The following is a 57534-nucleotide window of genomic DNA, read 5'->3' as shown; positions in this document are numbered from 1 at the left end:
CATGTTGAGTGATTCGCGCAGGCCGCGCAGCAGGTTCATTGGCGGCGTGTAGGGGAAGAAACCCATGTCGTTGGCCTTGATTTGATCGGCGATGTCGAAGAAGCAGCGCGGCAACTTGGCGGTCTTCGCGGCCTCCATCGCCTTCGGGCTCAGGCAGATGATACCGAGACCGGTCGGCAACATGAGACCCTTTTGCGAGCCTGAGACGCACACGTCCACGCCCCATTCGTCCATGCGGAAATCCATCGAGGCCACCGAGGACACGCCATCCACGTACAGCATCGCCGGGTGTTTGGCGTCATCCAGTGCCTGGCGCACTGCCTTGATGTTCGAGGCGACGCCGGTGGCGGTTTCGTTCTGCGTGGCGAACACGCCTTTGATTTCGTGCTTCTTGTCGGCCTTGAGGATTTCGGCGTACTTCCCGGCCGGCACACCCTCGCCCCATTCCACTTCCAGCGCCTGCACGTTCAGGCCCCAGCGCTGGCACATGTCGATCCAAAGATTGGAGAAATGGCCAAAGCCGGACATCAGCACCTTGTCGCCGGGCGAAAGTGTATTGCTGATGCCCGCTTCCCAACCGCCGGTTCCCGAAGCGGGATAAATAAAGACCCGGCCGGTCTTGGACTTGAAAACCTTTTTCATATCCTCATACAGCGGTTTGGTGAAATTCGGCAGGTCCGGCGCGCGCATATCCTCCTGGGCGAGGTGCATGGCGCGGTTGATGCGATCTGGGATGTTGGTCGGACCGGGTATGAACAGAAAGTTACGTCCTGGCATGACTGAATCTCCTCAATATCAGTTCATTACTGTCGACGCGAAAGATTCCGCATGACGCGGAATCCCCCATCGCCGACTCAAGTTTTATGCGATTGAACAAGGGTTGGAATGATTGACCGTGGCGGGCTTCGCTGGCCCGCTAGAACCTGTCACGGCTCCCAAAATCAGGAGGGAATTATCAGCAACTTACCGTTTCCGTGCAAGCAAAATGGCCGGTTTAGGGGTGAAAAAGCCATTTTGCTGCACCTGCAACCACTAGAAACACCGGAAAATGCTCGAAACAGACGCCCGGAGTGTTAAAACTCTCCGGGGTGGCCCATTAGATTATCTTTCCTCTATGGAAATTTTCTTGAGCAGCAACAACTCGCAGGCGCCCGCGCCGGTGTCTTCGCGTGAGAGCGAACTCTTCCAGTGCCAGCCGTCATTGGCCCTGACCTCGATCAGGGAGCCGTCGACATCGATCAATTCATCCGGCTTCACCTTTTCCAACGCCTTGGCAATGGCGGGAGTCGCGGGCACGATATGAATGTTGCTGCTGTGTGTCTCCACCTCCCGGCGCGGAATGGGGAAATGGTCTGTTTGCCAGTAATACCAGCGCCCGCTCTGGCTGATTTGGAACTGTTTGTAGATGGAGGGATCCGCCATCGGCCCCCAGCCGGCGGCGATGTCAATAGGCGATAGATCCGACTCACGGCCGAGACTGTAGGACTCCGTGGACAGCACGCGCAGCGTTTCCGTGTAAGGCTCCAGCTCGGTGATCGTGTAACCCTTATGCGCCGCCAGTTCGGCGCTCACCGGCGCGCGCAAAAACTCCCGCCAGCCGAAATAACCGGCGAGCACAATCAGCGCCCACACCCGGAGAGACATTTCGACAAGCTTACCGCCGCCGCAGCGTTATCTCCAACCCTGGCCAGGCACGACGGGGCATGGTCATTATTTTAATGGGGTCAGAGCCCTTTTTGGCCGGCCGCATTACAAAGGGCTCCGACCCCTTTAATCATTTCAACGCAGGCCGGCGAAGGTGGCGAAAACCCCCACGACCAGCATGACCGTGGCCACCAGGATGATGGCGGCGGGAATGGCGGCGATGGCCCATTTCACCATGAAAAACACCATCGACCAGAATGACATCTCGAAATCCGTGACGATGACTTTGATCGGGCTTTGATCCGACATGAAAATGACCTCCTGATTTTGATCCAGAGTGGCCTACCGCCATCGTCCAGCTTACTATGGCGGGCCTTGTTCTTAAATGAGGGATACTGCGTGAGCATTGATCCATTGCTTCAGGGCTATCGGCGGTTCCGCGCCGGCCGTTTCCCGGCGGCGCAAAAACTTTACCGCGAGCTGGAGGCGCGCGGCCAATCGCCCAAAATCATGTTCATCGCCTGTTGCGACAGCCGCGTCGATCCGGCAACCATTTTCGACACCAGTCCGGGCGAGGTATTCGTGCTGCGCAACATCGCCAACCTGGTGCCTCCGGATTCACCCGTGGCCAAGGTACAGGCCACAAGCGCGGCGCTGGAATTCGCCGTCCTGTATCTGAACGTCGAACACATCGTGGTGATGGGCCACGCCCGTTGCGGCGGCGCCCAAGCCCTGCTGGGGGACATTCAGGAGCACATGCTGAGCAGCGGTTACCTCGGCAGTTGGATGAGCATTGCGGCGCCCGCGCGCGAGCGGTTCATGCGGATGTCCTGTCCGCCCGAGGCGCGGCAGCAGCAGATCGAATACCAGATCGTGCGTCTGGGATTGGAAAATCTGCTGACCTACAGGTGGATCCGCGAGCGCGTGGCGGCCGGCAAATTGGAGATCCACGGCTGCCATTTCGGGATCGCCAATGGCGTGCTGGCGCTCCTGGATCAGTCCACCGGCGAATTCTCGCCCGTGCCGAGGGAAGAACCTGATGAAGCCGGCCGGAAATGATATGGCGCGTCAGGACTCGAGCGCGTGTATTTCCATGTCCGCGTAACGGAGCCTTGCCGCCAGCATCTTGGCCAGCCCCTCCAGCAGGTTGAGGGAAACCCGCTTGTGCTCGCCGGAAAGCCGGTCGAACATTTTTCGAGGGAGCACGTAGAGATCGGTGTCGGAATAGGCAATCGCAGTGGCCGAGCGGGGCTTGCCGTCCAGAAACGACATCTCGCCGAAAAAGGCGCCGCGTCCGAAGGTGCTGATGTGGTGGCTGTGGGTCTCGTCCACCGGCAGCATGATGCGCACCTCCCCGCGCCGGATGAGGAATAACTCATCGCCGGTGTCGCCGCGGGCGAAAATCGCTTCGCCCGCCTTGCAGGCGCGCTTTTCCATGCAGGCCTCAAGCGCGGTAAGGGTTTCCGCCTTGCGCTCCTTGAACAATTCGATTTCGTTGAGTTCGAGCGGTTTTTCCTTGGCGCGGGCAAGCGCCGCCTCGGCAAGGATGCGGTCTTCCACCCATTCGATGGCTTCGTCCACTTCGCCAAAAACCTTCACCGGGCTGTCCGGCCTGACCAGTCCGACCTGATCGAAGTACTGTTTCATGTCCCTGCCGCTGGGAAGATTCCACGGGATCTGGCAGAAAATGAGAAAACCGTTGCGCTCGGCAAGCATGTCCTTGATTTGGCCGAGCGTGTGGGTCGCGGTCACGTCCACCGACTGCACCCGCCGCATGTCCAGGATGACGTAGGTTCTCTTCTTAAACTCCGGCTCCAGCGCGGTGTACAACTGGTCGGCCGTTCCGAAAAAGAGGCTGCCCTGCAATTCAAAAATCACCGTCTTCCCGCCCTGCTGTATGAGAATCTCCATTTCCGCCTGGGGCCTGATCTGTTTGGAGAAGGTGGCATCGCCATAGGCCTTGCGGCGGACGACCCGGCCGCCGATCTGCTCGCGGACGAACAGCAGGATGGCCAGCACGATGCCCGTGCCGGAAGCCGCAATGAGACTGACCGTCAGGGCAACGATGACGACAGCGACGATGACCACGAAATCCAGCACCGTGGAACGCGACTTCAGGTAATTGAGCGTATGCAGATCGATCATGCGCACACCGATCACGATCAGGATGCCGGCCAGTGAGGCGACGGGCACCCAGGCGATCAGCGTGCCCAACACCAGAAACGCAATGAGCGCCAGGATGCCTTCCACAATCCCGGAGAGGCGGCTTCGCGCGCCGCTGGACAGGTTTACCAGGGTCGCGCCCATCTGGCCGGCGCCGGGAATGCCGCCGATGATTGAGGATGTGACGTTGCCGATGCCCTGGCCGATCAGCTCACGGTTGGAATCATGCCGGGAGCGGGTGAGCGCATCCAGGACGACACAGGTCTTGAGTGTGTCGATGGAAAGCAGGACCGCCAGCGTCAGGGCCGGCATGGCCACGATCTCGAGGTCGGCAAGCGTAAGTTTGCCCACGGCCGACCAGCGGCCGGCCATGACCTCGATGAAATTGCCGCCCGTACTGCCCAGCGGCCCGACAATCAGGGGATTGTCCGATAGAACGATAAGAGAACCGTCCAGCAACCCCAATCCGAAATAGGCCAGCACGCCTGACACGAGGGCAAGAATGGCCGCCGGCACCACCTTCGTGATTTTGGGGGCCACCAGCATGACGGCGATGGTCACCACTCCGACGACCACGCCCTGCCACCGCCACGTGGGCGTGGCAATGAGCGATTCCCAGAAATGTGATTCCTTGGGAACGCCGAGGAATTTGGGCACCTGGCTGGCGATGATGTAAAGACCGACGCCGCTCAGGTAGCCGCTGACCACGGGATACGGCATATATTTGATGAGGCGGCCCAGTCCCACTACGCCAAAGGTGATCTGGATGACGCCCGCAAGCAGGCCCAGCAGCGCCACCATGAGAAGCAGGGACTCGAGGCGGGCTTCGCCATGACCCAGAAATTCAATGACAAAGGCGGAAAGAACGGCGGCCGCGGGCGCGCACGGTGCGGTAATCAGGCGATTGGTGCCGCCAAACACGGACGCCAGCAGTCCAAGTGCCGTGACGCCGAGGATGCCGGCCAGCGCGCCTTGAGCAGCATAAGAACTGCCCATGGGTGAATATATGGTGACGCCAAAGGCGATGGCGGAGGGAAGCGCGACCAGCATGGCCGCCAATCCGCCCCAGAAATCACCCGCCAATTTGTCAAATTTCATGAACCTTCCTCATGCAGCCACAGACAGCGGCCGCCGGAAACTTTGTCGATGACGGCGAGACGCCGTTGGTGCTCCGCCAGCTCCGCGTCCGTTGGCGAAATCACCTTGAGGGGCGGGCGATCATTGCGCGCGGCTGGAGCGGCGGCGCGAGCGCCGGACTGGACTTGATCCTCCAACAACAGGGCGGCCTGGCCGCCGGTCATCGCCAGATACACATCGGCCAGAATCTCGGCGTCCAACAGCGCGCCATGATACCGCCGCGCGGAGTTGTCGACGTTGTAGCGCTTGCACAGGGCGTCCAGGCTGTTGCGCTGGCCGGGGTGCCGTTCGCGCGCCATGACCAGCGTATCCAGCACCGTGCAGTAATTCTCGAACCTGCTCCACTCCCCCCCGGCAAGTTTCAGCTCGTGATTGAGGAAGCCCACGTCGAAGGGCGCATTGTGAATGATGACCTCGGCATCGCGGATGAAATCGATCAAGGCCGCCGCGACATCCTTGAAACGCGGGCTGTCGCGCAGGCGTTCGAGGGTGATGCCATGCACCGCCAGCGCGCCTTCGTCGATCTCGCGATCGGGCTGCAGATAATGGTGCAGGCTGCGCCCGCTCAAACGGCGGTTGACGATCTCGAGCGCGCCGATTTCGATGATGCGATGCCCCTCGGCCGGCTCCAGGCCCGTGGTTTCCGTGTCGAGCACCACCTGCCTCATGTGCCGTCCCCTGCCAGCATTTGATCTATCGCGGCGTTCGCCAGCTGATCCACGCGCTCGTTCTCCGGATGCCCGGCGTGGCCGCGCACCCATTCGAAGTCCACGTCATGCCTGGCGGCCGCTTCGTCCAGCTCGCGCCACAGGTCTTCGTTCTTGACCGGTTTCCTGCCGGACGTGCGCCAGTTGCGCCGCTTCCAGTCCGGCAGCCATTCGGTAACGCCCTTCTGCACGTATTGTGAATCCGTGGTAAGTCTGACAACACTCCGGCGCTTGAGCGCCGTCAAACCCGCGATGACCGCCTGCAATTCCATGCGATTGTTGGTGGTCTGCCGCTCGGCGCCGCTCAATTCCTTTTCATGCGCGCCGTAACGCATCAATACCGCCCAGCCACCGGGACCCGGGTTGCCGCGGCAGGCGCCATCGGTATAAATCTCCACGGGTTTCCTATCCGTCGCCATTCCTCACCCGCCGCAGCGAGGGTTCGACCACCCCGGCCGCAATCACGCGGCGGCGCAGCCGCCATTGGGTGCGCAGCGGAATCATGCACTCCACCCTTTTTTTGGCGACCACGAGATAGACCCCGCCCGCGCGCCGCCAGAACAATGCACCCAGCCGCTCCAGAAAGCCCAAACGTCGCGACAACGCAGGCGACCGCACCGGCAGGCGATAGAAAAAATACTCCCGGCCGATCACCTCGAAACCGAGCAGCATCAGCCAGTCCTTGAGCCGGGTCAGGCCATAGAACCGGCCGGCCCAGGGCATGGCGCCCCGCCAGCCGGACAAAAGCCGCCACAGCCCGAACCAGCTCCAGGGATTGAAACCAAGGATCAGCAGATGGCCCTCGCCGATCAGCGTCCGTTCGGCCTCGCGCAGCACCTGATGGGGATCGGCACTGAACTCCAGCACGTGCGGCAACAGGATGACGTCCACGCTGTCGGCGGCAAACGGCAGGGAGGCCGGGTCGCAGATCAGATCGCTGCCCGGCGACGCGGTGCAACATGGCCCGTGCTGGGCGTGGCAGTGGTGTGAAATACGGCTGGTGCCAAGCAGATCCTCGCCGCCATAACCTCCCAGTTGTATGGCGTGATAGCCGAATAGATTGGGCAGCACCGCGCCCACCTGCGCCGCGGCTTGCCGGCGTATCAGCGTCCCGGTGGCGGAGCCGAGCCATGATTGAAAGCCCGACACGGGTGGTTCCGATGATGGCTCCGTGACCTGAGCAGGAGTGTTCATAAATTACATTATATGCCGTATGCGTGGATTGTACGGATCACTATTGACGCCTTCCCGCAGTCCCTCTAGCATCGGCCGCTCTATGCGCTGGGGAAAACGAGGGGGGATTACTCTCGCGCTGCTGCTACTGCCGGCTCTGCTCGCCGCATGCAGCACGGTGGGCTCTTGGTTTTCCAAACACGATGATAAAGATGTTCCTGTTGCAGCCACCACTCCCCCGTCTTCTGATTCATCTGCCGTTGCAACCACATACGACCACCGCATTATCAATTCCTCCAAGGCCGTCCCGAACAGCCCGCCAAACGCCGATGAATTGAACAACGTCTGGGACCGCGTCCGACTCGGCCTCCAGCTCAACGCGCAGGCAGGGCGTCCGGAGGTTCAGCGATTCCTGAATTGGTATCTCAACAATCGAGACTTCCTCGATCAGGCTACGGCCCGCGCCCAGCCTTATTTGTATTACATCGTGAGCGAAGTCGACCGGCGGCGGATGCCGATGGAGGTGGCCCTCCTGCCCATCGTCGAAAGCGCGTTTCGCGCCGACGCGACCTCGCGTCACAAGGCCTCCGGCCTCTGGCAGTTCATACCCGGCACCGGTTCACGCTTCGGCCTGAACCGCAGCCGTTGGTACGACGGCCGCCGCGACGTCATGGCCTCGACCCAGGCGGCGCTTGATTATCTGCAGCAACTGCACGATGTGTTCAAAGGCGACTGGCTGGCCGCCATCGCCGCCTACAATTGCGGCGAGCGGAATGTCCAGCGCGCCATGGAGGCGAATCGCAGAGAAGGCAAACCGGCCGATTTCTGGTCACTTAATCTGCCGAGGGAAACACGGCGCTACGTGCCCCGGCTGCTGGCGGTCAGCCAAATCATCGCCAGCCCGCAGCGCTACCGGGTCTCGCTGCCTCCGGTGGATAACAAGCCTTATCTGACCACAGTGGCCGTGGGCCGCCAGATGGACCTCAACAAGGCCGCGGACATGGCGGGCATGAGCGTCGAGGCGCTGCGCGTGCTCAATCCCGGCTTCCTGAAACATGTGAGCGATCCCGACGGCCCGCATGAATTGATCCTGCCGGTACGGCAGGCGGAGACCTTCCAGCGGGCCCTCGCCATTCAGGGCGCCGACAGTCTTGCCGTGCACAGTACCATTCACGTCGTGCGGCAGGGCGAGAATCTGGGCGCCATCGCGCAGCGTTATGCGGTCACGGTCAACGAAATCAAAGCCGCCAATCGTCTGAAGAGCGAACGCCTGAGCATCGATCAGGAACTGCTCATTCCGAACGGCGGCGAAGCCGCTGTTGCATCGGCCAACCCGCCCAAATTGACCGGGGTCATGCCGGTGGCCTACACGCCCCCCGCCGGGGGCGACGAAATCACCCATATCGTGAGGCCGGGCGACAGCCTGTGGAGCATTGCGCGCCTTTATCACGTCAGCGTGGACAGCCTGCTGGCATGGAATCATCTGAAACGCGATGTTTCCCTGCGACTTAACCAGGAAATCATCGTATGGAAAAACCTGGCCACCGCCGAGGTGGAGGCACCGGTTCCCACGACTGCGTCGACATCCCGTCTGGCGGCGCCCGTGGACGAGGCGCAGCACATACGTTACGAAATCCGGACCGGCGATTCGCTATGGACGATCGCCCGGCGCTTCAAGGTCAGCGTCGAGCAATTGTGCCAGTGGAACAACCTGAGGCCGCGCCAGCGCCTCCAGCCTGGCGACGAATTGGATATTTATACCGGCGTCACCTTGGTCAGCGACGCCGCATCGCAGACATGAAAGGCCTCTGAACAAGTCCATTCCCTAAGTTCCCCGCTCGTCTCCCTATCAATGGGGCTTCACTTCACCACCGCCGGCGGCTAAATTGCCGCGCATGAAGCGCCTGGCCCAGCTGTTGCGCCCGTGGCTCCGCGAGCTGGTGCGGCGGCTGTTCCGCGTCGAGGTGCGGGGGCTGGAGCACTATCATGCCGCCGGCCAGCGGGTGCTGATCATCGCCAATCATGTATCGCTGATGGACGGCGCCTTGTTGTTCCTGTTCCTGCCTGAACCGCCCATCTTCGCCGTCAACACCGACATTGCCGGACGCCGCCTGTTCCGTCCGTTTCTGGCCTGCGTGGACACCTTCCTGCTGGACACCACCCACGCGCTGGCGGTCAAGGGCATGGTCAAATTTCTGCGCGAGGACAGGAAGGCGGCGATCTTTCCGGAGGGGCGCATTTCCATCACCAGCGGTCTGATGAAGATCTACGAAGGCCCGGGATTGATCGCCGACCGCGCCGAAGCGGCGATCCTGGCCGTCGGCATCGAGGGCGCACAGTATTCAGTATTCTCATACCTGCGTGGCATGGTGACGCGCCGCTGGCTGCCGCCCATCCGGCTGACATTTCTGCCGCCCTTCCGGTTGCAATTGCCGGAGGACCTGCACGGCCCACAGCGGCGCAAGGCTGCCGCGCGGCAATTGCATGACGCCCTGCTCCGGCTTTCCTACCTCAACAGTTACCGGCACGAGACGGTTTTCGCCGCCCTGTGCCGCGCCGTCCGCACGCATGGCGCGGGCACTGTCATTGCCGAGGACCCGCGCCGTGAACCGCTGACCTACCGCGCGCTGCTGGCCCGCGCCTTCGTACTCGGTGATTTGATCGCAGGCCGCACCAGTCCGGGCGAGCACCTAGGCATCATGCTGCCGAATTCGACGGCGGCGCTAACCGCGTTTCTGGCCCTGCATGCCCAAGGCCGCGTGCCGGTAATGTTGAATTTTACCGCCGGCGTCAAAAACGTTTCGGCCGCCTGCGCCGTCGCGCGCCTGCGCGCCATCATCACCTCGCGCGAGTTCATCGAGAAGGCAGGGCTGCAAGCATTGGCACAGGCGCTGGCCGCAGGGCATCAGTTGGTCTACCTCGAAGATTTGAAAGCGCAAGTAACCTTGAAGCGAAAACTTAATGGCCTGCTCGCAACTCGTATCCCGATGCAGGCATATCACCAGCGCACGGGCGCGGGTGATCCCGACTCAACAGCGGTCATTTTGTTTACTTCCGGCTCAGAGGGCGCGCCCAAAGGCGTGGCACTATCGCATGCCAACCTGCTGGCCAATTACGCGCAGACGCGGACCCTGATTGCGCTGACCCAGCGCGATCTCGTGTTCAACACCCTGCCGATGTTCCATGCCTTCGGGCTTTCCGCCGGCACGCTGCTGGCCGTCATGGAGGGCGCGCGAGTGTTCCTCTATCCAACGCCGCTGCACTATCGCCTCATCCCGGAGTTGTGTTACGAGTTGAACGCCACCGTGCTGTTCAGCACCAACACCTTTCTTTTCGGTTATGCGCGCTACGCGCATCCGCTGGATTTCAGCACGCTGCGCTTCGTGATCGCCGGCGCCGAAAAGCTGCGCGTGGAAACGCAACGCCTCTGGCTTGAACGCTTCGGCCAGCGCGTGATGGAGGGTTACGGCGTCACCGAGGCAAGCCCGGTGATCGCGGTCAATACTCCGGCACTGTACAAGCTCGGCACGGTCGGGCGCCTGCTCACGGGCATCGACTACCGGCTGGAACCGGTGGAAGGCATTCCCCGCGGCGGGCGGCTGTTGGTGCGCGGCCCCAACATCATGCGCGGCTACATTAATGCGGAGGGCGGCATCACCCCTCCTACTGCGGATGCCGGCCCCGGCTGGTACGACACGGGCGACATCGCCGAGCTCGACGCCGAGGGTTTTCTCGCCATCACCGGCCGCCTGAAGCGCTTCGCCAAGATCGGCGGCGAAACGGTGCCGCTCATGCTGACCGAGGAACTGGCCATGACGCTGTGGCCGAAGGCCATGCACGCCGCGCTGGTGATCGCGGAAGGACGCAAGGGCGAACAGATCGTGCTGTTGACAACGGAACGCACGGCGGAGCGCCATGCGCTGGTGGAGGAAGCGCAGCGGCAGGGCGTCACCGCGATGGCCATTCCGAAACAGGTGCGAATCGTGCACAAACTGCCGCAGCTCGCCAGCGGCAAAATCGACTATCCGGCGGCCATGGAAATCATGACCCGCCTGACCGAGCCTCCGCCGGCCTAAACACCGCGCTGTGAGGCGAGGTGATCGGCGTGGCGGATGGGTTCCGGCAGGCGGAAACGCGGCGTGCAGGCCAGCACCAATTCGATGGCTGTGTCGAGCGACACGCGATGACCGTTGGAGACATACACCGGTTTCACGCCCGTTCGTGTCCGTAGAGCCGCGCCGATGGTCTCCTCGTCATCGCGCAACGGCGTCCACTCGCCGCGCTGCCGACCGACGGCGGCATGCGTGCCGATAAGCAATGACTTGCCGACGCCGATGGTGGGACAGTTGAGCCACCAGCCCAGATGACAGGCGATCCCGAAACGCCGTGGGTGGGCGATGCCCTGCCCGTCACACAAGATCAGATCCGGCTTCACCGGCAGCTTCGCCAAGGCATCCAGGATGGCGGGCAGTTCGCGGAAGGAAAGCAGTCCCGGCACGTAAGGGTACGTTGTCTTCCGCTGCGCCGTCCGTGCCGCAATGAACTTGAGGCTCGGATATTCGAAGAGTGCCGCGGCAGCGCGTGTCTTCTGCCCTCCCCCTGGAAAGCCCGCGTCCACGCCGGCCACGGTGCGGATGCGCTTGAACTGGTCCACGTGACTGACTTCATGGCGCAGCCGCTCCTGTAACGCAATTGCCGCGCTCGGCGTAAGCTTGAAGTCGGCGCGGCGACGTAGTGACATTAGACCCTATCTCAAAATACCGCCAATGTTCACCCTTCGACTACCCCGCCCGTTCGCTCTGAGCTTGTCGAAGGGTATATATGAACGGGGGGGCGGGGTGCTCAGGGCGAACGGCATTTTAAGATAGATACCAGAAGCTGTCTCAAAACGTAGTGAGCGGGCGTCAGCCGGTTACGGCCGGAGCGGAGAAACCGGAGCATACACAGTAGCATGTGAGGATTTCGAGCACCGCCCGGAACCGGATCACGACTGCGCAGCAGTTTTGAGACAGCTTCTAGGCAAGCGTGGCCATGACCGCCAGCACATCGTCCAGCATCGCCGCCAGCAGTCGCTCGCCTTTAGCGCGCGTGGCGAGCGTGGCGTCACCGTTGACGCCGCTCGGACTGTAGTTCGGGCCTTTGGGATCCAGCCGGTTGAACATGCCGCGCTCGATGTGCTTGTCCGCCGCCACCGCGCGACTCATATCGACGCGCTCCGGCGCGATGGCCAGCATGATCGAGGTTTCGATCTCATCGGCATGCCCGCCGAAGGGCTGTTCCTCCACCGCTTGCACGGCGGCCGTGAATGCCGGACCGGCATAGACATTGATCAGCGTGGCCCGTCCCGATTCAACACCGGCCAGCGCGGCTTGCAGGGGCTTGATGGTGCTGATGCCGGTATTGAGCAACGCCACATGGCGCGCGCCGGTGTGCAAAATACCGGTAACGATCTCGCGCGCCAGCATTTCAAAAGTGGATGGGGACAGCGAGATGCTGCCGGGATATTGCACGAATACGGGATAGTAGCCGTAACTGAGCGTGGGCCACACCGCGACCGGCAGTCTTTCGACCAGCGCCCGGGCCAGCCATTCGGCCTGGGTGAAATCGGTGTCCAGCGGCAGGTGATGGCCGTGCTCCTTGGCGCCCGCGCCGACGGGCAGCACGGCGATCGCGCCCGCTTGCAACCGCGCCTCGACCTCCGGCCAGGCGCATTGGGCCACCCAAATCCCCGCGGGTTTTGACATCTAACGAAAGCTTAGACTGCTGGACTTCCCCTCGACCAGTCCGGCGATGATGAGGCCGGCAAGTGACCAGCCGATGATTGCATCGGCGACATCGACAATGGTGTAGGCCGGCGGGAAATGCCACCAGATGACGTTCGGCGCATATCCCGCCAGGGCGATGACGACGCCGGCCGTCGCCACGAACATCACGCGCCGCAGGTAATCCAGGTTTTGCGTCTGACCCAGCATCGTGGCGATCAACCATGCCACCAGCACGTTCAAGCCGATGGCCAGCCCGAATTGCGGCCCCATGCTCGTGTCGACGCCCTCGCGAGTCACCGAGGCATAAACGAACGGCCCCTGTTGCCTGCGGGCCAGCGCGTCCTGCATGGCGCGATCAGTGATATCCGGGTGCGTGTTGTTTTTGGACATGGGCACATAAGGCAGCACGTACACGCCGCTTGCTGGCGCATTGGCCATCACCGCCTGCGCCACCGGGGCTTCATCAGCGAACCCGTGCAAGGCACGCTCATGCCACGGTAATGCCATCCACGACACGCTACCCCATGCGAAAACCGCCAGCCCCCCCAAAACCGCTGCCAGCAATGATTTCTTCATGTTGCCTCCCCATAAAGATGAGCTACCGACCCCCGCGATAGCACTTTCTTCTAGGCGTTCATGCCCTTTTGCAGCCGACGCCACAGCTCGGACCATAGGCCACGACCTGCGCCATGCCGCCCATGATGGCGAGATTCTTCAGGAACATGATCTGCTGGCCCGGATCGGACCAGAAGGGGTGGAACACATAGGTCACGGGAATGATGAAGAGAAAGATGGCCAGCGCCGCCTGGCGTGCGTACCAGCCGGTTGCCAGCAGCAGGCCGCCGCCCAGTTCGATGATGATGGTGAGCACCAGCAGCACGTTCGCCATCGGCAGGCCCTTGCCGACCATCATCTCCGCCGTGGCGGAAAAATGCGTCAGCTTGCCGTAGCCGGCAATGATGAAGATCGCCGCCAGCAGCAGGCGTCCAACGAACGCCACCCAGCACCGTACCGCGCCATTCGCAATCATAGCCCCTCCCATTGACAAGGATTGATTCACTGTCCGCCTACCTTAGCACGCGTCTTGTCACTTGGAACAGACACCCTGTGCTAACATGTTTTGAACACCGTTTCTTTGACACCATGGATGCGCTCAAGGCCAAAATCCGGGACATCCCCGACTTTCCCAAGCCGGGCATCGTATTCAAGGACCTGACCCCCCTCATCCGCGATCCCGCCAGCCTCCGGCAGGCGACGGAGGAACTGGTGAAACCCTTCCGCAACGTGGGCATTACCGTCGTGGCCGGCATGGAGGCGCGCGGTTTCATCTTCGGCAGCCTGGCGGCGCGCGAATTGGGCGTCGGCTTCGTGCCCCTGCGCAAACCCGGCAAGCTGCCATACCAGGTCGAAGCCCTGTCCTATGACCTGGAATACGGCTCGGCGACCCTGGAAATCCACGTCGATGGCGTCGGCAAGCATGATCGCGTGCTGTTGGTGGACGATCTCATCGCCACGGGCGGCACCGCGGAGGCCAGTTGCCGGCTGGTCGAGAAACTGGGCGCGACGCTCGTGGCCTGCGCCTTTGTGGTCGAACTGGATTTTCTACACGGACGCAAAAAACTGAACAACTACCGCGTGCACAGCCTCGTGCACTTTTGACGGGTCGTTTATAACTACTACCGCGACGGTCGCTTCAAGTTACTATGCGGTAACAAGGCTTGTATTCCCGCCCCGGCAGCCGCATGCGCTTTTGCGCGACGAATGCCTGCAGCAACGCATCGAGACTGGCCATGATTGCGCGTTCGCCGTGGATCTCGAAGGGCCCGTGTTCCTCCACCCGCTTCATGCCGTCCTCCTTGACGTTGCCGGCGACGATGCCCGAGAAGACGCGGCGCAACTGCGCCGCCAGCCGGTGCACCGGCTGGTCGCGATGTATTTGAAGCGCGGCCATGCTTTCATGCGTGGCGGCAAATGGTTTTTGCAATTCCAGATTGAGCCGCAGGCGCCAGTTGAAGTAATAGGCCTCATCATTGCGCTCGCAAAATTCAAAAACCTCGTCCAACGCCGTCTTGATCTGCCGCGCCACCTTGATGGGCTCGCCGATGATGACGCGCAACTGCGCCGCGACCTTCTCGCCGAGGGCCTCGGCAATAAACTCCGTCAACAGGCGGAAATAATCCCGGCTGGAATGCGGGCCGCTCAAGATCATGGGAAAGGGCGAATTGGCGTTGTCGGGGTGCAAGAGGATGCTCAGGAGGTAAAGGATTTCCTCCACCGTGCCCGCGCCGCCGGGGAAGATGATGAAACCGTGTCCCAGCCGCACGAAGGCCTCCAGCCGCTTTTCCATGTCCGGCATGATGACCAGCTCGTTGACGATCGGATTGGGTGATTCCGCCGCGATGATGCCCGGTTCGGAGATGCCGATGTACCGGCCGCGGCTGCTGCGCTGCTTGGCGTGGCCGATGGCGGCGCCCTTCATCGGCCCCTTCATGGCCCCGGGACCGCAGCCGGTGGAAACATGCAATCCGCGCAGCCCCAGTTCATAGCCCACGAGCTTGCTGTAGTCGTATTCCTCGCGGCTGACCGAATGCCCGCCCCAGCACACGACGATCTGGTGGCTGGCACCGTGCAGCAGCACATTCGCGTTGCGCAGGACGCTGAACACAGCTTCAGTTATACCGGCGGAAGTGTTGAGGTCGAAGCGCGCGCCCTGCTGGATCTCGTTGTGCATGAACAGGATATCACGCAGCACGGCGAACAGGTGTTCGCGGACGCCGCGGATCATGCGGCCGTCGACGAAGGCGCTGGCGGGGGCGTTCTCGACCCTGAGCTTGATGCCGCGCTCCTTCTGCACCAGCCGCACTTGGAAATCCGGATATGCCTTCAGCAGCGCGCGGGTATCGTCGATTTCATTGCCGGAGGTGAGCACGGCCAGACAGCAGCGCCGGAATTGCTCATACAAGCCGCCGTTGCCGGTATCGAGGAGTTCCATCACCTCCCGCTGCGACAGCACTTCGAGGCTGCCTTCGGGACTGACGACGGTATGAACTGTATTCGTGGTGTTCATGTGCGGGATGTTGGCATTGTACCTGTTGGCGGCACGGGGTAGGAATTCGGATGGAAGAAAGTTCAGGAGTACAATAAATTATTGTTGCAAAACGCCTTGGTAGCTTCAGTGGGCGAGACGGATTGAGGCGGACATCCAGTGAATGTCCGCCCCGGCGAGCGCCGAGCCACGGAGGGCGAGGCCGGGTCTTAGCACCAAGGATGGTTGAATTCACTGACGATGACGATTGTTTGCAAAACGCCCTGGTAGCTCAGTGGATAGAGCGTCCGCCTCCTAAGCGGAAGGTCGCCGGTTCGACTCCGGCCTAGGGCGCCACCATTAATTCGCCTCAGGAGAGAGAAACATTGGAGCTCACACATGCTGTCGCTGCTTTACAGCGATTCTCGGGGCAAGATCTAGGTCTTAGCCTCTGGAAAATGGAGTCTGCCCTAGAGGGCATGACTGCGGGTGAGCTTGCTCCGATTCTGCAACAACATGATGCTGATCATGAGACCCTCGAAGGTGCAGCGCTCATCAAGAATATTGCTGGACAGATCAACGTCGTTATCCATGCGCTTGGGATTCTACTCTGTCTGCCACAACTCTTGGCAGTTGATGAGCGCGTGCAGAGCCTATCACTGGGTGCAGGCAACACTGGTAAACAATTTGACTTGGAAACAGACCGTCGGGTTGCTGAGTTCAAATTTATCTCGTGGCAAGGCGGACCAGAAGCTATCCGGCAGAACTCGGTTTTCAAAGACTTCTTCTATCTCGCTGAGCTCGAAAGCCCGAAATCGAGGCATTTGTATGTGCTGGGAACGGAACACCCACTGAAATTCATGACTGGACGCCGTGCAATGAGTAGTGTCCTGAGCAAGAATATGAAACTACACGATGATTTCATCGCGAAGTATCCGGACTGTAAAGTCGTGCGGGACTACTACATTCCCCGGCGTGAGATCGTCAGAATTGAGGACATATCGCCGTTTTTGCGCGGGCTCATCGACTCGCCGCAGGTTTAACAAATCTTCGACCTAACAAACATCAATGCGCTTCGCCAGCAAACTTCAGATCGATTTCAATGCCTGATTTAGATCGCGTTTCAGATCCTCTGCGTTCTCCAATCCCACTGAAATACGGATCAGGCCGTCGGTGATCCCGGCGCGGGTGCTTCCTCGCAAGTGACGTACCATTTGTGGTACACTAGGTCATGGTCAGGAGATCGCCGATCTTGGAGATCCGTTTCTACGTGACCGCCCAAGGCCGTGAACCCGTCCGTGAGTGGCCGAAGAACCTTCCTCCAGAGGAACGGAGGATAATAGGCGAGGATCTCAAGACCGTTCAGTTTGGTTGGCCCTTGGGCATGCCACTAGTCCGGAAGCTCAAGCCGGACTTATGGGAAGTGCGAAGTACCCTACCCTCTGGCATTGCTCGGGTTTTGTTCACAAAAGTTGGCGCAATAATGGTCTTGGTTTATGGCTTCATCAAAAAATCGAGGAAACTTCCTCCACAGGACCTTGATCTCGCGTTGCGCAGGATGAAGGAGGTGCAATATGGCTAAAGCCAATAGACATATCGGCAACAATCTTGACGACCTGTTGTCTGAGGATGGTTCGCTTCAGAAGGTGTCTGCGCGCGCCCTTAAACGCGTGCTTGCCTGGCAAATGCAGGAGGGCATGAAGAAAAAGGGCCTCACCAAAGTGGCAATGGCCAAACGCATGCGCACCAGTCGCTCGGCCCTTGATCGCCTTCTGGATGAATCGGACACCGGTTTGACAATCGACACTCTGACGCGCGCAGCCAAGGCACTCGGCTATACGGTCAAGATCGAGCTGAAGGCAGCGTGAGAGAGGTACGAATAACGTTTGGGGCTTGCCGGTGCGCTTCAGATTGATTTTAAGGCCTGCTGAAGATCGCGTTTCAAATCCTCTGCGTTCTCCAATCCCACAGAAATGCGGATCAGTCCGTCAGTAATGCCGGCACGGGCACGCTCCTCCGGCGTGATGCGCCAGTGCGTGGTGGTGGCCGGATGGGTGATGGTGCTCTTGGCGTCGCCGAGATTGGCCGTGATGGAGAAGATGCGCACGCCGTCGATGAGCTTCCATGCCGCGGGCTGACCACCCTCCACCTCGAAGCTGATGATGCCGCCGTAGCCTTTCTGTTGGCGCTTGGCCAGTTCATGCTGTGGATGCGACGGCAGGCCCGGATAGTAAACCCGCTTCACCTTCGGCTGCTGTTGCAGCCAATCGGCCACCGCCAGGGCGCGCGCGCTGTGCGCCTCCATGCGCAGGCCGAGCGTCTCCAGACCTTTTAAAAACACCCAGGCGTTGAACGGACTCAACGACGGTCCGGCGGTGCGCACGAATCCGAACATCGGCTCCAGCAATTTATCGCCGCCGATGATGGCGCCGCCCACGCAACGGCCCTGGCCGTCGAGATACTTGGTCGCGGAATGAATGACGATGTCCGCGCCGAACTTGAACGGCAGTTGCAGCGCCGGCGTTAGAAAACAGTTGTCGACCACTGAGAGACAATCGTGCCTGTGCGCGATTTCGCTCAGGCGCGCGATGTCGGCGATCTCGGTCAGCGGATTGGAAGGCGTCTCCACGAACAGGAGTTTGGTCTCCGGGCGGATCGCCTGCTCCCACGCCGCGTAGTCGGTCAGCGGCACGAAGGTGTGCTGCACGCCGAATTTGGACAGCCACTGCTGGAACAGCGTCACCGTGGTGCCGAACACGCTCTGCGAGCAGACCACGTGATCACCGCTCTTCAGCAGCGCCATGCAGGTGGTCAGGATCGCCGCCATGCCGGAACCGGTGGCGACACAGCGCTCGCCGCCCTCCAGCAGCGCCAGCCGCTGCTCGAAGGTGCGCACCGTCGGGTTGGTGAAGCGCGAGTAGATGTTGCCCGGCTCGTCACCCTTGAAACGCGCCGCCGCCTGCGCGGCGTTCTTGAAGGTGAAGCTCGAGGTCAGAAACAGCGGCTCGCTCTGCTCGCCCTCGTGCGTGCGCACCTGTCCCGCGCGCACGGACAGCGTTTCGATTGCATACTCTTGATCGGGTTTATCGCCCATGATTCGTACTCCCTCGCTGTCATGCGCCGCCGGCGGGCCATCATGCGGGCACAAAAAAACCCGCGAAACTAAAGCGGGCTTGTGATCTTGCCATCGCTTTAGCTGATTTTCCGGTCGTGCGATTTCACACTCCGGAGCGCCCGCAAGCTGATTCAAATCGGCGCCAAGGGCGGCAATGTAGAGAAATCGCTACGCGCTGTCAAACTCCAGCCAGCTAATGCCGTTCGTCCTGAGGTATCGAAGGGCGAATATCACCCAAACATTTAAGTCGTACGTGCTTCGATACCTCAGCACGAACGGTGTTTCTATTTACAGGCGGCAAGGATGGCGTGGACCAGTTCCCCGGGCATGCGGGTCTTTGCCGGCGTGCGCTGCTCCGCCGCGGACAACCGGGCCAGCGTCACGGTGCGGCGGTAGGCCTTGAGATAGGCGCGGCAGGGGCGGCACATGCGGATATGCCGCTCGAATTTGCGGCGCTGCGACGCCGGCAGCCGGCCGTCCACGTATTCCGAAATAAAGGCGTCCGCCTCGGCGCATGTGAGCATGCCCGGCACGTGCTTGAACATCAGATATTCGAGTTTCAGCAATATCCGTTTCATGGTTACGCGACCTCACCCTTGTAGAGCGGCTCCAGCAGGGTCTTCAAGGCGGCGCGCGCCCGGTGCAGCCGGACCTTCACGCTGCCCTCGCTGTCGCCCAGCAGTTCGGCCGTCTCGCGGGTGTCATACCCTTCGATGTCCCGCAGCAGCAAAACGGTACGGTAGGCCTCCGGCAGCCGCTCGATCTGTCCCCGGACATGCTGCTGGACATGCTCGCGGGTCACGATGTCCTCGGCGGACTCGGTGAAATTCCACTCCGGCTCGTGGCGGAATTCGCCGATATGCGGCAGCAGATCGTCGATGGAAACCTCGTTTTTGCGCTGCCGCGTACGGCGCCGCATCAAGGCGGCGTTGAGGACGATGCGGTACAGCCAGGTCTTCAGCGACGCGCGTCCCTCGAAGCGTTTGATTTCCTTGAAGGCGCTGATAAAAGCGTCCTGCACGGCGTCGCGGGCATCGGCCTCGTTGCCCAGCACCCGCACGGCCAGCCGGTAGAGCGCATCACCGTGCTGCCGCACCAGGGTCTCGAAGGCCGCGGCATCGCCACGTTGCAACGCCGCGACCAGTTGCGTCTCATCCGGCGCGCTGGCGGGATTCGTCACGGTTGGAAACAGGCTGGTGGAGACAAACGGGAAAACCGAATGCGGGCGGTTCCAGGATGACCGCGACGCGCTATGCGGTGGCGGTCAGATCGTTCAGTGCGTTGCCGCCACCCTTGTCACGCCTGGTCTTGGCGCCGTCCGAACGCTGGGCGCCGATGCGTTTCAAGTACACATCGCTGACGTCGCCGGTCACATACACGCCGTCGAAACACGAGGTGTCGAAACGCTGCATGTCGGGATTGCCCCGGCGGGCGCAATCGATGAGGTCATCCAGGTCCTGATAAATCAGGCGGTCGGCGCCGATGATCCGACATACCTCCTCATCGGTGCGGTTATAGGCGATTAATTCCTCGCCGGTGGGCATGTCGATGCCGTACACGTTCGGGAAGCGCACCGGCGGCGCGGCGGAGGCGAAGTAGACCTTGCGCGCGCCCGCATCACGGGCCATCTGAATGATCTGGCCGGAGGTGGTGCCGCGCACGATGGAGTCGTCCACCAATAGAACGTTTTTGCCCTTGAATTCCAGCTCGATGGCGTTCAATTTCTGCCGCACCGATTTCTGGCGCATACCCTGCCCCGGCATGATGAAGGTGCGGGGGATGTAGCGGTTCTTGATGAAGCCCTCGCGGTATTTCAAGCCCAGGATGTTCGCCAGCTCCAGCGCCGCCGTGCGGCTGGTGTCAGGAATGGGGACGACGACATCGATGTCATGGTCCGGCCACACGCGCTGGATCTTGGCCGCCAGCTTCTCGCCCATGCGCATGCGCGCCTTGTGTACGGAGATGCCGTCGATGATGGAGTCCGGGCGCGCCAGATAGACGTACTCGAAAATGCACGGCGCATGCAGCACATTATCCGCGCACTGCCGGCGGTGCAGCTCGCCCTTCTTGTCAATGAACACCGCCTCGCCGGGCTGGATGTCGCCCACCAGCCTGAAACCAAGGACATCCAGCGCCACCGACTCGGAGGCGATCATATGTTCCGGCCCCTCCTTCGTGTCACGGCGGCCATAGACCACGGGGCGGATGCCGTGCGGATCGCGGAAGCCCAGGATGCCGACGCCGGTGATCATGGCGACACAGGCATAAGCGCCGCGCACCCGCTTGTGCAGGCCGCGCACGGCGGCGAAGACGTCCTCGGCGTCGATGCGCAGCTTGCCGCTGCGCGCCAATTCGTGCGCCAGCACGTTGAGCAGCACCTCGGAATCCGAATCGGTGTTGATGTGGCGCAGGTCCTCGGCGAAGAGCTGCGCCTTCAATTCCTGGGCATTGGTGAGATTGCCGTTATGCGCGAGCGCAATGCCGTAGGGCGAATTGACGTAGAACGGCTGGGCCTCGGCGGAGGAGGAACAGCCGGCGGTGGGATAACGGACGTGGCCGATGCCCATGTTGCCGGCAAGATTGACCATGTGGCGGGTGTGGAAGACATCGCGCACCATGCCGTTGGACTTGCGCAGAAAAAAACGGCCCTCGGCGTAGGTGGCGATGCCGGCGGCGTCCTGGCCGCGGTGCTGCAAGACCGTCAGGCCGTCATACAGGGCCTGATTGACGCTGCTTCTGCCGACAATGCCGACGATGCCGCACATGAGGGGCGCTATTGTAACCCTGCCGTCATCCAAAGTTGAAATAGGCCGCATACTGGGGCGGCAACAGCCCCCGCAGTATCATGGCAAGCTGCTGAAAATGCGGGATGAATTGGGATTCGTGCCACCACGGGTCCTTGGGTAAAGGCGTCAGGCCCGCCAGCAGCACCAGCACGGTGACGATGGCGATGCCGCGCGCCAGTCCGAAGAAGATGCCGAGCATTCGATCAGTGCCTGAGAGACCCGTGGCTTTGATCAGCTTGCCGATCAGAAAATTGATCAACCCGCCGGCAAACAGGGTGGCGAGAAACAAGGCGCCAAAGGCGAGAAAGGTGCGCGCCGAGGGGACGCTGATTTTGGAGGTAAGAAGATCGGCAAGTTGAGGCGAGAAGGTGATCGCCACCCAGAAGGCCGCCACCCAGGCCACCAGCGACAGCACCTCGCGCACGAAACCACGGAACAGGCTGATGAGCGTGGAGATGCCGATGACGGCGAGTATGCCGATGTCCACCCAGATCAGTTGATGCATATTCAACGCCCTCTACCTGCATGAAGTCCGGAATGGACTTATCCAGAGATGACAATTATGGATAACGCACGACGATACCCTTGAGGTTCATATCCTTCTCGACTTTGTCGCGCATCTCCTGGGCCTTGGCGCGCACCAGTTCCGGCCCGATGCGAACACGGAACTTCTGGCCATCGCTGGCGTAAAGTTTTTCCACGAATGCGGCATAGCCTTCCTTCTTCAGGCGCGTCTCCAGTTCGTTCGCGTTTTGCTCACTGCCAAAACTGCCCAGCTGCACCACCCATGCCGTCACGCCGACGCGTTGTTCGCTCTTTTCCGCGACGCCGGGCTTGTTGGTTCGTGCCGGTGCGGCCGGCGGCGGGGATTTATCGGTCTGGTTTTGTTCAAGCGGTTTTTTTCCGCCGACGGATTTTTCCGCGACCTTCTCCGCCGGTTTGCCGGCCGTGGCCGGCTTGCCTGCGGCGGGAGTAGCGGGGGTTGCCGCGGCATCCGGGGTTTTACTTCCCGTGGACACGGGTGGGGCGGATGGCGGTGTGGCTGCGGGCGCTGGCGCGGGTGTGGCCGGTGGCGGTGATGCGGACGGAGATTCCGTCTCCGTCGGAGTCGCGGGTGGCGGCAGCGTCACCGTCGCGTCGCTTTCCAGAGGGATGATGCGCGAGTTAAAGTCGGCCTCCGGTTTCGGCGGGATGTTGGTGGTCTCGATCCTGGGTTCTTCCGGGGTCGGCACGCCTTCAAACAGCACCGGCAGGAAAAGTATCCCCACACTGACCAGTACGACGGCGCCCACCAAACGTTGTTTCAGAATCTGGTCCATCTCACCTCGCGCTTTTTCCCATCACTCGCCTACTCTATCAGTTTAGCGGCGCCGGCCACAGTCAAAAACGATCCAAAGACCAGCACCCGGTCGCCCGCCGCCACCAGTTGCCGGACCCAGGCATAGGCCGCTTCCACGTCGTCGTACAAGCTGACGGCGGCGTTCCCACCCGCCGCCTGCCATTGCCCGTAGAGAAACTCGGCCGTAGTGCCCCGCCGTCCCGGCAACGTGACCAGATGCCAGTGGGACGCCAGACCAGACATGATCTGGAACACGCCGCGGATGTCCTTGTCGCGCAACATGCCGACGAGAAAGTGCGTATGGCCGGCGCAAGGATGCGAGCGCAGCGTTTCGGCCAGCACGCGCGCCGATTGTGGATTGTGCGCCACATCCAGGATCCAGGTCACCGCGCCGGGGAAAATCTGGAAGCGTCCCTTGAGACTTACGTGCCGCAAGCCCTGTTCGATGGCGGTGCGGGTGACCGGGCAGCGGTCCCGCAACTCTTCCAGCACCTTCATCACGCCGGCGGCGTTCTGCAACTGAAATTCGCCATGCAGGTGTGGTGGCGGCAGATCGGGCAGCCGCTGATCGCGGCCCCACCAGGTCCATCCCGCCGCAGACTTTTCCCAACCGTAGTCCCGGCCGTACAGCGACAGGCGGGCGCCAATTTGGCCGGCGTATTGCACCAGGCTCGCGGGCGGCCGGGGATCCGAGCAGATTGCCGGATGGCCCGCGCGGAAGATGCCCGCCTTCTCCCGGCCGATGCTTTCGCGGTCCGGCCCCAGCCATTCGACATGATCAATATCGACGGCGGCCACCAGCGCCGCGTCCGCGTCCAGAATGTTGACCGCGTCCAGCCGCCCGCCCAGTCCCACCTCCAGCACGGCGACATCGATGGCGGCGCGGCTGAAGATGTCAAACGCCGCCAGCGTGCCGAATTCAAAATAGGTCAGTGAGATGCCGCCGCGATGATGATCGACGTAATCAAACGCGGTGCAGATCGTTTCGTCGCTCGCTGGGGTGCCGGAGATCTGGATGCGCTCGTTGTAGCGCAGCAGGTGCGGCGAGGTGTAGCAACCCACCCGGTAACCGGCGGCGCTCAGTATCGCATCCAGCAGCGCCACGCTGGAGCCCTTGCCATTCGTGCCCGCCACGCTGATGACGACATAAGGCGGTTTGCCGAGGCCCATGTGTTCATACACGGCCCGGCAGCGATCCAGCCCCAGCTCAATCTCGGCGCCGTGCAGCGACTCCTGCCACGCCAGCCAGTCGGCAAGCCGGCTGAACCGGGGGCGGTGCGGGACGGAAACGGCGGGTGCAGTGGACAAGTTCAAGATACGGCGGATTTGAAAATTTCTCGCGGGGGCACGGGCACTCAAGGCAGGGGGTGATGCATCAGCAGCGACAGCAACCCGGCGATGCGGTCGCGCATCTGGCGGCGGTCGACGATCAGATCGATGGCGCCGTGCGCGAGCAGAAACTCGCTGCGCTGGAACCCCTCCGGCAGGGTCTGGTGCACCGTCTGTTCGATGACGCGCGGCCCGGCGAAACCAATCAGGGCATTCGGCTCCGCGATCTGGATGTCGCCCAGCATGGCGAGGCTGGCCGACACACCGCCCATGGTCGGATCGGTCAGCACCGAGATGAACGGGATATCGCGCTTGCGCAGCGCCGCCAGCGCCGCTGCCGTCTTGCTCATCTGCATCAGCGACACCAGCGCTTCCTGCATGCGGGCGCCGCCGCTTGCGGCAAAACACACCAGGGGAATCTTTTTATCGATGCAGGCGGCCACTGCGCGCACAAAGCGCTCACCAACCACCGACCCCATGGAGCCGCCCATGAACTCGAACTCAAAGGCGCAAGCGACCAGCGGCAGCCCCTTGACCTTGCCGGCGATCACCACCAGGGCGTCGCTCTCGCCGGTGGCGTGCTGCGCATCCTGCAGGCGATCCTTGTAGCGCTTGCCGTCCTTGAAACGCAGAAAGTCCACCGGCGCGATGTCGGCGCCGATCTCGCTACGCGGCTGCGGATCGAGGAATTTGTCGATCCGCTTGCGGGCGCGGATGCGCAGATGATGATGGCACTTCGGGCAGACGCCCAGATTGCGTTCCAGTTCGGCGTTGTACAGCATCGTCTTGCACGCCGGACAGCTGGTCCACAGACCCTCCGGCACGCCGCGCTTGGCCACGCCGTTGGTGCGTATGCGTGAAGGCAGCAATTTCTTGAACCAGTTCATGCGGGGCGGTTACCTTTTCAAAATTCGGGATCGTGAGCGCGTCAGGCGGCATCCATGGCCGTGCGCAGACCGGCGACAAAACCGTGCACGACCTGCCGCAATTTCGCCGGATCGGCGTGCACCGTCTCCATCGCGGACAGCAATGCGCTGGCCACCACCACGGCGTCGGCGACTTCGGCGAGTTTGGCCGCGGTGGCCGGATCTTTGACGCCAAAACCGACGCCGATTGGCAGTTGCGTATGTTTGCGGATGGCGCGGATGCGCGTGGCGACATCGCTCACGTTCAAGCCGCTGGCGCCGGTCACGCCTTTCAACGACACATAATAAACAAAGCCGCTGGAGGCCTGGCAGATGCGCGCGGCGCGTTCCTCGGTGGTGGTGGGCGCCAGCAGAAACACCGGGTCGACGCCCTGTTTGCGCAACAGCGTCACGAACGATGAGGCCTCCTCCGGCGGCAGGTCCACCGTCAGTACGCCGTCAACGCCCGCGCGCGCGGCGGCCTCGACAAACGACTCGTAACCCATGACCTCGATCGGATTCAAATATCCCATCAGCACCACCGGCGTTTGCGCATTGGTCTTGCGGAATTCAGCGGTCATGCCGATCACGTCATGCAGACTGACGCCGTACTTGAGCGCCCGCTCGCTGGCCCGCTGGATCACCGGGCCGTCGGCCATGGGATCGGAAAACGGCACGCCCAGCTCGATCAAATCGGCGCCGGCCTCCACCAGCGTGTGCATCAGAGGCACCGTGCTCGCCGGCGACGGATCGCCGGCCGTGAGGAACGGGATCAGCGCCTTGCGGTGATTGCGACGCAGCGCCTCAAAACAGGACTGGATTCTGCTCATGGGATCTACTGACGGTTTTACATGACTAGAAACGAATACCCTGACGCGAAGCCACGGTGTGGATGTCCTTGTCGCCGCGCCCGGAAAGATTGATGACGATAATCTGATCCCTGCCCATGGTCGGGGCCAGTTTGGCTGCATAGGCGATTGCGTGGCTCGATTCAAGCGCGGGGATGATGCCTTCCATGCGCGTGAGATCGTGGAAACCCTGCAGGGCTTCCTCGTCGGTGATCGCCAGATACTGCGCGCGGCCGCTGTCCTTGAGCCAGGCGTGCTCCGGCCCCACGCCGGGATAATCCAGGCCGGCGGAGATCGAATGGGTCTCGATGATCTGGCCATTCCGATCCTCCAGCAGATAGGTGCGATTGCCATGCAGCACGCCGGGCCGGCCGGCGCATAATGAGGCCGCGTGCCGTCCCGTCTGCAGGCCGTCGCCCGCCGCCTCCACGCCGTACATTTTTACCGCCGCGTCGTTGATGAAGGGATAAAACAGGCCGAGCGCGTTCGAACCGCCGCCGACGCAGGCCACCAGCGCATCCGGCAGGCGGCCGCAGCGCGCCAGGCACTGGGCGCGGGCCTCGCGTCCGATCACCGCCTGGAAATCGCGCACCATTACCGGATACGGGTGCGGGCCGGCGACGGTGCCGATGATGTAGAAGGTATTGTCCACATTGGTGACCCAGTCACGCATCGCCTCGTTCAAGGCATCCTTGAGCGTCTTCGATCCGGATTCGACGGGCACCACCTCGGCGCCCAGCAGCTTCATGCGGTACACATTGATCGCCTGCCGTTTGGTGTCCTCGGACCCCATGTACACCACGCATTCCAGTCCCAGCCGCGCGGCCACCGTCGCGGTGGCCACGCCGTGCTGACCGGCGCCGGTCTCGGCGATGATGCGCGTCTTGCCCATGCGCTTGGCAAGCAGCGCCTGCCCGACGGTGTTGTTGATCTTGTGCGCGCCGGTGTGATTCAAATCCTCGCGCTTCAAATAAATCCGCGCACCGCCGTAGCGGCGCGTCAGGCGTTCGGCGAAGTACAACGGCGAGGGCCGTCCAACATAGTGCTGCAGATCCTCCTCAAGCTCACGCAAAAACTCCGCATCCTTCAGATAACGTTCATAGGCGGTGGTCAGTTCGGCGAGCGGCTGCATCAGCGTCTCGGCCACGAAACGACCGCCGTAGGCGCCGAAATGGCCGCGTGAGTCCGGCAGGCCGGTCTGCTCCCGCGCCTCTTTCACGGGCGCTGCGGATTGGGCGCCGTCGATGGTTCGTTCGATTCGCAACACGTTTTGACCTCGTGGAGAAAAGCCTGCATCAGGCCGGCGTCCTTGACGCCGGGCGCGGATTCTATGCCGCCGCTCACATCCACGGCATAAGGCTGTGCCTGGCGGATGGCGGCAGCGACATTATCAGGAGTCAGCCCCCCTGCCAAGATTACGGGACGGGGGAGATCCCGCGGGATCAGCGTCCAGTCGAACGCCCTGCCCGTGCCGCCAGGCTTGCCCGCCTCATGGGTGTCGAGCAGCACGGCCGCGGCATCGGGGTGGCGTTCCACCTCGGCACGCACATTCATGCCCGGGCGCATGCGCAGCGCCTTGATGTAAGGCCGGCCAAAGTGGCGGCAGAATTCCGGCGGCTCGGCGCCGTGGAACTGCAACACATCCACCCCCCCCAGCTGCAACACCATCTCCACCTCCTCCATGCGCGGATCGACGAACAACCCCACGCGGGCAACGAACGGCGGCAATCCGGACACGACGGCCATCGCCTGCGGCAAAGTGACCGCCCGTGGGCTGCCGGCGTAAAACACGAGCCCGATGGCGTCCGCGCCCAGCGCCGCGGCCGTCCGTGCATCTTCGGCGCGCGTGATGCCGCAAAATTTGACCCTGACAGGCGACATGAGAGATGGCCGTTGATGGCGGAGGTTTGATTTTACTCCATCAAGTTAATACGGCCAGCGTTGGACTGGCGGCGCGGGCAGGCCGTATTTCTCCGGATAAAAGACGCCGGTGAGATACAGGCCTTCCGCGGAAGCGGTGACACCGGCACGCGTGCGATCCCGGCCGGCCAGCACTTCCGCCGACCACGAGGGTTCGGCGCGGCCCGAGCCGATGGCCATCAGCACGCCGGCGATGTTGCGCACCATGTGATGCAAAAAGGCATTGGCTTCGATTTCGATGTGGATGAGGTCCGCGTCCCGCCAAACCCGCAGTCGCCGCACTTCGCGCACTGCGTGACGGGCCTGGCACTCACTCGACCGGAATGCGGAGAAATCGTGCTCGCCGATCAACGCCGCGGCGCCGGCCTGCATGCGCTCCGCGTCCAGCTGCGCGGGATAGTACCAGCTGACCTTGCCGCAAAACGCCGCCGGTCGGGCGCTGCGATTGAGAATGACGTAACGGTACACGCGGCCCTGCGCCGAATAACGGGCATGAAAGTCATCCGGTGCACCGCATGCCCACACCGCGCTCGCGTCCCCGGGCAGTCCGCTGTTGGCACCCAGCACCCATGATCGGAAATCCCGTTCCGCCGGGGTGTCGAAATGGATTACCTGGCCGGTGGCGTGCACCCCGCTGTCGGTGCGCCCGGCGCAGAATACTTTAACGGGATGAGCGGCTATCCGCGCCAGGGCGGCTTCGACCACATCCTGCACTGTGCGGCCGTGCCCCAGGGTTTGCCAGCCGAGGAAATGGCGGCCATCGTACTCCAGGCCCATCGCTATGCGCATGAGGCGACACTGTCGGAATCAGATGACTCGTTAGCCACGGAACCGCAGTGCGGGGATGCACTGTCATTTTCAATGTCTGAATGGACATATTGAGAATGCAGGAAACTGAAAATCACGTTTTTCAGTTTCCGCGCTCTGAGAAGTCCAGGATGGACTTGTTCAGAGCCCACCCCAAAAGGATCAGATGGTCTGCAACAACCGCTGGGCCTCGGCCTTCTGTGTGGCGTTGCCCTCGGAGACCACCTCGTTCAAGATGGTGCGTGCGCCGGCGCTGTCGCCCAGTTCGATATAGGCCTTGGCGAGGCTCAACTTCGTATCGACTTCAGCCACCGCCGTTTGCGCGTCCACCGGAGCACTGCGCGGCATGACCACAGTTTGTTCGTTGCCCACATCGGCCTGGGTCCGGGCCTTGGCCAGGGCGTCGTGTGCAATCTCCTGCGTCGAGTCAAAATCAACGCCCTTCTCTTCCGCGGGCGCTTCCAGCGAGAGATCCAGGGCCGGCAAGACCGTTGCACTGGTACCCTCCGGTTTCATCCCCGCCACGGTTTCTTCCATGGATTTGGTCAGGTCGTCCAGTGACGAACCCTCGCCTTCCAGCGACAGGTCGAGATCCAGACCGTCGCCGCCGCCCGCGTCGAGTGACAGTCCTCTGGTGGTGGTGGCGGCGGTCGCGGGCGCCGACTCCGGCGTAGCGCCTCCGCCGCTGACATCCAGGGTCAACTCTCCGGCCGATTCGGCCAAATCTTCCAGTGACAACGAGGTGTCTTCCTTGCCGCTGTCGCTCAATTCCAGACCTAAACCACCATCATCGGGCGTGCCGGCGGCCGCAGTGCCCAGATCGAATTCCAGACTGTTGTCATCGCCCGCTGGCGCCTTGACTTCTATTTCATCCGGTTCGGCAGCCGGTGCCCCGCCACCAATGTCAAATTCCAGGACGTGGTCGTCCTCCTTGGGCGTTTCCCTGGACGTTTCCTTGGACATGCTGACATTGAGCAGGTCTTCCATCCCGGCGGGCTCTTCGCTCAAGGTATGACTCATTCCGGATTTGGTCACATCGAGCAAATCATCCATGCCCGCCGGCGTTGCGCCGAGCGTCTGGCCCATTCCGGACTTGGTCACATCCAGCAGGTCCTCCCCCGCCGGCGGCGCCCCGCCGAGACTCTTGTCGACGGTCGAGGATAAATCCGGAGACAGGGCCGCGGGGGACTCAACACCGCCGCCGCTCAAGTCCAAAACCCCGGTGCTGTCGGCCGCGGTGAGGCTCAACGCGTCCTCGGGTGTCATCTGGGCAGCGGTCAGATCCAGTACCGCGTTCTCGGCCGTCGTGGTGGCGCCCGTGCTGCCGCCCACGCCCAAATCGATATCGATCCCGGCCTCGCCGGCTTTCGGGGCGGCGGCCGGCACGGCGCCCGGCGCCATCATGACGGTGTCGCTGAGCGCGCCCGTTTCGCCGACGCTGGCGCCCGTGATATCAACAAACTGCCGTGCTCCACCGGCGGGTATCGCGGCCTCGGCACCACCGGCGGCAAACAATTCTCGATCCGGCGACATCTCCCGCCACATGGCGAGCGCGCTGTCCCATAGCGGACCGCCTTCCCCCACGGCGTTTTTCAGGGCGCGCGCGGCGTTTTCATAGCCCACCTTGTTGGAGGCGGCGTAATACACTTCCAGCAACCGCAACTTGTACTTGTGTTCGTTGGGATATTTGGCGATGGCGGCCTTGACAACCTTTTCCGCCTCGTCAAACCGTTCGTAGGCCAGATAGACGTTCACTTCGGAAAGCGGATCTTCCTCAGCTGCGGGCGGCGCGCCGGCGGTTCCCGGAGGCAGCGCGATCTGGGTCTTGTCCGCCGCTTCCTCGTCGGGCGCACCGCCGGGTATCTCCGTCTGATCGGCACGATCACGGGTGATATCCTGGCCGTAGTCGGTGGTCTCGCCAGCGGCCCGTATTGTTTCATCAGTGTCGGAAACCGCGCGTTCCACCCTCCGTGCCGCCGGACGCGTGCCCGTACTCCGGGCCCGCCGTGCGATACCGCGGATCAACGCAACCAGCACTGCCAGCGCCAGCATCACCCCGCCCAGCAGGGCCGGCAAACCGCCGGGCACTGTGTCCACGACCGTCTTGGGGATGAGGCCTGAAAGACTGGAGGCAACGCCCTGGAGGCTGCCGGTTATCCCACCCAGCGCGTCACGAACATTGTCCCAGATACCGGAAAGCGTGGTTAGCGCTTCATCCATCCATGTGGGACCGCTGGGAACCCTGGCCTTCTTTTCTCCAGCGGGATGCGGTGGCCGTTTCTTCTTCTCCTTCGACGGTTCTGCAGCCGCCTCCTTCGATTCCGCCGGCGCTGCCTCGGTCGGTTTTTGTTCCGGTTTCTGTTCCGCCTTCTGCTCGGCGGCGGCCGGCTGCTCAGCCGCGGGAGCAGGCGCAGCTGGTTTTTGTTCAGGTGCCGGCGCGACCGTTGCCGGCGGCGGCAGCTTCACTTCCTCGGCTGGCGCAGGAGCAGGAGGCGCCGGCGCGGGGGCCTGCGGTTGCGACAGCTTCGCCTGCAATTCAGCGAGCTGGTTGTCCTGCAAGGCAATGCGGCTCTTCAAGGTATCAACGAGTTGCTGCGATTCCACCAGTTGCGAGCGTAATTCTTCGTTTTCGCGTTCCTTGGAGGCCAGTTGTTCCTTGGTCAGCGCCATGGCTTCACCCGCCTGGGCCTCGCCACCCTCCTTGGCCGCCAGCAATTTCAGTTTGGCCTGGTCGCTCTCGCCGCCGGCTGCAGCGGTATTCTCGGGAGATTTTTCGGGGGCGGCGCCTTCCTTGCTTTCGGATGCCGGCGCGGCGGCCGTTTCAACGGCGGTCTGCGGCGGAAGTGTTTTGGCGCCGCCCTGCCGGTATTCCTGCCATAACTCGTGCTGCCGCTTGACCTCTGCCAGCGCGTCTTCCCGCGATACCGCGGTCAGGGCTTGATGATCCGGAACGGTCAGCTTGCTGATGTAACCGCGTTTGAGGAGATTGACATTGCCGTTGATGAACGCGTCGGGATTGGCCTTGAGCAGCGCCAGCATCATTTGCGCCATGCTGACTGATTCATCCGGCCGCAGGGCGGCGGCGGCCGACCATAAGGTCTCGGCGCCGGCAGCGGGGACTCCTGAAACTCCGCCACCGCCAGCCATCGCCATGCCCCCGATGTGACCGTGGGGGTAATAAATGGGCTGCTCTGTTGAACGCCAGCTTTCACCACCGCCGGCCGCGCCCGTCACAGCAGGGCCGCCGCTGGTGATGGTGGGTTGCGCAGCGCTCAGGCGCTGGGTGGGTACGTAGAGCGGCGGATCAAGCAGTACGGTGTACTCGCGGATCAGTCGACCCTTGGCCCAGTTGACCTCCACCAGAAAATTCAGGAAAGGTTCTGCAATGGGATCGTGCGTGCTGATGCGGATGTAGTCCGCCCCCTTGCCCGATTGTTTAATCTCGAACCGCAGCTGTGACAACACCGGGGCGCGATCAATGCCGGCACGCACGAATTGATCGTTACCGGCCAGGTGAACAGTCAGGCTGTCAATTTCATCCGCTGTGGCCTGCACGATGGGAATGCGCCCCTCGAAGGGCTGATTGAGCACGGAACGCGTTTCGACGTTGCCCAATCCCAGCGCCTGTGCCCCCCCGAAAGGGATCGCCAACAACGCGACCAAGCCGAGGATCTTCATCCTTCTCATCCGCTGATCCTTCAAATTCATTGAGAGTCTGTTACAACTGTCCGGCAAAACGGCACCTGCGCCCGCCGGCGATGTCCCCATTATGCCACAAAACCTGCGAATGGACTTTACAATTAGAGCTTAACTATAGCTCAGAAATGGTCTTTTACCAAGATTTCGGCTATCTGAATACTGTTCAGCGCCGCCCCCTTGCGTATGTTGTCGGAGACCACCCATAAGTCCAGACCCCGGGGGTGGGAGAGATCCTCGCGGATGCGCCCGACGTAAACCGGATCCTGGCCCGCGGCCTCGGTCACGGCGGTTGGATAGCCGCCGTCCTTGCGCTCGTCCATCACCACCACACCGGGTGCTTTTTGCAGCACAGCACGCGCTTGGGCGGCGGTCATCTTCTCCTTGGTTTCGATGTGCACGGCCTCGGAATGGCCGTAGAACACCGGCACTCGCACGGTGGTCGGGTTCACCTGTATGGCCTCGTCCTCCATGATCTTGCGCGTCTCCCAGATCATCTTCATTTCCTCCTTGGTATAGCCGTTGTCCATGAACACGTCGATGTGCGGCAGGCAGTTGAAGGCGATCTGGCGCGGATAGACGTTGCAATCGATGGGTTTGCCGTTGAGCAGCGCCGCCGTCTGCACCGCCAGCTCCTCAATGGCCTCCTTGCCGGTGCCGGAAACCGACTGATATGTAGCCACGTTGATCCGCTCGATGCCGACGGCGTCGTAAATGGGCTTCAATGCCACCACCATCTGGATGGTCGAGCAATTCGGATTGGCGATGATACCGCGGTTTTTGTACTGCGCCACGGCGTGCGGGTTGACCTCGGGCACCACCAGCGGCACGTCTTTCTCCTGCCGGAATTGCGAGGTGTTGTCGATGACGACGCAACCCGCCGCTGCGGCCCTGGGCGCGTACACTGCGGACACCGAGGCGCCCGGGGAAAACAAACCGATGTGCATGCCGGAGAAGTCGAAATCCTCCAGCGCTTCGACGGTCAGCTGCCGGCCATTGAATTCCACCTGCCTTCCCGCGGAGCGGCTGCTGGCCACGGCGTGCACCCTGCCGACCGGAAATTCGCGTTGTTCCAGGATCGACAGCATGACCTCGCCTACAGCACCGGTGGCGCCCACCACTGCGACATTGAATTTCCTGCTCATACGTTCATTTAACTTTCCAAATAAGATTAAAATTCGTGGCACACGCGGCACAGGGCAGTGCCGCCATTTTCAGCGGCGAGCCGCTGAAAATGAAGGGGGGTAAAAAAAACCACGCTTTTCTACTTCCCCTGGCCCTCGGCAGTCCAGGACGGACTGATTCGGGGCCCAACTACAACGCCGCGACGATGGCATCGCCCATCGCCTCGGTGCCTATTTTGGTCGTGCCCTTGGACCAGATATCGGCGGTACGCAGCCCCTGATCCAAAACCTTTGACACGGCCGTTTCGATCCTGTCCGCCAGCGCCGGCGCATCCAGCGAATACCGCAGGGCCATCGCCAGCGACAGCACGGTCGCCATCGGATTGGCAGCGTCCTGACCGGCGATGTCCGGCGCCGAGCCGTGGATCGGCTCATACAAACCCTTGCCGCCTTCGCCCAGCGACGCCGACGGCAGCATGCCGATCGATCCCGTCAGCATGGACGCCAGATCGGAGAGTATATCGCCGAACATGTTGGTCGTAACCAGCACGTCGAACTGCTTGGGATTGCGCACCAGTTGCATGGCGCAGTTGTCGACATACATGTGCGTCAACACAACGTCAGCGTAGTCGCGAGCCACTTCGTCCACGACGTTGCGCCACAATTCCGTGGCCTCCAGCACGTTGGCCTTGTCCACCGAACACACGCGCCGGCCGCGGCGCCGCGCCAGATCGAACGCCACCCTGGCGACGCGGCGGATTTCGGACTCGCGGTAGACCTCGGTGTTGTAGCCCTCGCGCTCGCCGTTTTCCAGCGTGCGCACGCCGCGCGGTTCACCGAAATAAATACCGCCGGTCAACTCGCGCACGATGAGCAGGTCGAGCCCCGCCACCACCTCCGGTTTGAGCGTGGAGGCGCTTGCGAGTTGCGGATAGAGCAGCGCCGGACGGAGATTTGCGTACAAACCCAGCCCCGATCGCAGGCGCAACAACCCCTTCTCCGGCCGCACCTTGATGTCGAGCGATTCCCACTTCGGCCCACCCACGGCGCCGAGCAGCACTGCATCCGTCGCCCGCGCCCTGGTCAACGTGGCTGCCGGCAGGGGATCGCCGGTTGCATCGATGGCGGCGCCGCCGATCAATGCCTCCTCGCACTCGAGATTCAGCCCGTTTTTGCCACGCAGGCGATCCACAACCTTCATGGCCTGCGCGACGATGGCCGGACCGATGCCGTCACCCGGCAATACCAGCATTTTCTTGCTCATAAGCCTATGAAATCTAAAATTTTAGTTTGAATTCCCGCCACCAAAGGGCGACAAGGATACCTGAAAGCCACTGTTGAACCTATAGGTGAGCCGGAAGGCATCGCCTATACTGGCCGCCTTTTCTAGCTCGCAAACCCCATTCCTCCGCGCCATGCACGACGCCTTATCGCGCCTTCAGCCCTACCCGTTTGAAAAACTGGCGCAGCTCAAGGCCGCCGTGCGTCCTGCGCCGAAATCCGCCATCGATCTCTCCATCGGCGAGCCGCAGCACGAGACACCGCCGTTTATTTTGCAGGCCATGACCCGGCATCTGCCAAAAATGGCGAAGTATCCGACCACGCGCGGCAGCGATGAACTGCGCACTGCTCTGGCCCGCTGGCTCAGGCAACGGTTCAAGCTGCCCACGCACACGTTGACCGCCGAGCGACACGTGCTGCCGGTCAGCGGCACGCGCGAAGGATTATTCGCCATCGCGCAATGCGTCGTGGATCGCACACGCGCCGCCCCCGTCGTGGTCATGCCCAATCCGTTCTACCAAATCTACGAAGGCGCGGCGCTGCTTGCGGGCGCGACACCCTGTTTTCTCAACTGCACGGCGGCGAATCAGTACACGCCCGATCTCAAATCGGTGCCGGAGGGAATCTGGCAACGCTGCCAGTTGCTGTATCTCTGTTCGCCGGGTAATCCCACCGGCAACGTCCTCAACCGTGCGCTCTACGAACAGGCGTTCGCGCTGGCCGATCAATTCGATTTCATCATCGCGGCCGACGAATGCTATTCGGAAATTTATCAGCGCGAGGAGAAGCCGCCGGCCGGCTTGTTGCAAATCGCGGCGCAAGCGGGCCGCACGGATTACCGCCGCTGCATCGTATTCCACAGCCTGTCGAAGCGCTCCAGCGTGCCGGGATTGCGTTCCGGCTTCGTTGCCGGTGACGCCGATCTGCTGGAAAAATTCCTGCGCTACCGCACCTATCATGGCTGCGCCCTGCCGCTGCCCACCCAGCATGCCAGCTGCGCTGCCTGGAGCGACGAGGCGCATGTCATCGAGAACCGCCGGCTCTACCGGCAGAAATACGACGCGGTGCTGCCCATACTGAAGTCCGCGCTCAAGGTCGAGCGCCCGGAGGGGGGATTTTATCTCTGGCCGGAGCTGCCGATGGACGATGTTGCTTTCGCCAGTGGCCTGCTGACGCAACAGAATGTCACGGTGCTGCCCGGCACTTATCTGGCCCGCGAGGCGCATGGCATGAATCCCGGCGCGCGGCGTGTCAGAATGGCGCTGGTGCCGCCGCTTGCTCAATGCGTCGAGGCCGCGCACCGCATAAAAGAATTCGTTGAAACCGCAGGAAGGAAATGACATGCGAGACCTGGAAAAGATCATCGAAGACGCCTTCGAACACCGCGCGGAGATCACGCCCGCCAAGGCGCCCAAGAAACTGAAGGCCGCGGTCAAGAACTGCCTCGATTTGCTGGATACCGGTGAGCGGCGTGTGGCCGAGAAGAAGAACGGCCAGTGGGCGGTGAACCAGTGGTTGAAGAAGGCGGTGCTGCTCTCCTTCCGCATCGAGGAAAACCGGGTCATGAAGGGCGGCCACAGCAATTACTTCGACAAGGTGCCGATGAAATACGCGGGCGGCACCGCGAAGAAATTGAAGGCGACCGGTGTGCGCATCGTACCGGGCGCGGTGGCGCGGCGCGGCAGCTATATCGCGCCCGGCGTGGTGCTGCTGCCCTCGTTCGTCAACATCGGCGCTTATGTCGATTCCGGCACCATGGTGGACACCTGGGTGACCGTCGGCTCCTGCGCGCAGGTCGGCAGGAACGTGCACTTGAGCGGCGGGGTGGGCATCGGCGGCGTGCTGGAGCCGGTACAGGCCAGCCCCACCATCATCGAGGACAACTGTTTCATCGGCGCGCGCTCGGAAGTGGTCGAGGGCGTGGTGGTCGGAGAAGGATCAGTGATCTCGATGGGCGTGTTCATCGGCCAGAGCACCAGGATTCTCAACCGTGAGACCGGCGAAATTACTTATGGTTATATTCCGCCCGGCTCCGTCGTCGTCTCGGGCAACCTGCCGGCCAGGGATGGCAGTCACAGCCTCTACTGCGCCGTTATCGTCAAGCAGGTGGACGCCAGGACCCGCGGCAAGGTCGGTATCAACGAGCTCCTGCGCGGTGTTTGATTACTGAAGAACGTCAAGGCACAAGGATGGTGGAGCCGGTGGTGCGGCGGGATTCGAGATCGCGGTGGGCCTGGACCGCATCCCTGAGCGCATGGCGTTGGTGGATTTGGATCTTCACCTTGCCGGATTGCACGACTTCGAAAAGCTCCGCGGCCATTGCCAGTAAATCATCGCGTTTCGCCGCATAGGCAAACAGTGTCGGCCGGGTAAGATAGAGCGAGCCTTTCTGGGCCAGCAGCGCCGTCTCGAACGGCGGCACGGGGCCGGAGGCGTTGCCGAAGCTCACCATCATGCCCATGGGTTTCAGGCAATTGAGCGAATCCATGAAGGTGTCCTTCCCTACTGAGTCGTAGACCACCGCCACACCGGCGCCGCCGGTGATCGCCTTTACACGCTCCACGACATTCTCCCGCTTGTAGAGAATGGGATGGCCGCAGCCGTGTGACTTCGCGAGCGCTGCCTTCTCCTCCGATCCGACGGTGCCGATGACGGTGGCGCCGAGCGCCTCCGCCCATTGGCAGACCAGCAGGCCCGTGCCGCCGGCGGCGGCATGGATCAGAATGGCATCGCCCGGCTGCACGCGATAGGTCCGCCGCAGCAGGTATTGCGCGGTCAGGCCCTTCAGCATCATGGCCGCGCCCTGTTCGAAGGAAATTGCATCCGGCAGTTTCACCAGCCGATCCGACGTGATATTTCGCACCGTGGCATAAGCGCCCAGCGGGCCGCCGGCATAAGCGACACGGTCACCGGGTTTGATGTCGGCAACGTTGGCGCCCACGGCTTCCACCACGCCCGCGCCTTCCAAACCGATGCCGGAAGGCAGCGGTACGGGATAGAGGCCACTGCGGTGGTAGATGTCGATGTAGTTGAGGCCGATGGCGTGCTGGCGCACGCGCGCCTCGCCCGTGCCGGGTTCGGCGGCTGGCGCAGCCTCAACGCACAGCACTTCCGGCCCGCCGGTTTTGTGAAAACGAATCCGTGAATCCATCACCACGCGATGATCAGGCCGCCATCAATGCCTGCTCAATAACGGCGGCGATGTGTTGCGCAAGTTGCTTCACCTGCGCCTCGTCGCGGCCCTCAACCATGACCCGCACCAGCGGCTCGGTCCCGGAAGGTCGCAGCAGCACGCGGCCGCTGTTGCCAAGCTCCTTTTCCACCGTCGCGACGGCATCGAGCACAGGTTTCCGTGTCAGGACATCAACACCATTTCTGGCCAGTTTCACGTTGATGAGGGTCTGCGGATATTTGATCATGCCCTGTTTGAGCACATGCAGCGGCCGGGCATTCAGCACCATTGCCTGAAGCACCATCAGCGCGGAGATGATGCCATCGCCGGTGGTGGAGAAGTCGAGACAGACGATGTGCCCGGAGCCTTCTCCGCCCAGCGTCCAGCCGCCCTCTTTGAGCATTTCTATCACGTAACGATCGCCGACCATGGCGCGCTTGAAGCCGAGGCCGAGTGCACGTATGGCCTGTTCCAGGCCCAGATTGCTCATCTGCGTCCCGACCACCGTTCCCTGCAACACGCCGCATTTCCGGCGTTCACGGGCAATGACATAGAGCAATTCATCACCATCGACGATGTTCCCCTCACGGTCGATCATGATGAGACGATCGCCATCGCCGTCCAGGGCGATGCCCACGTCCGCCCTGCCGGCCAGCACCTCCTGGCGAAGACGGCGTACGTCCGTTGCGCCGATGCCATCGTTGATGTTGATCCCGTCCGGCTCCGCGCCGAGAGTGGTCACTTCAGCGCCCAGTTCCCTGAATACCTCCGGCGCAATGTGATAGGTGGCGCCATGGGCGCAATCCACCACCACCTTGAGGCCGTCGAACTTGGTGTTGTAAGCCACGGTGCGTTTGCAGAATTCAATGTAGCGGCCGGCGGCATCTTCGACACGGTAAGCCTTGCCGAGATGTTTCGATTCCACGGTCAGGATGGGGCTGTCCATCTCCCGTTCGATGGCCAATTCCACATCATCGGGCAGTTTCCAGCCGTCGCCGGAAAAGAACTTGATGCCGTTGTCGTAATAGGGATTGTGGGAGGCGCTTATGACGATGCCGGCATCGGCGTGAAAAGTACGGGTGAGATAGGCAACGGCGGGGGTTGGCATCGGACCGAGCAGCAGTACATCCATGCCCGCCGCGGACAGCCCCGCCTCCAATGCGGACTCGAACATATACCCGGAGATGCGGGTGTCCTTGCCGATCAGTACGCGCCCGCGCCGGCCGCGCCCCAGCACGCGCCCGGCCGCCCACCCCAATTTCATGACGAAGTCGGGCGTGATGGGCGGCGTGCCCACCCTGCCGCGCACACCGTCGGTGCCGAAATACCTGCGGCCACTCATGCCATCATGCCACTCATTTCGATTTCGACGATTCTAACTGGATCGCCGTGCTTCATGAACGCCGACCCCCGCGTTCAGCGGGGGTCGGCGATTGAAGCTCCTCAGGATTGCGGCGAACTGGCCGGCCCGCCGATGGGCTTGTCTCCCGGTGCAGGTGCGCGGTTTTTGACCGGCACCGCACCCACCGGGGCCGCATCCTTGCGATCATCGGCACCCCAGTCGCGCGGTGGACGTGGATCGCGGCCGGTCATGACGTCGTCGATCTGTTCCGGTTCCAGTGTTTCGTATTTGATCAAGGCCTCGGCCATCTTGTGCAGCTTGTCCATGTTGTCCAGCAAGATCTGCCTGGCGCGCTGGTAGTTGCGCTCGACGATCTGGCGCACTTCCTCGTCGATCACATGGGCGGTGCTGTCCGACAGGACCTTGTGTTGCGTGACGGAATGGCCGAGGAACACCTCTTCCTCATCCTCCCCGTAAGTGAGCGGGCCGAGTTTCTCCGACATGCCCCATTTGGTCACCATGTTGCGGGCTATCTCCGTCACTTTCTCAAGGTCATTGGCGGCGCCGGTGGTCACCGATTCCGCGCCGAAGATCAATTCCTCGGCGATGCGGCCGCCGTAAAGGGCGGCAATACGGCTCTCCAGACGGCGCTTGCTCGTGCTGTAGCGATCCTCTTCGGGGAGGAAAAAGGTGACTCCCAGCGCGCGGCCGCGCGGGATGATGCTGACCTTGTATACCGGATCGTGTTCCGGCACCAGGCGCCCGACGATGGTATGGCCGGATTCGTGATAGGCAGTCATGCGCTTTTCCTCCTCGCTCATGACCATGGACTTGCGTTCCACGCCCATCATGATCTTGTCCTTGGCCTTCTCGAATTCCTGCATGTCCACGAGGCGCTTGTTGTCACGCGCTGCGAACAGCGCCGCCTCATTCACGAGATTGGCGAGATCGGCGCCGGAAAAACCGGGCGTGCCGCGGGCGATGATCGAGGCGCGAACGTCCTCGGCAATCGGTACTTTGCGCATGTGTACCTTGAGAATCTGCTCGCGGCCGCGGATGTCCGGCAACGGCACCACCACCTGGCGATCGAAACGGCCGGGGCGCAGCAGGGCGGGATCGAGCACGTCCGGGCGGTTGGTGGCGGCCATGACAATCACGCCTTCATTGCCCTCGAAGCCGTCCATCTCGACCAACAGTTGATTCAGCGTCTGTTCGCGCTCGTCGTGGCCGCCGCCCAGACCGGCGCCACGATGGCGTCCGACGGCGTCGATTTCATCGATGAAGACAATGCACGGCGCATGCTTCTTGGCCTGCTCGAACATGTCGCGCACGCGCGAAGCGCCGACGCCGACGAACATCTCGACGAAGTCCGAACCGGAGATGGTGAAGAACGGCACCTTGGCCTCGCCGGCGATGGCCTTGGCGAGCAGCGTCTTGCCGGTGCCCGGCGGCCCGACCATCAGCACGCCGCGTGGGATCTTGCCGCCCAGCTTCTGGAACTTGCCCGGGTCGCGCAGGAATTCGACCAGCTCGGCGACCTCCTCCTTGGCCTCGTCCACGCCGGCGACATCATTGAACGTCACCCGCACCTGATCCTCGCCCATCATGCGTGCACGGCTCTTGCCGAAGGACAGGGCGCCGCGGCCGCCGCCCTGCATCTGCCGCATGATGAAGATCCACGCGCCGATGATGAGGATGACCGGGAACCAGGAAATGAAAATCTGTGTGAGTATGCCCTGCTGCGACGGCGGTTGCGCCTCGATGCGCACCTTGTTGTCGAGCAGGAGGCCGATCAGGGGACTGGTGCTGGTCTCCGGACTGTAGGTGACGAATTCGGCGCCGTCCACCATCTTGCCCTGCACCACCGAGCCGCCGTCCTGAATGAGCACGCGCTCCACCCGACCGCCCTTCACGTCGGAAACGAATTGCGAGTAGTCAATCTGGCTGACCATGCCGTGGCGCAGGCCGAGATTGCTGAAAGCGAGCATCAGCACCACGGCCACAATGGCCCAAAACATGAGATTTCTTGCCATATCTTTCAATGCCTTACCTCAATACTGCAATCATGTATTTCCACTATACACCATTTCCGCAGAAGCGTTGTTCCTTGGGCCTGTAACCCAGCCCCAGTACGTAGGTTTCACTGGATCTGCCGCGTGAGGCCTGCGGCTTGCGTATCACCACCCTGGTGAACCGCTGGCGCAACTCGCGCACGTATGCTTCGAAACCTTCGCCCTGAAACAATTTGACGAGAAAACTGCCGCCGGATTTCAGCACCCTTTGGGCGCAGAAAAACGCGCATTCCGCCAGATTCATGCTGCGTGCCTGATCCACGGCCTTCATTCCACTCATATTGGGGGCCAGATCCGATAAAACAAGGTCGGCCCCCGCTTCGCCGACCGCCCGCGACACCGCCTCATTGACGGCGGGCTCGGTAAAATCGCCCGAAATAAACGTCACGCCGGGCACGGAGGGCATGTCCAGCAGATCAGTGGCGATCACGCGGCCATTCGGGCCCACCAGACGCTGCGCCACCTGGCTCCAGCCGCCGGGCGCGGCGCCCAAGTCCACCACTGTCATGCCCGGTTTGAATAGTTTGTCGCGCGCGCTGATCTCCATCAGCTTGTAGGCGGAACGGGAACGGTACCCTTCCCTTCGCGCCTTGCCGACATAGAGGTCCGTCTCATGCTCGCGCAACCAGCGCCTGCTACTGCCCGATTTTGCCATGTCGTGAAAAGGGGGACCGCGGGACGCCTATTCGTAGCGTACGGCAATGATTTCGTATTCGACCCGGCCGCCGGGCGCGTCGACTGCCGTGGTTTCGCCCTCCTGCTTGTTGATGAGCGCGCGGGCAATGGGCGAGCCGATGGAAATCAAACCGGCGGCAATGTCCGCCTCATCCTCGCCGACGATGCGGTACATCACTTCATCACCGGTCTCGCAATGAACGATGACCACCGTGGCGCCGAACACGACACGCCCGTTGGCCTCGACGGCGCGCACGTCAATAATCTCTGCGGTGGCCAGCTTGCCCTCGATCTCGGCAATGCGACCTTCGATGAAACTCTGCTGCTCGCGCGCGGCGTGATACTCGGCGTTCTCGCTCAGATCGCCGTGGGCGCGCGCCTCGGCGATGGCCTGAATGACGCGGGGCCGCGCTGTCGTTTTCAAGTGATGCAGTTCATCGCGCAGTTTCTGCGCGCCGGTGACCGTCATCGGTGTTTTTTTCATCGGTTCAATTCCCGAGGCTGCGGTGCAAATCCTGCAAGCGGTTGACCTGTCCGCGCGACTGATCCTCCAACGCCAGTACCGTGGCCATGGCACCGGCCATGGTGGTGGTATAGGCCACCTTTCGCTGCAGGGCCGAGCGTCGGATGGTAAACGAATCGGCGATGGCCTGCCTGCCCTCGGTGGTGTTCACGATCAGGCTGATCTCGTCGTTCTTGATCATGTCAACGATATGCGGCTGGCCCTCCAGTACCTTGTTGACCTGGGTACAGGATACACCCGCCGCCCCGAGTGCCGCCGCCGTGCCGCGCGTGGCCACGATGTCAAAACCCAGGGCCTTGAGGCGCCGGCCAATTTCCACCGCCTGCGGCTTGTCCTGCTCGCGCACGCTGATGAAGGCGCGTCCTCCGCGGGGCAAATCCACACCTGCGGCCAGCTGTGATTTGTAAAACGCCTCGCCGAAGGTACGCCCCACGCCCATGACCTCGCCGGTTGATTTCATCTCCGGCCCCAGCAGCGCGTCCACACCCGGGAACTTGATGAAGGGGAACACCGACTCCTTCACTGAATAATAGCCGGGGACGACCTCCCGGGTGATGCCCTGTTGTTTGAGCGTCCGGCCCGCCATGCACAGCGCCGCCACACGGGCAAGGGGCACGCCGATGGCCTTGGACACGAAGGGCACGGTGCGCGAGGCGCGCGGGTTCACCTCCAGAACATAAATGTCCCGGCCCTGGATGGCAAACTGCGCATTCATCAGACCGACGACGTTCAGGGCCTTTGCCATTTGCACCATCTGCCGGCGCAATTCATTCTGCATCTCCGGCGTCAGGCTGTACGGCGGCAGCGAACACGCCGAATCGCCGGAATGTATGCCAGCCTGCTCGATGTGTTCCATGATGCCGCCGATCAGGACATCCTTGCCGTCGGAAACGGCATCGACGTCGACCTCGATGGCCTGATCCAGAAATCGATCCAGCAACACCGGCGATTCATTGGACACCGCCACCGCCTCGTTCATGTACCGGTTGAGATCCTCCTCGTTGTACACGATCTCCATCGCCCGCCCGCCCAGCACGTAGGAAGGACGCACCACCAGCGGGTAACCGATCTCCTGCGCCAGATGCGCCGCCTCCCCCGGTTTGCGCACGGTCCGGTTCGGCGGCTGCTTGAGTTTGAGTTGTTTAAGCAACTGCTGGAAGCGCTCGCGGTCCTCGGCGACATCGATGGAATCCGGCGTGGTGCCGATGATCGGCGCAGCGGCGGCAGACAGCGGCCGCGCCAGTTTGAGCGGCGTCTGGCCGCCATACTGGACGATGACCCCCTTCGGTTTTTCGACGCGGATGATCTCCAGCACGTCCTCCAGCGTCAGCGGCTCGAAGTACAGCCGATCGGAGGTATCGTAATCCGTCGACACCGTCTCCGGATTGCAATTGACCATGATGACCTCGAAGCCTGCCGCGCGCAGCGCATAGGCCGCCTGCACGCAGCAGTAATCGAATTCGATGCCCTGGCCGATGCGGTTCGGGCCGCCGCCCAAGACCATGATCTTCTCGCGGCCGGTCGGCCTCGCCTCGCATTCTTCCTCATACGTGGAGTAGAGGTAGGCGGTGGAAGTGGCGAATTCGGCGGCGCAGGTGTCGACCCGCTTGTAAACCGGGTGCACGCCGTGGCGTTCCCGCAGCGCGCGTATGGCGGCCTCCGTCGCACCCGTCAACGCCGCCAGCCTGCGATCGGAGAACCCCTTGCGCTTCAACTGCCGCAGGCGGCGCGCGTCCAGCGCCGACTGGCCGTCCCTGCGGATGATCTCCTCTTCCCGGACCAGGTCCTCGATCTGCGCCAGAAACCACGGATCGATCCGGCACAGGTCGTGAATCTCCTCCGATTTCAGGCCCCGGCGCAACCCGTCCGCCACGTACCACAAACGGTGCGCGCCCGGCACGCGAATCTCGCGCTTGAGCGCGGTCAGGTCATCCTCATTGGCATCGAAGATTTCATTCAGGCCGTCCATGCCCGTCTCGAGCCCCCGTAACGCCTTTTGCAGGGACTCCTGGAAGGTGCGGCCGATGGCCATCACCTCGCCCACGGATTTCATCTGCGTGGTCAGCCGATCCTCGGCCTGGGGAAATTTCTCAAACGTGAAGCGCGGCACCTTGGTCACGACATAATCTATCGTCGGCTCGAAGGACGCCGGCGTGGCGCCGCCGGTGATGTCGTTTTTGAGCTCGTCGAGCGTGTAACCCACCGCCAGCTTGGCCGCCACCTTGGCGATCGGGAAACCGGTGGCCTTGGAGGCCAGCGCCGAGGAACGCGATACACGCGGATTCATCTCGATGACGACCATGCGCCCATTTTCGGGATTGATGGCGAACTGCACGTTCGAGCCGCCGGTGTCGACGCCGATCTCACGCAGGATGGCGATCGAGGCATCGCGCATGATCTGGTATTCCTTGTCGGTCAGGGTTTGCGCCGGTGCCACCGTGATCGAGTCGCCCGTGTGCACGCCCATTGGATCGAAATTTTCTATGGAGCAGACGATGATGCAGTTATCGGCGTGATCGCGAACGACCTCCATCTCGAATTCCTTCCAACCCAGCAGTGATTCTTCAAGCAGTATTTCGGTCGTCGGCGAGGCATCCAGCCCCCGTTGCACCATCTCGACAAATTCCTCGCGATTATAGGCAACGCCGCCGCCGGTGCCGCCCAGAGTAAACGAGGGCCGGATGATGACCGGAAAACCCACCTTGGGTTGCGCGGCATTGGCCTCCTCCATGCTGTGGGCGATGGCCGAACGCGCGGACGCCAGACCGATCCGCGTCATCGCCTCCTTGAATTTCTGCCGATCCTCGGCCTTGTCGATGGCCTCCGGCGAGGCGCCGATGAGCTGGCAGCCGTGTTTCCCCAGCACGCCGTGGCGCACGAGATCCATGGCGCAATTGAGCGCCGTCTGTCCGCCCATGGTCGGCAGCACGGCGTCCGGCTTCTCCTTGGCGATGATGGCCTCGACGACTTCCCAGCGGATCGGCTCTATATATGTGGCGTCCGCCATTTCCGGATCGGTCATGATCGTGGCCGGATTGGAGTTCACCAGAACGACGCGGTAGCCTTCCTGCTTCAGCGCCTTGCAGGCCTGCGCGCCGGAATAGTCAAACTCGCAGGCCTGGCCAATCACAATCGGCCCGGCACCGATGATCAGAATCGAACGAATGTCAGTCCGCTTCGGCATGGGGGTCAGCGCCGCCTGTTCATCAGATCAATGAAATGATCGAACAGGGAACCGATGTCGTGCGGACCCGGGCTCGCCTCCGGGTGGCCCTGGAATCCGAAGACGGGCTTGCCCCGGTAATGCAGCCCTTGCAGCGTGCCGTCAAACAACGAACGGTGGGTGGCCCCGACCGTGGGCGGCAGGCTGGCCTCGTCCACGGCAAAACCGTGATTCTGGCTCGTGATCATGACCCGACCGGTGTCGATCTCCAGCACCGGATGGTTGGCGCCGTGGTGGCCGGTCTTCATCTTGACAGTACGGCCGCCGCAGGCCAACCCCAGCAACTGATGGCCGAGGCAGATGCCGAACACCGGGACGCCGCTTTCGATAAAGTCCCTGATGGCGGCAATCGCATAATCGCAGGGTTCCGGGTCGCCGGGTCCATTGGACAGGAAAATGCCAGCCGGCTTCTGTTTCAACGCTTCAGTGGCGGGCGTTTTCGCCGGTACCACGGTTAAATCACAACCACGATCGACGAGCAGGCGCAGGATGTTGCGCTTGACGCCGTAATCATAGGCCACCACTTTATAAGGTCTGTCCGTGGGCGCATTGCCCTCCGGGGCATCCAGGCGCCAGCTCCCCTTTGTCCATGCGTAGGGTTTCGCTGTGGTCACTTCCCTGGCCAGATCAGCGCCTTTCAGTCCGGGAAATTTTTGTGCCGCGCTGATGGCGGCCTTCTCATCAATACCTTCGCCCGCCATGATGCAGCCGCGCTGCGCCCCCTGATCGCGGAGGATGCGCGTCAGCCGTCGCGTATCCACATCCGCAATCGCCACCACGCCCTGCCGCGCCAGATAGTCCGGCAGCGATTCCTGCGCCCGCCAGTTGCTGACCGCAAACGGCAGGTCGCGGATCACCAGGCCGCTGGCATAGGTACGCGCCGATTCCTCGTCTTCGCGATTGGCGCCCACGTTGCCGATGTGCGGGTAGGTCAACGTGACAATCTGCTGGTAATAGGAAGGGTCGGTCAGGATTTCCTGATAGCCCGTCATGGCGGTATTGAACACCACTTCACCCACGCTCCGCCCCAGGGCGCCGATGGCGGTGCCGTGAAACAGGCTGCCGTCTTCCAAGGCAAGCAAGGCCGGGGGGCGCATATCTCTCCTCCACACATAGAAAGCGGGAGTCATCCTTCGATGACTCCCGCCAGTGAACCCTGGTTTCGAATTGTACTTGAACTCATCTCAAAAATCCGTGCATGCGCGAGGCGCTAGATAAAACACCGGCACCGCTCTTCAGTCCCCGTTCGGGGCAACCAGTGTTAATATAATATTTCAAGTCTACATCAGGGATTATCCATGCCTCCGCGCCGATTTCTGCCGTTCGTTCTATGCATATTCTCACTGGCCGCCTGTTCAGGAGATCAGAACGGCGCGCCATCCAAAACCCCGCCACCGAAGACCGCTCCGGCGAACGCGGAATCCGCCAGCCCGCAGGCCCCCGCGGCCGTGGTTGAAAAACCACCGGCTGAAGTGACGCCCATCCCCGCCAAGGCGGAGGCGCCACCGCCGGCCCCGGTTGCCGCAACAACAAAACCCATAGACGGTGAGCAGATCGTCCGCGGCGTTTGCATGGCCTGCCACGAGGCCGGCATGAACGGCGCGCCTAAATTCGGAGATAAATTCGCCTGGAAGCCGCGCATCGCGCAGGGCCGCGACAAACTCTATGAACATGCCATGAAAGGTTTTCGAGGCATGCCGCCGCACGGCGGCAACCCCACTCTTAGCGACGATCAAATCAAGGCCGGCGTGGATTACATGGTCAAGGCAGCCGGCGGATACCCGAACTGATTCATTTACATCGGCGGAACGGAACAAGCAACGCCAGACACCGCCATGCAAAAGTCAACCGGGATGACCCCCTGCCGGCTGGAGGACATTCCGGATCGTTCCGGGCGGGGTTTCATTGTAGAACGGGATCACGCCCTCCTGTCCATCTTCATCGTGCGGAATGGTTCAGCTGTATATGCCTACCACAATGTCTGCCCGCACAAGGGGCTGAACCTGGACTGGCAAAAAGATCAATTCATGGATCCCGGCGGCGAATACATCCATTGTTCGAATCACGATGCCTTGTTTCGCATCGAGGACGGTTATTGCATCGCCGGCCCCTGCCGTGGCGCGCGGCTGCGTCCGCTGCCCGTGATGGTCAGACAGGACGGGGGAATACAGATCGCCTAACCGGCGGGAAACAACCACGGCGCCTCGCGGGCGCGTCGCGCTTCATAGCGGCGGATGTCGTCGGCATGTTCCAGAGTGACGGCAATGTCATCAAGACCGCGCACCAGCCGCTCCTTCAGATCAGGGTTGAATTCAAACCCAAGCGCCTCCCCCGAGGGCAGCGTGATGCTCTGCTGCGGCAGATCGACCCTGAGCGCATAACCCTCCCGGGCCTGCACTTCCTTGAATAAGCGATCGATCGCCGTCGGCGGCAGGGTCACGGCCGGCAGGCCGTTTTTGCAGCAGTTGCTGAAAAAAATGTCGGCGAAACTGGGCGCGATCACACAGCGTATGCCGTAATCGAGCAGCGCCCAGGGCGCGTGCTCGCGCGAGGATCCGCAGCCGAAATTTTCGCGGGCGAGCAGTATGCTCGCGCCACGGTAGCGCGGCTGATTGAGCACGAAATCACGGTTGAGCGGCCGCCGGCCGCAATCGGTGCCCCACTCGCCGCGATCCAGGTAACGCCACTCATCGAACAGATACGGCCCGAAACCGGTGCGTCCCGTCGCCTTCAGGAATTGCTTGGGGATGATTTGATCGGTATCGATATTGGGTCGATCCAACGGCACGACCAGGCCTTCATGACGCGTGAACGGCTGCATGGTCAGATCCCTTAAGAGAGCTGCCGTACATCGGCGATATGGCCGGTGATGGCGGCGGCGGCGGCCATGGCGGGGCTCAGGAGATGCGTGCGCCCACCGCTGCCCTGCCGCCCTTCGAAATTGCGGTTGGAGGTCGAGGCGCAGCGCTCGCCCGGCGAGAGCCGATCGGGATTCATGCCCAGGCACATGGAGCAACCCGGTTCGCGCCATTCGAAGCCGGCATTCTTGAAGATGCGATCCAGCCCCTCCTGTTCCGCTGCGCGCTTGACCAAACCGGAGCCAGCCACCACCAGCGCCAGCTTCACGTTCTTTGCCACTTTCTTCCCACGCACCACCTGGGCCGCGGCGCGCAGATCGCTCAGGCGCGAATTGGTGCAGGAGCCGATGAACACCTTGTCGATGGCTATCGACGTCATTGGCGTGCCCGGCTTCAAATCCATGTATTTGAGCGCGTGCCGCATGCCCTCGGCCTTGACCGGATCGGCCACCGACGCCGGATCGGGAACGCGGCCGTCCACCGGCACCACCATTTCCGGCGAAGTGCCCCACGTCACCTGCGGCGTGATCCCGGCGGCGTTGATACGCACCACCCTGTCGAAATGGGCGCCGGGATCCGAATGCAGATCGCGCCATGCCGCCACGGCCTGATCCCATCGTGCGCCCGTGGGGGAATAGGGCCGGCCACGCACGTACTCGATGGTCTTGTCGTCCACCGCGATCAGGCCGGCGCGCGCGCCCGCCTCGATGGACATGTTGCACAGGGTCATGCGCTCCTCGATGGACAGCGCGCGTATCGTTTCACCCGCGTACTCGATGGTGTGGCCGGTCGCGCCCGCCGTGCCGATGCGGCCGATGATGGCCAGGATGAGGTCCTTGGCGCTGACACCGGCGCCGAGCCGGCCGGTGACGTCGATGAGCATGTTTTTGGCCTTGCGCAACACCAGGCATTGCGTGGCGAGGGCGTGCTCGACCTCGGAGGTGCCGATGCCGAGGGCCCAGGCGCCCAGCGCGCCATTGGTCGAGGTATGCGAATCGCCACAGACGATGGTCATGCCCGGCAGTGACGCCCCCTGTTCGGGGCCGATGACGTGCACGATGCCATTGCGCGGATCGCGGATGCTGAAATGGGGGATGGCCCACTCGCCGATGTTTTGCTCCAGCGCCTCCAGTTGCCGGCGCGAGATCGGATCCTTGATCACGGTTTGATCGTCGGTCGGCACGTTGTGATCGAACACCGCGAGATTGGCGTCGATGCGCCATGGTCTGCGTCCGGCGTGCTTCAGTCCCTCGAAGGCCTGCGGCGAGGTGACCTCGTGCACCAGGTGCCGGTCGATGTAAATCAACGCCGCGCCGTCGCCGTAGTCGCGGACGACGTGCGCGTCCCAAAGCTTGTCATAGAGAGTACGCGGTGCCATAAATCTTCAAATCGGCCCGGAAAGGGCGCGGTAGTATACCTCACATGGTGCAATGCCGTTCGCCCTGAGGCCTGTCCTGAGCTTGTCGAAGGGGGCGAACGTTATGTTTCACACAATTTGTTGTTCGTGCTTCGATACGCACAGCGTACCCTGGCCTGAGTGTGTCGAAGGCTCAGCACGAACGGTTACTTTATTCGCCGGCGATCCTGATGACTGTGCGGCCCGTCTGCGCGCCATTGAGCATGGCGGCGAATATTTCATCCAGTTCCTCCAGGCCGGCCACGCGGGTGACGATTTTATCCAGATGGCGCGGTTTCCAGTCCGTGGCCAGGCGCTGCCAGACGCGCGCCCGCCGTTCCACGGGACAACCGGAAGCCGTGATGCCGATGAGGCTCACGCCGCGCAGGATGAACGGCATCACCGTAGTATGCAGTTCCGTGCCCCCCGCCAACCCGACGCTGCAAATATTGCCCCACGGTTTTGTGGTACGGGTCAGCCAGGCCAGCACCTCGCCGCCGACATTATCTATGGCGCCGCCCCAGATCGCCTTTTCCAGCGGCTGCGTGCCCAGGTCCCGAGTGTTGCGATCCAGAATCTCCGCCGCCCCCAGCGTCCGCAAATAGCCCTGTTCCTTCATCTTGCCGGTCAGCGCGGTGACGGCATAGCCGCGGGCGCTCAAGACGTCGATGGCGATGCTGCCCACCCCGCCGGTCGCGCCCGACACCAGGATCGGTCCGGCATCCGTGCGCTGGCCGTTTTCCTCCAGCCGTTGGAGGCAGAGGCCCACCGTGAAACCCGCCGTGCCTATGGCCATCGCCTCATACAGGCTCAGACCCGCGGGCAGCGGCACCGCCCACGCCGCCGGCACACGCACCATTTCGGCGTAACCACCGTCGTGCGCGGTGCCCAGATCAAAGCCGGTGACGATCACGCGATCGCCACTTTGGAAGCCAGGCGTGGCGGAGGACTCGACGATGCCGGCCGCATCGATGCCCGGTATCCGCGGATAGGCGCGTATGATTTTGTTCCGGCCGGTGGCGGCCAGCGCATCCTTGTAGTTGACGCCGGAATAACAGACCCGGATCACCACCTCCCCGGACGACAGTTCTTCAAGACGCACCGTCTCCAGACGACCTCTGGCCCCGCCCGCCTCTTCATGGACACGGTACGCCCTGAAATTCATTTTTCCTTGTCCACGATGGGAACTATCAATAGTGTCCGGGGCCTAATTTATCCGGCGGAAAATCCATAAAAATCAAATTCCAATGATCATGCATTCTGCGCTAAACTCTGCGCCGCTTCGAGGCCGGAAGGGCCTATTTTATAATGAAAATAGCGGGTCACCCGCCTGAGGAGAACTTCATGAATGTAGGCTGCCGTATCCTGTTTTGCGCCGCCCTGCTGGCCCCGGCCCTCGCGCTGGCCGATTTCAATGAGGGCGTGGCCTATTACGCCCGTGGTGAATACGACAAGGCCGCGCAAATACTCATCCCGCTGGCGGAAAACGCCAATCAGCCCATGGCCCAATATTTCCTCGGCGCCATGTATGCCAGGGGCCAGGGCGTGGAGCAGAGTTACGAGCAGGCCGCCAAATGGTACCGCAGCGCCGCCGAGAAGGGCATCGCCCCGGCCCAGTACAAACTGGGGCTGCTCTACCGCGACGGCCGCGGGGTGCCCCACGATATGGAATACGCCTATGCCTGGTTCAGCGTCGCCACCAAACTCGGCCATCAACTGGCGCCGGTGGCCCTGAGTGCGGCGGAGGGCCAGATGGCCGCCACGGAACTGGACGCGGCGAAAAAGTTGTCGGAAGAATACATCCAGAAATACGCCATCAAACAGGAGGAGAAACCGGAGGGAGAGGATGAACCCCTCCAGGGGCCGCCACCACAGATGCAGCAATAATCTTCGCAATATTAGTCAACCGACAAAAAACCCGGCAATGCCGGGTTTTTATTTGTGAACCCCGCCACGTTTTTTTACCAGCCGCCTTCCATGCGGTGCCGATAAACGATCTACCAGCTCATTTTGCTTAATCTCTCTTAACGAAGCGAGAACGTTTTTCTTCCATTTGGGGCCTCGCCTGCAAACCTCGCTCAGCGTATCTTCCAAGTGGGTGCTGTCAGTCTTCTGAAATACGGCTGTCAGCTCCCGCGCCTGGGCAAGATCCTTGATCTTTAGGGTGATATTGATCCTGTTCATCCGTGCGCCCTGAGGTACTCAAGTCCGTTCGTACTGAGGCCTGTCCTGAGGTAGCGAAGGATATCGAAGTACGAATGGCCTTACCTTTGGTACCTTAAGGACAAACGGAAATGGGCGTCTCAGGCGACCATCAGGCTGAGCAGCTTGTGAATATTGTTCAGAGACGCCATGTGCAGATAAATCAATTCCAGATAATCCTTCTTCAACAGCATCTGGATCTGCGCATCCGGCAGGGCCTTGAGCTTGGTGCGGTTGACGCATTGCAGGCCGGACAGGGCGAATTTCTCCCCGCTCTTCAATTCCACATTGGCCTGTATGGGTTCCAGAACGTTGAGTGATTTGAGCGTCTCGCAAAATTCGGTGGTGCGGGCGATGTGCACCTGGTAGTCCTTGAGAAATTCCAGTGCGCGCTTGAGCTGCGGGCCGTCTTCGCCGTCCCTCGAGATCAGCCGTTCGCCCTCCTTGTCGCAGTTGAATCCGGGGTAACCCTCGTCGATGCAGACGGTGAACTGGGTTCCCTTCTCATCCGTGGCCAGGATGAAGGGATAGCGGCGGACATAGGCGGGGATATAGCGGGCCTTCCAGACCCCACCCTCCCCTACAAACAGGTTTTGGTTGTTGCGGATGCCCAGCAGCGCCAGTGGCAGAATTTCACCCGTGGGGGTGCCGGCAAAAACCACCGGATATTCCAGCGCCGCCTGCGGAAACTCCACTGCGGCGACGAATACGCTGTTGGTTTCACGTGCGAAGGAAAATCCGGATTCCGCCTTGATATAGAGATTGCGGTGCTGATCACGGTTGAGCGGCACCAGTTTTTTATAGAACAGCGGCAACCGCACATCTACCGGAGGGTTCCCCTTTACCGTCTTGGTTTCGGTCTTTTTTTCCACTTTCATTGGCATATTCTGCTCGTTCTGACCGCTATTTTTGCCGCGCCGCTTGAAAAGGTCGAACACCCTCCCTTACCTCGTCGCCAGCGGGGCACTCATGCGCTGCCGGCGCAGATAATGCGCGGGATTCTAGTAATTGCGGTAGCGGTGCGGCAGGGTGATATCGCCGGCCCAGGTCAGCCGGTTGCCCGCGCGCACGTCAAACCATTGATAGCTGCTGACGCTGGCCGGGATGAGCGGCAGCTGCAACGCCGACTGTTGATCAATGATCTCCTCTTCCTCAAGGTGCTCCTCCAGCTTGGGCGCCGTTTTCGGTGCGGCCTTGGGCGCCGGTTTCGCTTCGGGCTTGGCTTCAGACTTGCCCGGCTTCTCCGGCACCTGCTCTTCAATATCCAGATTCTCCTCGAGCGATTTCGGTGGCGTAACTTTGGGCGCGGCCTTGGGCGCCACTTTGGGTTCCGCCTTGGGCGCGGCTTTGGGTGCCGGGGCTTCTTCCTCAATACCCGGCTCTTCCTCCTCGGGTGACGGTTTCGCCTTGCCACCGCCGGCCGGGGCGGGTTTGCCCGCGGGCGCCGCCTTCTCCTCCTCTTTCGACGGTCCCAGTTCTTCCTCACCGCCGCCGCCCAGATCCTCCAGATTCTCAGGCGATTCCTCGGCCTCCTGCTGCTCCTTCTGATAAGCCTCCAGTTCCGTGCGGTAGCTGCGGAAATTCTCCAGTTCCTTCTGGAATCCGGCAATGAGCGTATCGACCTTGGCGGGCTCGACCTTGCCGCCTTCCTTGCTCTTCACCAGATCGCCGATGCGCGTCTCCAGGCCGCTGATGAGTTCATTCAATTGCTCCATGGTGACGCTGGGCGCGCAACCTTCAAGGTCCTCGCACTGCGAGATGTCCATGGCGATGCCGTTGCCGACGACGCCGAAGAGCGTCAACTCCGTCTCGAACAGGCCGGTGTCGAGGTATTGCAGCACCGCGTTGGCCGATAGTGCCGCGCCGGGGTTGGAGAAGGTCAGTTCCTGGAACTGCAGGTTCACACCGAACACGTTGCCGATATTGTTCGGATCAAATCCGAATATGCCCTGGAAACTTCCCTCGTCAATCGCGCTCGCGTCGGTCACCGCGAAGGCGGGATCACCGGCCGAGGTATCGCCCTGGAACAACGCGATGCCGCCGTTGTTCAGGTTCAGGCTGATGTTCTCGGAGCCCTGCAGGTTGTTATTGGCGATCAGCAACAGATTGCCCGCGGTCAGTGTCGTCGGCGCGGTGGCAGTAATGGTGCCCAGCGGCGAGTCGCCCACAGCGGCGATGATGATCTGCCCGCTGCCGCCCGCCGTCCCTGCCACCACGTCGCCACCCGCCAGTTGAACATCATTACCCAGCAACATGACCGAGCCGCCCTCACCGACAACGACGTCTTGAGTGACAGTCAATATGTTCGTATTGACAGTGACCTTCGAGTTATCGGTGAGAGGCAGTATCGCCGTCGGCGCGACCGTGCCGCCGATCACGAGGCTGCCGGTGTAATTCGTCATGTCAGGCAGAATCAAGGTCACGCCTATATTGAGATCGGCCCCCGGCGTCCCAGGGATGGTCAGTGAGGCCGTGTGGTCGGTCTGTCCACTGCTGGTAATTGAACCAAGTACCGGCTGCGCTATCCCGGGAACCAGCACATCGTCTCCCGCGCCGGTATCTATGTTAAAGACCGTCCCGTTGAGGTTGTATGTATCCGCACCATCATCACCCTGAATATTGCCGTTCAACGTACCGCTAATGTTAAAGGTGTTGGTAGTAGTACTGGTGGGTCCCAGTACGTTATAGGCGAACAGACTGAGGTTATTGGTGCCGCTGGCATTAAATGTGTCGATCTGATTGCCGCCCACCAGATTATTGAAGCCGGAAAAATTGACCGTGCCGACGCCATCGCCATCCGTGACGTTGCCGCTGCCGTTATTGACGTTCCAAGTGTTGTTGATATTTGCACCAAACAATACGGCGTTACCGGGGCCCGTGATGGTGGTCATGTTCACCGCCGCCACATCGGATCCGATGCCGGGCGTACCCAGATAGACAAAGGGGAAATAGGTAACACCCGTCAAATCCAGATTGTTAGTGCCAGTGCCGCCATTCAAGACGCCGGTAACCGAGCCGAAATTGATTACATTGAAGGTGTCATTTGCCGTGCCGCCGGTCAGGTTGGGGAAGCCGGAGAAAGTGCTGGTATTTGTCCCGTCAAAGAAGGTGCCGCTATTGGAGTTGTCGATGGTCCAAGTGTTGGTGGTATTGCTGCCCAACAGCGTCTGGTTGGAGTTATTGCCGATGAAATCCTCCATGTTGAGTACGCTGGTGATCGAGACCGTTCTGGCGCTGGGATCATTGGAATAGTCGGCAGTATCGGTCCCCCCGCCACCGTCCACGTTGCCGGTGATGGTGCCGCCGGCGAAGAACTGGAATGTGTCGTTGCCCGTGCCGCCGGTCAGATTCTCAATGCTGCTGAACGTAAAGCCATTGACGTCGCCCTTATCTGCGCCAGTGATGCTCCATGTATCGTTGTTGTTGGTGCCAATCAACGTGTCGTTCTTGCTACTGCCGACCAGATTGTCGATGTCATCGAACGTCGTACCGACACTGCTGGCTGTGCCGGTGAATCCATGGAAGCTGCCGGGGCCTGCGAGGGTCACGGTCACGGCAACGCCGCCATTGCCGGAGTAATCGAGCGTGTCCGTGCCGCCAGTGCCACCGTCAATCGCACCCGTCACGTTGCCGCCGGTAAACTGGAAGGAATCGTCATCGCTGCCGCCGGTCAGGTTCGCGAAGTTTTTGAATGTGCCGGACAACTCCGTCACCGACCCGGTATCCGCTCCACTGATCTTCCAGGTGTTGGCGACATCGTCGCCCTGCAAGGTGTCGCCGCCGCCGCCGCCGTCCAGATTCGCGATCTGGCTGAAGGTCAGGGTGTTGGTGCCATTGAACACGTTGCCCGCATCCGTGCCCGTCAGCGTGAAGGTTTCAGCGCCGCCGGCGCCAATCAACTTGTCGCCGGCATTGCCGCTGCCGACCAGATCATCGATGTTGTCGAAGCCACCCGTTATGGCGGTGGCGGTGCCCTGATAACCGTCGGTGGTGCCATTGTTCGTCAGGGTCACTGTGACGGCGCTGCCGTAACCGGAGTAATCCAGCGAGTCCGTGCCGGCGGCGCCGTCGATCTTGCCGGACAAATCGCCGCTGGGACCAAAGGCGAAGGTATCATTGCCGGTGGTGCCGGTGAGGTTGCCCCAATTGGTGAAGATGATGCCGTCCACCGTGCCGCTGTTATGACTAGTGATACTCCAGTTATTGCCGTCAATCAGCGTGAAGTTCGTGGTCCCGGCGCTATCACCGCCTATCAATTGTTCGATGTTGATCGCTCCGCTGAGTCCGCCGGCCAGATCGACGGTGACGGTGGCAAGCGCGGAGTAATCCACCGAGTCGACGGTTGACTGGCTGCCACCGTCAATAGTGCCGCTGACGCTGCCCGCGGCCGTGAAAACGAAACTGTCATCGCCGCTGCCACCGGTCAGGTTGGCAATCTGGCTGTACTTCATGGTCGAAGTGCCATCAGTCACCGTGCCGGCATCCGAGCCATTGATTGTCCAAGTGCTGTCGTTGTCATCGCCAATCAAGGTATCGCCCGTGTTGGTCCCCACGAGCACGGAGATATCGTCGAACGATCCGCCGATACCGCTGGCGGTGCCGGCAAAGTTGGCGTTGGAAGTGCTGCCCGGACCCGTGAGGGTCACCGTGATGGTGCTGCCGTAGCCGGAGTAGTCCAGCGTATTGCTGCCGCCCTCGCCCTCGACGTCGCCGTCCACCGAGCCGGCCCCGGTAAAGGCGAAGGTGTCGTTGCCGCTGCCACCGGTCAGGTTGGGGAAGCCGGTGAAGGTGACAGTGCCGCCGACGTCGCCACTGTTGGAACCGGAAATAGTGAACGTATTGGTGCCGCTGTCGACGGCCAGGGTGTCATTGGCGTTGTCGCCCACGAAATTGGTGACATTGGTGAAGGTACCACCCAGCACCGTCACGCTGCTGCCGTTGACGCCGCTGATGGTGCCGGCCGTCAGATCCACCGTGTTGGCCTTCCCGGAAATTGCCGAGATATCGATGGTGTCTTGAGTGGCGGCGCCGCCGCCATCGATGCCGCCACCACCGCCGGGCCGGTTCAAGCTGCCGTTGTTCTGGAAAACAAACGTGTCATCACCCGTGCCGCCGGTAAGGCTGTCAATATTCCTGAAGCCGCCGCTCAACGTTCCCTGAAGCACGCCACCGCCGAGATCAGTGCCATCGGCGTTGGTCAGCGTTCCCTTGTTCGCGCCGGTGATCGTCCAGGTATTGGTGAAATTATCAGCCGTGATCGTATTGATATCCTGGGCGGTACCGCAGCCTGAGGAACTGCAGCCATCG

Annotated in this window: 52 protein-coding genes, 1 tRNA gene, 1 other RNA gene and 1 pseudogene (1 of these 55 only partly in view); 13 read left to right on the top strand and 42 right to left on the bottom strand. The window is 61.8% G+C overall.

Features of this window, described 5'->3' with window-relative positions:
• The 3 genes from VMH34_00480 to VMH34_00470 all read right to left on the bottom strand — a co-directional run.
• Positions 1-777: the 5' portion of an aminotransferase class V-fold PLP-dependent enzyme gene (locus VMH34_00480; GenBank protein HTT07258.1), read on the bottom strand. 420 nt of this gene lie to the left of the window's left edge; the window shows 777 of its 1197 coding nt (coding positions 1-777); its start codon is at positions 775-777; its stop codon lies off the left edge, out of view.
• Positions 778-1101: 324 nt separating this feature from the next.
• On the bottom strand, positions 1102-1644 hold the full coding sequence (locus tag VMH34_00475; protein ID HTT07257.1) for a hypothetical protein: 543 nt from the start codon (positions 1642-1644) through the stop codon (positions 1102-1104).
• 135 nt (positions 1645-1779) lie between these two features.
• Positions 1780-1953 carry a hypothetical protein gene (locus VMH34_00470; GenBank protein HTT07256.1) on the bottom strand — a complete coding sequence of 58 codons (174 nt, stop codon included), beginning with the start codon at positions 1951-1953 and terminating at the stop codon, positions 1780-1782.
• A 90-nt stretch (positions 1954-2043) separates the two neighbouring features.
• On the opposite strand from VMH34_00470, the gene VMH34_00465 reads away from it, so the two are divergent.
• Complete coding sequence (locus tag VMH34_00465) at positions 2044-2703, top strand: carbonic anhydrase (protein HTT07255.1); 660 nt, start codon at positions 2044-2046, stop codon at positions 2701-2703.
• 9 nt (positions 2704-2712) lie between these two features.
• On the opposite strand, the gene VMH34_00460 is transcribed toward VMH34_00465, so the two are convergent.
• The 4 genes from VMH34_00460 to VMH34_00445 are packed head-to-tail and all read right to left on the bottom strand — an operon-like array spanning position 2713 to position 6845.
• Complete coding sequence (locus VMH34_00460; GenBank protein ID HTT07254.1) at positions 2713-4905, bottom strand: SulP family inorganic anion transporter; 2193 nt, start codon at positions 4903-4905, stop codon at positions 2713-2715.
• Positions 4902-5612 (bottom strand): DNA polymerase III subunit epsilon, encoded by a 711-nt coding sequence (gene dnaQ, locus VMH34_00455; protein HTT07253.1) that lies wholly within the window; start codon positions 5610-5612, stop codon positions 4902-4904. The genes VMH34_00460 and dnaQ overlap by 4 nt, the downstream gene beginning before the upstream one ends.
• On the bottom strand, positions 5609-6070 hold the full coding sequence (rnhA, locus tag VMH34_00450) for a ribonuclease HI (protein HTT07252.1): 462 nt from the start codon (positions 6068-6070) through the stop codon (positions 5609-5611). Before rnhA ends, dnaQ begins: the two co-directional genes overlap by 4 nt.
• Positions 6057-6845, bottom strand: a complete 789-nt coding sequence (locus VMH34_00445; protein ID HTT07251.1) for a methyltransferase domain-containing protein — start codon at positions 6843-6845, stop codon at positions 6057-6059. The genes rnhA and VMH34_00445 overlap by 14 nt, the downstream gene beginning before the upstream one ends.
• 313 nt (positions 6846-7158) lie before the next feature.
• On the opposite strand from VMH34_00445, the gene VMH34_00440 reads away from it, so the two are divergent.
• Together VMH34_00440 and VMH34_00435 are read left to right on the top strand one after the other, a co-directional pair.
• A complete protein-coding gene (locus VMH34_00440) occupies positions 7159-8625 on the top strand; it encodes a LysM peptidoglycan-binding domain-containing protein (GenBank protein HTT07250.1) in 1467 nt (488 codons plus the stop codon).
• 94 nt (positions 8626-8719) lie between these two features.
• Positions 8720-10900: an AMP-binding protein gene (locus VMH34_00435; GenBank protein HTT07249.1), complete on the top strand. Its 2181-nt coding sequence runs from the start codon at positions 8720-8722 to the stop codon at positions 10898-10900.
• Here VMH34_00435 and nfi read toward each other — a convergent pair.
• The 5 genes from nfi to VMH34_00410 form a co-directional block, all read right to left on the bottom strand.
• Positions 10897-11565, bottom strand: coding sequence for a deoxyribonuclease V (gene nfi / locus VMH34_00430; protein HTT07248.1), 669 nt, complete (start codon positions 11563-11565; stop codon positions 10897-10899). The two genes, VMH34_00435 and nfi, sit on opposite strands and share 4 nt — an antisense overlap.
• A gap of 135 nt (positions 11566-11700) precedes the next feature.
• A non-coding RNA gene (locus tag VMH34_00425) (sX9 sRNA) lies at positions 11701-11779 on the bottom strand.
• A 60-nt stretch (positions 11780-11839) separates the two neighbouring features.
• On the bottom strand, positions 11840-12568 hold the full coding sequence (locus VMH34_00420; protein ID HTT07247.1) for a creatininase family protein: 729 nt from the start codon (positions 12566-12568) through the stop codon (positions 11840-11842).
• Positions 12569-13165 carry a hypothetical protein gene (locus VMH34_00415; GenBank protein HTT07246.1) on the bottom strand — a complete coding sequence of 199 codons (597 nt, stop codon included), beginning with the start codon at positions 13163-13165 and terminating at the stop codon, positions 12569-12571.
• A gap of 58 nt (positions 13166-13223) precedes the next feature.
• Complete coding sequence (locus VMH34_00410; GenBank protein HTT07245.1) at positions 13224-13619, bottom strand: DoxX family protein; 396 nt, start codon at positions 13617-13619, stop codon at positions 13224-13226.
• 113 nt (positions 13620-13732) lie between these two features.
• On the opposite strand from VMH34_00410, the gene VMH34_00405 reads away from it, so the two are divergent.
• A complete protein-coding gene (locus tag VMH34_00405; protein ID HTT07244.1) occupies positions 13733-14248 on the top strand; it encodes an adenine phosphoribosyltransferase in 516 nt (171 codons plus the stop codon).
• A gap of 34 nt (positions 14249-14282) precedes the next feature.
• Here the strand turns inward: VMH34_00405 and ppnN are convergent, their stop codons facing one another.
• On the bottom strand, positions 14283-15656 hold the full coding sequence (gene ppnN, locus VMH34_00400; GenBank protein ID HTT07243.1) for a nucleotide 5'-monophosphate nucleosidase PpnN: 1374 nt from the start codon (positions 15654-15656) through the stop codon (positions 14283-14285).
• A 239-nt stretch (positions 15657-15895) separates the two neighbouring features.
• Here ppnN and VMH34_00395 point away from each other — a divergent pair.
• Both VMH34_00395 and VMH34_00390 read left to right on the top strand, forming a co-directional pair.
• Positions 15896-15971, top strand: a tRNA-Arg gene (locus tag VMH34_00395).
• Positions 15972-16093: 122 nt separating this feature from the next.
• Positions 16094-16657, top strand: coding sequence for a hypothetical protein (locus VMH34_00390; GenBank protein ID HTT07242.1), 564 nt, complete (start codon positions 16094-16096; stop codon positions 16655-16657).
• Between the two features lie 45 nt (positions 16658-16702).
• Here the strand turns inward: VMH34_00390 and VMH34_00385 are convergent.
• Positions 16703-16795: pseudogene (locus VMH34_00385) on the bottom strand (PLP-dependent transferase).
• A 50-nt stretch (positions 16796-16845) separates the two neighbouring features.
• Between VMH34_00385 and VMH34_00380 the strand changes: the two are divergent.
• Positions 16846-17196: a type II toxin-antitoxin system RelE/ParE family toxin gene (locus VMH34_00380; GenBank protein HTT07241.1), complete on the top strand. Its 351-nt coding sequence runs from the start codon at positions 16846-16848 to the stop codon at positions 17194-17196.
• The gene (locus VMH34_00375; GenBank protein HTT07240.1) at positions 17189-17482 is read left to right on the top strand and encodes an XRE family transcriptional regulator; all 294 of its coding nucleotides are present in this window, start codon (positions 17189-17191) and stop codon (positions 17480-17482) included. Before VMH34_00380 ends, VMH34_00375 begins: the two co-directional genes overlap by 8 nt.
• A 38-nt stretch (positions 17483-17520) precedes the next feature.
• Here VMH34_00375 and VMH34_00370 read toward each other — a convergent pair whose 3' ends face one another.
• The 15 genes from VMH34_00370 to leuB form a co-directional block, all read right to left on the bottom strand.
• The gene (locus VMH34_00370) at positions 17521-18708 is read right to left on the bottom strand and encodes an O-succinylhomoserine sulfhydrylase (GenBank protein ID HTT07239.1); all 1188 of its coding nucleotides are present in this window, start codon (positions 18706-18708) and stop codon (positions 17521-17523) included.
• 305 nt (positions 18709-19013) lie between these two features.
• Positions 19014-19307 (bottom strand): zf-HC2 domain-containing protein, encoded by a 294-nt coding sequence (locus VMH34_00365; GenBank protein HTT07238.1) that lies wholly within the window; start codon positions 19305-19307, stop codon positions 19014-19016.
• 2 nt (positions 19308-19309) lie between these two features.
• On the bottom strand, positions 19310-19909 hold the full coding sequence (locus VMH34_00360; protein ID HTT07237.1) for a sigma-70 family RNA polymerase sigma factor: 600 nt from the start codon (positions 19907-19909) through the stop codon (positions 19310-19312).
• Between the two features lie 70 nt (positions 19910-19979).
• Positions 19980-21494, bottom strand: coding sequence for an amidophosphoribosyltransferase (gene purF / locus VMH34_00355; GenBank protein HTT07236.1), 1515 nt, complete (start codon positions 21492-21494; stop codon positions 19980-19982).
• A gap of 25 nt (positions 21495-21519) precedes the next feature.
• Positions 21520-22020: a CvpA family protein gene (locus VMH34_00350; GenBank protein ID HTT07235.1), complete on the bottom strand. Its 501-nt coding sequence runs from the start codon at positions 22018-22020 to the stop codon at positions 21520-21522.
• A gap of 55 nt (positions 22021-22075) precedes the next feature.
• Positions 22076-22834 carry an SPOR domain-containing protein gene (locus tag VMH34_00345; protein ID HTT07234.1) on the bottom strand — a complete coding sequence of 253 codons (759 nt, stop codon included), beginning with the start codon at positions 22832-22834 and terminating at the stop codon, positions 22076-22078.
• Positions 22835-22863: 29 nt separating this feature from the next.
• Complete coding sequence (gene folC / locus VMH34_00340) at positions 22864-24162, bottom strand: bifunctional tetrahydrofolate synthase/dihydrofolate synthase (GenBank protein HTT07233.1); 1299 nt, start codon at positions 24160-24162, stop codon at positions 22864-22866.
• Between the two features lie 47 nt (positions 24163-24209).
• Complete coding sequence (accD, locus tag VMH34_00335) at positions 24210-25070, bottom strand: acetyl-CoA carboxylase, carboxyltransferase subunit beta (GenBank protein ID HTT07232.1); 861 nt, start codon at positions 25068-25070, stop codon at positions 24210-24212.
• A 41-nt stretch (positions 25071-25111) separates the two neighbouring features.
• Positions 25112-25918, bottom strand: a complete 807-nt coding sequence (gene trpA, locus VMH34_00330) for a tryptophan synthase subunit alpha (GenBank protein ID HTT07231.1) — start codon at positions 25916-25918, stop codon at positions 25112-25114.
• 25 nt (positions 25919-25943) lie between these two features.
• Positions 25944-27068, bottom strand: a complete 1125-nt coding sequence (gene trpB / locus VMH34_00325) for a tryptophan synthase subunit beta (GenBank protein ID HTT07230.1) — start codon at positions 27066-27068, stop codon at positions 25944-25946.
• An 83-nt stretch (positions 27069-27151) separates the two neighbouring features.
• A complete protein-coding gene (locus tag VMH34_00320) occupies positions 27152-27817 on the bottom strand; it encodes a phosphoribosylanthranilate isomerase (protein ID HTT07229.1) in 666 nt (221 codons plus the stop codon).
• 45 nt (positions 27818-27862) lie between these two features.
• Positions 27863-28645, bottom strand: coding sequence for a tRNA pseudouridine(38-40) synthase TruA (gene truA, locus VMH34_00315; GenBank protein HTT07228.1), 783 nt, complete (start codon positions 28643-28645; stop codon positions 27863-27865).
• A gap of 180 nt (positions 28646-28825) precedes the next feature.
• Complete coding sequence (locus tag VMH34_00310) at positions 28826-32341, bottom strand: FimV/HubP family polar landmark protein (protein ID HTT07227.1); 3516 nt, start codon at positions 32339-32341, stop codon at positions 28826-28828.
• A 140-nt stretch (positions 32342-32481) separates the two neighbouring features.
• A complete protein-coding gene (locus tag VMH34_00305; protein ID HTT07226.1) occupies positions 32482-33504 on the bottom strand; it encodes an aspartate-semialdehyde dehydrogenase in 1023 nt (340 codons plus the stop codon).
• 169 nt (positions 33505-33673) lie between these two features.
• Positions 33674-34747, bottom strand: a complete 1074-nt coding sequence (leuB, locus tag VMH34_00300) for a 3-isopropylmalate dehydrogenase (GenBank protein ID HTT07225.1) — start codon at positions 34745-34747, stop codon at positions 33674-33676.
• Positions 34748-34898: 151 nt separating this feature from the next.
• On the opposite strand from leuB, the gene dapC reads away from it, so the two are divergent.
• Positions 34899-36104 (top strand): succinyldiaminopimelate transaminase, encoded by a 1206-nt coding sequence (dapC, locus tag VMH34_00295; protein HTT07224.1) that lies wholly within the window; start codon positions 34899-34901, stop codon positions 36102-36104.
• A gap of 1 nt (position 36105) precedes the next feature.
• Entirely contained in the window at positions 36106-36927 is an 822-nt protein-coding gene (gene dapD / locus VMH34_00290) for a 2,3,4,5-tetrahydropyridine-2,6-dicarboxylate N-succinyltransferase (GenBank protein ID HTT07223.1), read from the top strand.
• A 13-nt stretch (positions 36928-36940) separates the two neighbouring features.
• Here the strand turns inward: dapD and VMH34_00285 are convergent, their stop codons facing one another.
• The 7 genes from VMH34_00285 to carA form a co-directional block, all read right to left on the bottom strand.
• The gene (locus VMH34_00285; GenBank protein ID HTT07222.1) at positions 36941-37915 is read right to left on the bottom strand and encodes a quinone oxidoreductase; all 975 of its coding nucleotides are present in this window, start codon (positions 37913-37915) and stop codon (positions 36941-36943) included.
• Positions 37916-37928: 13 nt separating this feature from the next.
• Positions 37929-39278, bottom strand: coding sequence for a phosphoglucosamine mutase (glmM, locus tag VMH34_00280; GenBank protein HTT07221.1), 1350 nt, complete (start codon positions 39276-39278; stop codon positions 37929-37931).
• Between the two features lie 101 nt (positions 39279-39379).
• The gene (gene ftsH / locus VMH34_00275) at positions 39380-41311 is read right to left on the bottom strand and encodes an ATP-dependent zinc metalloprotease FtsH (GenBank protein HTT07220.1); all 1932 of its coding nucleotides are present in this window, start codon (positions 41309-41311) and stop codon (positions 39380-39382) included.
• A gap of 43 nt (positions 41312-41354) precedes the next feature.
• The gene (locus VMH34_00270; GenBank protein HTT07219.1) at positions 41355-42005 is read right to left on the bottom strand and encodes an RlmE family RNA methyltransferase; all 651 of its coding nucleotides are present in this window, start codon (positions 42003-42005) and stop codon (positions 41355-41357) included.
• Positions 42006-42032: 27 nt separating this feature from the next.
• Positions 42033-42509: a transcription elongation factor GreA gene (gene greA, locus VMH34_00265; GenBank protein ID HTT07218.1), complete on the bottom strand. Its 477-nt coding sequence runs from the start codon at positions 42507-42509 to the stop codon at positions 42033-42035.
• 4 nt (positions 42510-42513) lie between these two features.
• Positions 42514-45732, bottom strand: coding sequence for a carbamoyl-phosphate synthase large subunit (carB, locus tag VMH34_00260; protein ID HTT07217.1), 3219 nt, complete (start codon positions 45730-45732; stop codon positions 42514-42516).
• A gap of 5 nt (positions 45733-45737) precedes the next feature.
• On the bottom strand, positions 45738-46868 hold the full coding sequence (carA, locus tag VMH34_00255) for a glutamine-hydrolyzing carbamoyl-phosphate synthase small subunit (GenBank protein HTT07216.1): 1131 nt from the start codon (positions 46866-46868) through the stop codon (positions 45738-45740).
• 201 nt (positions 46869-47069) lie between these two features.
• On the opposite strand from carA, the gene VMH34_00250 reads away from it, so the two are divergent.
• The gene (locus VMH34_00250) at positions 47070-47561 is read left to right on the top strand and encodes a c-type cytochrome (GenBank protein ID HTT07215.1); all 492 of its coding nucleotides are present in this window, start codon (positions 47070-47072) and stop codon (positions 47559-47561) included.
• A 45-nt stretch (positions 47562-47606) separates the two neighbouring features.
• Positions 47607-47951: a Rieske (2Fe-2S) protein gene (locus tag VMH34_00245; GenBank protein HTT07214.1), complete on the top strand. Its 345-nt coding sequence runs from the start codon at positions 47607-47609 to the stop codon at positions 47949-47951.
• Here VMH34_00245 and leuD read toward each other — a convergent pair.
• The 3 genes from leuD to VMH34_00230 form a co-directional block, all read right to left on the bottom strand.
• Entirely contained in the window at positions 47948-48592 is a 645-nt protein-coding gene (leuD, locus tag VMH34_00240) for a 3-isopropylmalate dehydratase small subunit (protein ID HTT07213.1), read from the bottom strand. The genes VMH34_00245 and leuD overlap by 4 nt on opposite strands.
• A gap of 11 nt (positions 48593-48603) precedes the next feature.
• Positions 48604-50007 carry a 3-isopropylmalate dehydratase large subunit gene (leuC, locus tag VMH34_00235; GenBank protein HTT07212.1) on the bottom strand — a complete coding sequence of 468 codons (1404 nt, stop codon included), beginning with the start codon at positions 50005-50007 and terminating at the stop codon, positions 48604-48606.
• 190 nt (positions 50008-50197) lie between these two features.
• Complete coding sequence (locus VMH34_00230; protein HTT07211.1) at positions 50198-51190, bottom strand: oxidoreductase; 993 nt, start codon at positions 51188-51190, stop codon at positions 50198-50200.
• Between the two features lie 179 nt (positions 51191-51369).
• Between VMH34_00230 and VMH34_00225 the strand changes: the two genes are divergently transcribed.
• Positions 51370-51912, top strand: coding sequence for a tetratricopeptide repeat protein (locus VMH34_00225; protein ID HTT07210.1), 543 nt, complete (start codon positions 51370-51372; stop codon positions 51910-51912).
• A gap of 48 nt (positions 51913-51960) precedes the next feature.
• Here the strand turns inward: VMH34_00225 and VMH34_00220 are convergent, their stop codons facing one another.
• The 3 genes from VMH34_00220 to VMH34_00210 all read right to left on the bottom strand — a co-directional run.
• Positions 51961-52209, bottom strand: a complete 249-nt coding sequence (locus VMH34_00220) for a hypothetical protein (protein HTT07209.1) — start codon at positions 52207-52209, stop codon at positions 51961-51963.
• A gap of 119 nt (positions 52210-52328) precedes the next feature.
• On the bottom strand, positions 52329-53105 hold the full coding sequence (locus VMH34_00215) for a SapC family protein (GenBank protein ID HTT07208.1): 777 nt from the start codon (positions 53103-53105) through the stop codon (positions 52329-52331).
• Positions 53106-53228: 123 nt separating this feature from the next.
• A partial coding sequence (locus VMH34_00210; protein ID HTT07207.1) for a hypothetical protein occupies positions 53229-57534 on the bottom strand: 4306 nt, incomplete at its 5' end.

The organism is Gammaproteobacteria bacterium, assembly GCA_035501935.1.
GTDB lineage: Bacteria > Pseudomonadota > Gammaproteobacteria > JAJPIJ01 > JAJPIJ01 > JAJPIJ01.
This window is presented reverse-complemented; position numbering and strand designations above follow the sequence as displayed.

Excerpts from the sequence above, each read along its gene's own strand:
- VMH34_00475 (HTT07257.1), bottom strand. The coding sequence starts at position 1,644 with ATGTCTCTCCGGGTGTGGGCGCTGATTGTGCTCGCCGGTTATTTCGGC.
- VMH34_00470 (HTT07256.1), bottom strand. The coding sequence starts at position 1,953 with ATGTCGGATCAAAGCCCGATCAAAGTCATCGTCACGGATTTCGAGATG.
- VMH34_00460 (HTT07254.1), bottom strand. The coding sequence starts at position 4,905 with ATGAAATTTGACAAATTGGCGGGTGATTTCTGGGGCGGATTGGCGGCC.
- dnaQ (HTT07253.1), bottom strand. The coding sequence starts at position 5,612 with ATGAGGCAGGTGGTGCTCGACACGGAAACCACGGGCCTGGAGCCGGCC.
- rnhA (HTT07252.1), bottom strand. The coding sequence starts at position 6,070 with ATGGCGACGGATAGGAAACCCGTGGAGATTTATACCGATGGCGCCTGC.
- VMH34_00445 (HTT07251.1), bottom strand. The coding sequence starts at position 6,845 with ATGAACACTCCTGCTCAGGTCACGGAGCCATCATCGGAACCACCCGTG.
- VMH34_00435 (HTT07249.1), top strand. The coding sequence starts at position 8,720 with ATGAAGCGCCTGGCCCAGCTGTTGCGCCCGTGGCTCCGCGAGCTGGTG.
- nfi (HTT07248.1), bottom strand. The coding sequence starts at position 11,565 with ATGTCACTACGTCGCCGCGCCGACTTCAAGCTTACGCCGAGCGCGGCA.
- VMH34_00420 (HTT07247.1), bottom strand. The coding sequence starts at position 12,568 with ATGTCAAAACCCGCGGGGATTTGGGTGGCCCAATGCGCCTGGCCGGAG.
- VMH34_00415 (HTT07246.1), bottom strand. The coding sequence starts at position 13,165 with ATGAAGAAATCATTGCTGGCAGCGGTTTTGGGGGGGCTGGCGGTTTTC.
- VMH34_00410 (HTT07245.1), bottom strand. The coding sequence starts at position 13,619 with ATGATTGCGAATGGCGCGGTACGGTGCTGGGTGGCGTTCGTTGGACGC.
- VMH34_00405 (HTT07244.1), top strand. The coding sequence starts at position 13,733 with ATGGATGCGCTCAAGGCCAAAATCCGGGACATCCCCGACTTTCCCAAG.
- ppnN (HTT07243.1), bottom strand. The coding sequence starts at position 15,656 with ATGAACACCACGAATACAGTTCATACCGTCGTCAGTCCCGAAGGCAGC.
- VMH34_00390 (HTT07242.1), top strand. The coding sequence starts at position 16,094 with ATGACTGCGGGTGAGCTTGCTCCGATTCTGCAACAACATGATGCTGAT.
- VMH34_00380 (HTT07241.1), top strand. The coding sequence starts at position 16,846 with ATGGTCAGGAGATCGCCGATCTTGGAGATCCGTTTCTACGTGACCGCC.
- VMH34_00375 (HTT07240.1), top strand. The coding sequence starts at position 17,189 with ATGGCTAAAGCCAATAGACATATCGGCAACAATCTTGACGACCTGTTG.
- VMH34_00370 (HTT07239.1), bottom strand. The coding sequence starts at position 18,708 with ATGGGCGATAAACCCGATCAAGAGTATGCAATCGAAACGCTGTCCGTG.
- VMH34_00365 (HTT07238.1), bottom strand. The coding sequence starts at position 19,307 with ATGAAACGGATATTGCTGAAACTCGAATATCTGATGTTCAAGCACGTG.
- purF (HTT07236.1), bottom strand. The coding sequence starts at position 21,494 with ATGTGCGGCATCGTCGGCATTGTCGGCAGAAGCAGCGTCAATCAGGCC.
- VMH34_00350 (HTT07235.1), bottom strand. The coding sequence starts at position 22,020 with ATGCATCAACTGATCTGGGTGGACATCGGCATACTCGCCGTCATCGGC.
- VMH34_00345 (HTT07234.1), bottom strand. The coding sequence starts at position 22,834 with ATGGACCAGATTCTGAAACAACGTTTGGTGGGCGCCGTCGTACTGGTC.
- accD (HTT07232.1), bottom strand. The coding sequence starts at position 25,070 with ATGAACTGGTTCAAGAAATTGCTGCCTTCACGCATACGCACCAACGGC.
- trpA (HTT07231.1), bottom strand. The coding sequence starts at position 25,918 with ATGAGCAGAATCCAGTCCTGTTTTGAGGCGCTGCGTCGCAATCACCGC.
- trpB (HTT07230.1), bottom strand. The coding sequence starts at position 27,068 with ATGCAGCCGCTCGCCGAACTGACCACCGCCTATGAACGTTATCTGAAG.
- VMH34_00320 (HTT07229.1), bottom strand. The coding sequence starts at position 27,817 with ATGTCGCCTGTCAGGGTCAAATTTTGCGGCATCACGCGCGCCGAAGAT.
- truA (HTT07228.1), bottom strand. The coding sequence starts at position 28,645 with ATGCGCATAGCGATGGGCCTGGAGTACGATGGCCGCCATTTCCTCGGC.
- VMH34_00310 (HTT07227.1), bottom strand. The coding sequence starts at position 32,341 with ATGAAGATCCTCGGCTTGGTCGCGTTGTTGGCGATCCCTTTCGGGGGG.
- VMH34_00305 (HTT07226.1), bottom strand. The coding sequence starts at position 33,504 with ATGAGCAGGAAATTCAATGTCGCAGTGGTGGGCGCCACCGGTGCTGTA.
- leuB (HTT07225.1), bottom strand. The coding sequence starts at position 34,747 with ATGAGCAAGAAAATGCTGGTATTGCCGGGTGACGGCATCGGTCCGGCC.
- dapC (HTT07224.1), top strand. The coding sequence starts at position 34,899 with ATGCACGACGCCTTATCGCGCCTTCAGCCCTACCCGTTTGAAAAACTG.
- dapD (HTT07223.1), top strand. The coding sequence starts at position 36,106 with ATGCGAGACCTGGAAAAGATCATCGAAGACGCCTTCGAACACCGCGCG.
- VMH34_00285 (HTT07222.1), bottom strand. The coding sequence starts at position 37,915 with ATGGATTCACGGATTCGTTTTCACAAAACCGGCGGGCCGGAAGTGCTG.
- glmM (HTT07221.1), bottom strand. The coding sequence starts at position 39,278 with ATGAGTGGCCGCAGGTATTTCGGCACCGACGGTGTGCGCGGCAGGGTG.
- ftsH (HTT07220.1), bottom strand. The coding sequence starts at position 41,311 with ATGGCAAGAAATCTCATGTTTTGGGCCATTGTGGCCGTGGTGCTGATG.
- VMH34_00270 (HTT07219.1), bottom strand. The coding sequence starts at position 42,005 with ATGGCAAAATCGGGCAGTAGCAGGCGCTGGTTGCGCGAGCATGAGACG.
- greA (HTT07218.1), bottom strand. The coding sequence starts at position 42,509 with ATGAAAAAAACACCGATGACGGTCACCGGCGCGCAGAAACTGCGCGAT.
- carB (HTT07217.1), bottom strand. The coding sequence starts at position 45,732 with ATGCCGAAGCGGACTGACATTCGTTCGATTCTGATCATCGGTGCCGGG.
- carA (HTT07216.1), bottom strand. The coding sequence starts at position 46,868 with ATGCGCCCCCCGGCCTTGCTTGCCTTGGAAGACGGCAGCCTGTTTCAC.
- VMH34_00250 (HTT07215.1), top strand. The coding sequence starts at position 47,070 with ATGCCTCCGCGCCGATTTCTGCCGTTCGTTCTATGCATATTCTCACTG.
- VMH34_00245 (HTT07214.1), top strand. The coding sequence starts at position 47,607 with ATGCAAAAGTCAACCGGGATGACCCCCTGCCGGCTGGAGGACATTCCG.
- leuD (HTT07213.1), bottom strand. The coding sequence starts at position 48,592 with ATGCAGCCGTTCACGCGTCATGAAGGCCTGGTCGTGCCGTTGGATCGA.
- leuC (HTT07212.1), bottom strand. The coding sequence starts at position 50,007 with ATGGCACCGCGTACTCTCTATGACAAGCTTTGGGACGCGCACGTCGTC.
- VMH34_00230 (HTT07211.1), bottom strand. The coding sequence starts at position 51,190 with ATGAATTTCAGGGCGTACCGTGTCCATGAAGAGGCGGGCGGGGCCAGA.
- VMH34_00225 (HTT07210.1), top strand. The coding sequence starts at position 51,370 with ATGAATGTAGGCTGCCGTATCCTGTTTTGCGCCGCCCTGCTGGCCCCG.
- VMH34_00220 (HTT07209.1), bottom strand. The coding sequence starts at position 52,209 with ATGAACAGGATCAATATCACCCTAAAGATCAAGGATCTTGCCCAGGCG.
- VMH34_00215 (HTT07208.1), bottom strand. The coding sequence starts at position 53,105 with ATGAAAGTGGAAAAAAAGACCGAAACCAAGACGGTAAAGGGGAACCCT.